Origin of the sequence: Photobacterium galatheae, assembly GCF_000695255.1 — a bacterium.
Lineage (GTDB): Bacteria > Pseudomonadota > Gammaproteobacteria > Enterobacterales > Vibrionaceae > Photobacterium > Photobacterium galatheae.
Window position 1 is genome coordinate 1 of sequence record NZ_JMIB01000027.1, and the last position, 57671, is coordinate 57671.

Here is a 57671-nt window from a genome sequence, read left to right on the forward strand (position 1 = left end):
ACGGATACGTTTGATGAAGCAGATACTTTTTCAGAAACAGAAAACGTTGATGAGCAAAACGGTTTCAATCATGGAACCAGTTTTGATAATAAAGATAGGCTTGATAGTAAGGATAGCCTGGATGAAACAAATCCTTTTGAGAATGATGAGCTGGATTCTGAAGACCAAATTTTAGCTGATGAAGATGGGTTTGGTTTTGAAGAAAGTGACAGTGATGAGTCAGAACTTTTCGATGATATCTCTCAAGCGGTTGCTGTGGATGATACGAGTTTTGACGTTGTTTCTGATGATGAGTTTGGCGCGCCTTTTCCAGATTTTGAACAGAGTGATGAGGTATCAAATTCAGTTGAAGCAGAAAGCGACTCTTTTGTCAGAGATGGGAAAGAGGAAACATTTTCTGAACCTGAGCGAGAAACACGCAATGCTGATGCGTTCTCGTCTGATGAAGACTTCCTGTCTGAGGATGATTCAGATGATGGTTTCCTTACTGATGAAGACTTTCTGTCAGTGGATGACCCGGATGATGGTTTCCTCTCTGATGACGATTTCTCGACAGAAGATGATTCGGGCGATGCGTTCCTTACTGAAGATAACGCGCCTGTGCGTGATGAAGGAGCCGGTGAAGAAGCGTCAGGCTTCGCGAATAACCAAGTGTTTGAAAGCAGTGATGCCCTTGCTGCTGCGGCAGTGGGTACGGCTTCAGTTGCTGCTGCAGTTGGTGTCGCATCAGGTCTGGCTGCCCGTAAAGAAGTAAAGAAGGAGGCTGAAGAATCTCACAGAAAAGATAAACAAGATAACGTGAAAAGTAATAAAACAGAGAAAGGGAAGCCAAGTCAGGCGAAGTCTGCCGAAGGCCGCTCTCCGAGTGTATTCAAAGCATCGTTGATTTCTTCGTTCGTCACATCTGCCCTGTTCATTGGTGGGGGGTATTTTGCATATGATTTTGTCCTCAAAGATACCTTAGCAACAAAGGATGATGTCGATGATCAAGTGAACAGACTCCAAAGCTCGCTTGGGAAATCAACTGAAAAAGAAATAAAAGTTATTCAGGATGGCTACGTCACTAAGGCGCAGTTCGAGACAATGATTGGCGATCTGAGACAGGTGATTGATGATGTGGAATCAATCAGTGGAGATAAAGCTTCTGATATTGCAGGCAGCCTGAGGGAAGTAAAAGGGCTGATGGCCACCGCAACGCAAAGGCTCGACGCGTTAGAGAATCAAGACTTAGTTCTGAGAAGTGATATGCAGACCGCAATCAAACAGATTTCGACGCGTTCTGTTGAAGATAATGCAGCCAGAAACGGTATTGTTGTCGCGCTGAAGAAATTGGAATCTCTCGAAGGTAAGTTTGATAAAGAGATCGAGAAAATTCTGAAGGAAAGTAAAGCGGATAACGGCGACATTTCGGTGAAAATTAATGAGTTAAAAGTCGAGTTATTAAAAGAAATTGATGAGGTTTATTCTCAGGCGGATAAAGCCAGAAGGATGAACGAGGAACTTTACAATAAGTACAGTGAATTATCGAAATCGATTGACTCGAATGCCTTACCAGAACGAAAAGAGCGAACGATAGCAAATGCCCTCGGAATTGATGTGGCGAAAGGTGCATCACAACCTGTTTATAACCTGAGTGGAATCGTAAATGGCCGGGTTTTTATCGATATGGACGATGATCCGAAGAAGCAAAAAATTCGTTACTATAATGTTGGCGACTATATTGATGGTTATGGAAAAATAACTTCAGTGTCTAAAGAGTCGAAGGAAGTCATGACTGAAAGTGGCAAGGTGAAATTCAGACATTAGATCTTGTTGACTGTCAATGAAACTATATTTAGGGAGGTGAGCCTCCCTTTTATTTTTGTCTAGGGTTTCAATCATTTAAAAACACTGCGGGTTTTCCTGATTTGTGTGACTGGGACTGTCATTGAACCTTGGTTTATAATTTCTTAAATTTAATGAAATATAAACAAATTAAGGTGAGGATATTCATATCATTATTGGCTTTATCGCCTGCTGCTGCTTTTGCTGAGGCTGAAGCGGGGGAACAAACGCAATCATTCATTCAAGCCGCTATCAACATACAATCATTTATCGGTTTGTTTTATGTGGTTTCTTTTATTGTTGGGGCCACGATATTGCTTTCTATCGTTTCAACCTTTGCTGATTTTGAGAAGTTTAAACAAAGGGCGGAAAATCCTGCCAGACAGCTTGTTGTGAGGTTTATTATTGCAGGAATTTTAATGAACCCTTCAACCAGTGTGATGTTAATGTCGGAGACTTTCGGGTTTAGTGTAAGCAAAGAGAGTCAGTTCTGTTTTGCGTATAACTTAAATCCGAACACGGCAAAGGGGGGTGTTGACACAGATGGTAAAACCCGAGAATGCTACAAAACAGCTTCAAACAATCTACAAGAGCTTCTTAAAGAGAAACACACTCAGTTAACTGAATCTGAGCTTCAGAAGTTTCTGGACGGGAGGTTCAAGGTTGTTGTTGGGGTTTTCCAAGTGATTGCAATGTATTTCTACTTATCTGCTTGGTTTAAGATTTATGCAATCTCGGAGGGAAAAGAAAGGCAGACTTCGTACGGGAAGCAAGTCATTGTCCTTTTATTTTCGACATTATTCTTGAATCTTCCGGCAGCAATGGAGCAAATTTACCTATGGGTGAGCAAAACAGGTATTATTTAAAAAAACTGGATTATGTTAGGAATATCTAAGTATAAAAAGCTAAAAAAATTATCCGACAAGCAGACCTCTGCGCTGGTGGCCTCGGCGACCAAGGCCGTTTCAACTGGTGGGGGGAAGACTATCGATGTGATTTATTGTCACTGTTGTAATCTCCCTGTGTTTGAAGATGATGCCTTCATCGGTCAAACCGAAGACAGTGCAGATGCAAAAATTCTTTGCGGGTTATGTTATTACCCGAGAAACCTGGATATGGTGAGATTTTCTGATTCAGGCACACTCATTTTTGCTCCAGACCTTACACAAACACAGGTTTCATCGCTGGCATTGGTGATGTATTACGCAAAGAGCTTGGCATCAGAGAGTCAGGATATGATGGATCTGATTTCTGATGTTGAAGATTTAATTCTCAGACGATCTGAAGTTTTAAATACAGGGATCTGTCATGGCGCATCAACGCCTTCAATTGTATGCCAATTCATGTATATGATGGATGAATCAGATTACGAAGAAAGAGGAAAGCTATTTGATTCAGTCAGGTTGTTTCCTTCTGAAAAACTCGCGAGTCGTCAATTGGCTTACCTGAGTACCAACGTTTTGAAAAAATATCACCCAGATAAATGGGGTGGGTTCGTTCAGGCTATGGGAAAGCAAATAAAAGCATCATCAATATGATTTGAAATGCAACAAAGCGACTTTGTGATGAAGTCGCTTTTTTATATACTTTTTAAAAAAGTTCAATGAATTTAAGTATCGCCGGTGCTGTAGAGAATTTAATCAGGCTCTATATTAACGGCACAAAAACAGATCCTGATCAGGTTGTCGATATTGACGCAGCAATCGGGCAGCACACTTTTGTGTCAAAAGATGGATTTCTCATGTCCATTGTGAAGGTCAATGGGCGTCAATCGGAAGATAACCACTACCACTCATATAATGCATCATTAAGGCCTTTCATGAGTAAAATCTCGGCTGGGATTAAAGATGGGGTTCACTCAATCCATGTCACTTACGTGAAAGAAGTCGGGGGTGAGGCAGATTTAGTGAAAGCGTCAATTGCTGGTGCACGAGAGAAGGCGAGAAATTACGAGTTCGAAGGGATGGAAGATCTGTTCGATGATCAGGTCAAATTTATATCGAAACAAATCATCGAAGAAGATGTTTTCCTGGCCGTGTGGACGAATACATCTTTCCTTCGTCCTCGGCAAATTGCGCAAGAGAAATCAGAAATCGCGGAAGCAAAAAAAGAGCTGCCAATCGCGGATGATGCCCATGGGCTGGTCGATACCTATTCACATATGAAGGTGAAGCACGAAAACTATGTGGAGGCTGTGATTGACGGACTTGCCGCGTCGGGTGTGCAGGCTGACGTTGTGGACAGAGATCAAGCGATGCTATCCATGGCCCAGGTGATTTATCCTTTCCTGGGGGCAGGTTTTCAATTCATATTCCCGGACAGAGAGACTTACCCAAAAGCGAAAGCCCATGCAGGCGGGTTAGAGGATGATGCGAGTCACCTGCTTTGGGATTCAGTGTCTTCTCAGATTATCAGAGAGGATGATATCGATGTGGATCTCACAGAGGGGGTCGTGAGGGTCGGTGATAGATACTTCAGTACGTTTGAGGTGAAAAACCCGCCGAGAAATCTCGTTCTGTTCAACGCGATAGGTGATGTGATCAAAAGTGATGTGCCTTGCATGTTTTCTTTTGCAATCTCATCGGCGTCAAGCTTTACATTTTTCTGGAAAAAGCTCTTATCGACCTTGCCCGTGCCGGCATCGAATAAACGCATTAAAAAATCCATCCAGGCTGTCAGTTTACTGAAAGAGGTGGGTGAGCCTGATGTTGAGTATAAGGTTTCAGTCACTACATGGTCTCAGGATTCAGAAACGTTATTTGAGAACAGAGACTACCTGAAGGGGGAGGTTTCCAGCTGGGGCAATTCTGTGGTTCGCAACTACAGAGGCTGCCCTTTTGATGCCTTAGCCTCCTCGATCCAGGGAATGAATTACAAAACTTTTGGCAGTACCGTCTACGCGCCTTTATCGGGCGTTCTTGCTCAATTGCCATTTGGCAGAAGGCTTCGTTTCTGGCGGCGTTCCGCTTTAAATTTCGTTGGAAACGGGGATGTCATCTATCCCTATGCGGTTCAATCATCTGAACAGAAATTCTGGAATATCGGCGTCTGTGCAACCATGGGTTCTGGTAAATCTGTGTTGCTGCAAAATATTGCTTTTTCACACTTATTTGGCGAGACCATCGGGGGAGAAATGCCGATGGTTGGCTATATCGATAACGGGTTCTCAGCCAAAACTATGGTGGAGACTTTGGCTGCGATGGCACCGAAGAACAAAAAGCACCTGTTCAAACACATCACGTATGAGAACAACAAAAAGTTTGCATACAATATTTTTGATACTCAGATAGGTTGCCGGTATGCAGATTCTGATCAAATGAATCAGATTATTTCTACCCTGGTTGGGATTATCACGCCAGCAGGGGAAGAAAAGGTGCATGGTGACGCAGCAAACTTACTGAGGAAAGTTGTGAAGGAAGCTTACTTCACGCTCAGCGATAAGGAAAAGCCACGTTATTACCGAGAGGGAAGAGCGCCGAAGCTGGATGCCAGCCTGAAGAAGATTGGTTACGATGCGACAGGGAAGACTTACTGGGAAATTGTTGATGATCTGTTTGATCAAAAGCGCCTGGTGATGGCGGAGTTTGCGCAAAGATTTGCGGTACCCAGCATTCAAGATGTGATTCAGCAACTGACCATCAGTGATACGGTAAACAACTCATACAAAGGGATTGTTGCATACAACAACGAGGAGTTAGTTCCTTATGTTCGAAGAGCCTTGATGGAGGCGATTGAGAAATACCCCGTATTTTCTGGTGTAACCGTTCTTGATGTGAACATGGCTAGATTTATCGTACTTGACTTGGATCGGGTGGCGAAATCGGGCAATGCTGAAATGGATAAAGATTCCTCTGTTTTTTACGCTCTGGCGCGATTCATCGTGTCGAACAACATGTTTATCTCAAGCACTTTGATGGAAGTCGTGCCAGAGAAATACAAGGTTTACCATCACAAGAGAATTGATCTGGTGAAGTCGATTCCGAAGTTACTTGTTTACGATGAGTACCATCGATTGAAGTCTCCGACGGTGATCTCTCAGATAAAGCGAGAGATGCGTGAGGGTCGTAAGTGGTCTCTGATTAATGTGTTTGCTTCTCAGCTACTTCAGGACTTCGATGAGTCGATGCAGAATCTTTTGTCAACAACGTTTTTAATGTCGAATGATGCGGGATCAAAAGAGGAAATTAAGTCAACATTTGCCCTCAATGAAGACACGATGAATTATGTCATGAGTGAGCTGACGGGGCCAAAAGGCGCCAGGGGGGCCTCGATTGTCGGTTTATTCAAGTTTAAGAAGGCAACGCTGATTCAGAGATTAAGATTTGTGCTTTACCCGTACATGTACTGGATGACAACATCGGATGCCATTGATAACTCTCTAAAGCAAAAAGTGATGGCGAAGCTTCCCGTGTCGGAAGCCATTCAGGCGTTATCATCATCTTATGGTTTCGGAAGTCGGAAGGTGTATGAAAACATCAGCGAGACTCACCCAGATCCGGAAGTGAAGAGAGATCCGATTCAGTTTATGGCCGATTCACTGGTGTCGGGTTACCTCTCAATGAAATCATAGCCTCGGGTAAATCTGGACAGAAGCAATCAGTGAAAAAGGAGCCTGAGGCTCCTTTTGATACAATCATTTCTTATTCATCGACATCGCTTTACTGAGCTGGATATGAACGCTGTTTACCAGAGGTATATTGAGCGGCATCCGGTTTTTATAGATGTCTTTTTCGTTATTGCATGCTTTATATTCTGAAAAATATTCCTTGAGGTAGTTTTTTGCCTGATTGTCATCACTTGTGATATTCGCGAATCGTGATATCTCAGAAAAAAAAGAACAGTCTGTGAGAAGTTTAGCGAATAACGCTGAATCAGACTCTCTCATACTTGTTGTTGGCGAAAATAACCGTCCTTCATTTAATTTTCCTCCAGATGAAGGGAAAATGATGTATTTTTTATCATTTGTAGTGTACATAGTCTCAGTAGATGAGTGGATCTTTTAGATTTTCGAAGTTTTCAGTGTCATAAATATCAAAGCCCTGTTCCAGATTGTCACTCCAATCTTCGGAATTCCCCGCTCTTGGTGGAACAATTTCATCAAAACTTTTGACAATTTGGATGGGCGACCGATTGAGAGCTTTGGTGATTTCCACACCTGATTTCCCCGTTGTGACATAGCCGTGAAAATCGACGGTTTTCACTAAGTCCTGGGTTTCCTCAAATTTTGGCAGAAGGCAAGCGATTCTCTTCCTGGAGCATTGGATTGCAATGTAGAAAGGTGACTCAGGTTCTCCAAATTCGATATACAGTGTTTTCATGCCTGCAATAATGGCTCGGTTTATTTTTCCCATAAAGAACCAGGGGATGAGCGGCCTTGGGGCTGCGATAATCGGGTGGTTTGTCTCAATGTGGCGACCAAATGCAAACATGCTGCACACTCCTGTGTTTAGCTCAATCACATGGTCATAGATGCGAGAGAAACGGGCCCGTCTTGAGTGCAGTAAATGTTGTAACCAGATGGTAAACACCACCTTGCTGGGCATAACTCTGAGTTCAATGTGATTCATTTTTAGTGATTTTATTATCGAAAGATACTTAAAAAATCTTCACGATTAAAATTTGTAATCATGAAAATATTTCTTATCACATCCTCAGATTTATATTTCCTTCGCGAAAGTTTTCATAAACAAGATGAAATTGGTTTTGGAACGTATCTCCAGTTCCAATAAAAATAACACTGAGTGCTAAGTTTTCTCTGGCGGGAATGAATTCAGATGGTGTTCTTGAAAGCCCATGCCATTCTATTTCGCCCGTTTCGTGTATCTCGAAAGGATTATCAATCGGTGTGTTTATCAGGTGCTTAAATTAAACTCGAATCAAATTAGTGCTATAATTTCAGGAAAAATATTAAGGATGAAGCTTAATAGAATATTTGTCGCTTGTACCCTTGTTGCAATGTCTTATGGCGCTCATAGTAATCAGCCTCTGGTCGTAACAGATTTTGGGCCAGTGGTTACTCAGCCGCTGGCTGAAGATGTTTCTCGTATTACTGCTGCGACCGCGACGACATCAACAACAATCATGAACGCGACGAGAAATGTCATCGCAGCTGTTCATGCAAGCGGCAGTGAAGCCGCCAAGGCAACTTTGTCTGCCGCATCAAAGACCTCGACAGATCAATTAACTGCAGCTCAGATCCAAATGAAGTTAGAAATGGATTATCAGGCCCAACTGGAGGCGCTCAGGCAGAAAGATCTGACGAAACTCATTTCTGATGAAAGCGATGCATCGGTCAAATTTATCGAATCATTTTTAAGAAGGGAAGATATCAAGCACCTGAATATCTCCGAGGTGATTGACTACACAAAGAAAGAGGTGGACGCGAAAGCGGCTGTGGTTGAACCTTCAGCTTTAGCACCTTCCTGTAACCGTGGCGATACAGCGTGTGAAGCGAAAAAGGAAGAAATGAAGAATGTTGGTTTTGAGCGGAAGTTTACGCCAAGTTCTCATTTATTAACCTATGCAGAGATGTGTGCGGTGGGTAAAAAACGCCAGACTAAAAAAGCAGCCGAGACGGCAGCGCAAAACAGAACCCATATTGATTCTGCGAAAAAATCGCAAGAGACGCTGAATAAAACCAACTCGAAAGAGGCTCAGTCGGTCAGGCTGAAAGAGCAGATCTCGTCTAACTGTACGCCAGATGCGGTAGAGAAAGGTTTGTGTGGCACTGTGACCAAGGGCGACTATATCGAAAAGGTGCTCAAGAATGAAATCATACCTAATGGGGGTGTTTCAGCTTCGAACCTTTATGCGCCAGCGCCAGTAGGGGGGGCTGGAATTCTCAATCTGGAAGATCCTCAGTTGCAGAAGATGGCGAAGATTGTTGAGTTTGATTCTCTAGAAAAAACCGCGGGCGGCAAAAAAGATTTACCACCGATTGTTCAGACCTATCGGAACTCTGCTCAATTAAAGGCGGCCGAGGCGTTTGTCGAAAATATTGTGAACTTAGATGCCATCGGTAACCAACCGGTTTCAGAACGTAAAAAAGAGACTTCGGTCGCTTTCCAGTCGAAGTTTATGAGTCGCGCTGCCCAGTTGGATTTAGCAAAAAGTACGCTTAATCAGTCTGTTGCAGAGAGACGAGGACAAAAATTGTCTGGTATTCCGATGTCATCGATTCAACAGGGAGAAATGATTAAAGAGGTCGAGGATGGCGCAGGTCCATTGGACTTAAAGTGGCACCAAATTCAGGAAGATATGAACAAGGTATCCCCCGCCAATATCGATCAGCTGACCGCGATGTCAGACAATCAGATTTGGCTGGAAATGTACACAACCTTAGTGAAGAAGAATGAAGCTCAATTTGAAAGGATGATCAGACTCGAGAGACAGTCACTGTTACTGGCGGCTTTGCTGGCTGCTGAAGCCAATGATCCTGAGAACATTGAGTATTTAAAAAGAGTAGGCGAATAAGATGAAGATGATGAACTTAAAACGAAAGCAAGTCCCCATCATTGTCGCATTTATGTATGCTGGCGGGGCGTTTGCGTGTACATGTCCGCCAGTTGGGTCCGTTCAAACATTAGCCAACCCGGCACTGACGCTTGTTCTTCAGAGTCCAGGTAAAGCGTTTGATGCATATGACTCGACGATTTCAATGCAGTTGAAGATAGCTTTTGCGAACATTCAAAATGCTGTGGTTGATCAGAATATGCAGCTGGCTCAAACAACGATGGAAGCCGCTGAACTGATCACAAAAAACCAGACAGATGTTCAACGATTAACGTCTGAACTGAGAATGAACCATGAAGCTTATCTTGAGAAAACGGGGAAAAGAGAAGCGGCTGCACTTTTGGCGACTGGTGGTGGTGACGTGGGGAAAGCGGTTAACAAGGCGTATTTTGCGAAACTCTGCGCTTTGAAAAAAAACTCAGACGCCGCGTTTAGTGCGACAGGTAGAAATGCTTCGTTGAACTTAACCCGAAGCGCTGTCGGAGAGTACGAATTCTCTGCAAGAGGGGCTTTATTGACGTTTTCTGGTGGAAATGTGGTGAAAAGTCACTATGAAAATTTCTGTACAGAAGCTGATCGTAGCCAGGGCTTGTGTGACGAAGTTGCAAAAATTCCGAATGCGGATCTTTTATCTTTCGTGTTCCTGCGACCCATGAATGAAGCAGGCAAAGGGGTGGTGAAAGACATCGTGATGAAAACGGAGTACACCTATAGTGATTATGAAATGAAAGCGGCAAAGTCATACATTGAACATGCTGTACCGATGACGCATCTTAAAAAACCGCCCATTGGTTCCGAACTTGATACAAATGTGGTCAATTACACGGCAAGATATAAGCAGCTTCAGTCGATGGTAAACATGTCAAGGTATGTGTTTTCTAAAGCATATAACAACAGGATTCCTATCGTAAATACGTCTACGTTAAGGTTAAGCCGATTTGATCAAATGCGGGTGATGTTGACGAAAGCTGCAACCTCTGATGTCGATGCGGTCACGAATTCAAACGCAAAGGGTAAAATGATTTTTGTTCTAAATCAGATGGCTTTAGAGAATATGCTTGATCAGGAAATCTCAGAACTGGAAAAGTTAAACAATGATTTACTGGCGGCGCTTTTGGCTGAAAAAAATAATAAGTTAGACGTCATTTCAGAGATAAACAACAAGCGAGGCTAAGGTTTCTCACTGGATTCAAAAGCTCACATTGTGGGCTTTTTTTCTTCCTTTTTTAGCAGGAGTTGGTAACTTTAAATAAAAATGAACGAAAATAACAATTCGTCACAATCCTCAACTGCAATGCTCATTGCGATATTTGCTGCCTGTCTCATTGCGCCCTGGGTCATCAATCAATACCTTTTGAAGTACTATGTTGGCGCATGGTATTGGTTGATTTATGGTAAGGTCTGGCTGCTCTACAAGATAACTTCATTTCCTTTTGTGAGTGAAAATCTTGATTATATTCTGTTTTGGGTGGATTGGTTCATTGTTGACTCAAATATACCTGATGGACGACTGTATCCGATCGTCAATGAGATTTATAAGGGACTTCTTGAAACAGATACAAGCAGTATGGAGGCGATCAGAAATGCTTTTTCAACAAGTGATGGGGAACTTTCAGGTAAATTCTCAAACACAAGCAGATTTGCGATGGCTGTTTATTTACCGATTTATCTCTATATATCAATGCGGATCACATATAAATTACTGACCATTAAAAAATTCGATAATGTATTTACGCTTGATGAATTTGCTGAATCCATGGCTGAAGGCTTCCCCGAGCTTCTTCCTGTTGTTTATGATAATCCGTTAAAGTACGACCTTGATGAGGGGCATTGGCGAATGTCACCCAAGATTTATACCTATCTCAAGAATCATCATTGTATTGAAGAGTTCATTGATGATGGAAAGGAGATGTTTAAGCTCAATGAAGAAAATTTATCAACCCTTTTGGTTGAGCAGTTAGGCGAGAAATGGGATGGCTTTGAGGGGTTAGATAAAAACTACAGAACGATTGCGGCTATCGCATTACCACTTGTGAACTCACCGGCAAAAGGGAAAGCGGCCACTTATCAATTAATTGAAGCATTAGGCTATGCTTATAGTGTCAAGCCGACCTTCCTGCCGAGCTTAAAAAAGGGTGTGAAAACGTTTTTACTCAGCATCCTGAATATCAATTTTTATGTTGCAGGAACCTCGAAGGGGAAAAAAGTAAGAAAAGTATTCTTCAAAGACTTAAATGGTATTGTCATGGGTTGGAAAGAGACATTCAGACAAAGAAAGTACAAAAAGATATCCCAGGCCATTGTCGAAAAAAATATATCTGACTTTCAGGATATTCCAGCAGTTAAAAATATTCTGAAGAAGCACGCTTATAAAAGTACAGTCATTGCTGCACTGATTGAGTCTGCACGGCTTGGGGGCGTACTTCCTTCATGCAGTAGCATATGGCTTAAAAAGGAAAATAGAAACCTCTTCTATGTTTTTAACAATTTAGGTAGACATGTTTCATGGATTGAAGTGGTAGGGTTTTGGTCTCATTATCTCAATGAAAAGAAAGTTGAAGCGCCATTCCCTTATCCTAAGATTGAAAATGGTGTAGAAGGGGTCGATGATGCACTTTACTCATCGTTCTATAACTATGCCCCTCTGGTAGAGCGAGACTCAGCGTAGAAAAGGTTGAACCATGACAACAAAGAGGCAAATTGTATTGCCTCTCTTTCCCTGTGCCGGCAACCTAAAAATTCATTCATTTGGATGAATTATTGATTTCAAACTTTCCGATAGTCAGCATGTAGCTCCCATATGGTGTATCAAACTTTGCCTGAATACTTCGTTTGCCTTTCATCGGTAATCCATCAACATCCCATCCATTTTCAATCAGATTGTGAGCGAAAATTTCAGCGGAACTCGCCGTATGTTTGTTGACGAAAAGGCTTCGTTTTTTCAATTCATTGTCATCAAGAGAACCTTCGACCCATAACGCTTCTTCTCCGTCCATTGTGAAAAGTGTGGCGATGTGATGACGTCCTTTCGGTAAAAAACCGGAGAGTATCTTGATCGTACACTCAAGGTCACCACCATGATTATCTCGTAAGTCTAAGGATCGAATCTTTTCTGGGTGTGAGAGAAGACTTTCTGCAACACAGCCGTTATCGCTGTCGAAGTTTGTAATTTTTAAACGAAGGCCATCTTCAGACAATTCACTTTTCTCTGATTGCTCGTTTGATGGTGTCCCTGTCACATCTGCATCTTTTCTTAACATGATTGTGTAAGGGTCATCTGTTCGCTTGATAGCCACTTTCAGCAGCAGTAAATCGACGTCATTAATCGATAAGCTCGACTCATCAGATAACCCTTTTTTAAGGTGTGCGGTGAGCTGGATCAGACCTTCAATGCTGAGCGCTCCAATTTCTGTCAGACATGAATTTCCTTTCAGGTTGAACTCTTGACAGAATCTACGCACAGAACCTTTTGCAATATCCAGGGTTTTTTCAAAATTACTGGTCGGAAAGTGTGTCGCATAACGGACAATGTATGTCTCGAACTCTACAGGAGCGTTCGTGACAATATTGAACTCTGAATTACCGGCGACAGATGGCGATAGGCTGTCGTTGATTGCATAAGATTGAACGGGTAAAAAAAAGCACACGGAACACAGTGCACCTTGTATCTTTTTGAATAATGTCGGCATGCTAATCTCTAGTTGAATTGACGATTTTCAGGCTGCTCTGGTACGCGACAAGCGCTTCTGTGATGTTGAGCATTCCCTGATGAGTGAGTCCGAATTCTGGGCTTACTCTGTACGCTGCATGTTTGCCAATCACAACAAGGCTAGGCGTACCGATAACCCCAAAAGATTCTGCGTACTCCTGCGTCGCTTTTACAGACGAATTCATCTTTTCCAAAGACAGTTTGGTCATTATCTTACCACGACTTTTTTTCGTTGCAACGCTGACTAAGTCGGCTGCTCTCAGTAAGTCAGTCACTTGATCGAGCCCTAAGCTTTCTTGTGCCGACTCGACGTCATGTCGACTGAGTGCTGGGTTGAGTTCTACGGAGGCAAGGTAGGCTTTTGAGGCCCATTTCCAAGGTTCAAATGGCGCAAACGGGACTGAGATTAAATCGACCTGACGGCCCATTTTACGCTTCCAGCTTTCGAGTTCAGGGGAGAATTTTTTGCAGCTTGGGCAGTTCGTATTAAAGAAGTAATAAACGCGAATCGTGTTTTCACTAGCACTCGTAGCCGCCATAGGAATCGCTTCAAAGTACTTTTTCTTTTCTGCTTCGCTCGCACTGACTGAAAATCCGATGACTGAGATGGCGATGACTGATGCAATTTTAAAGATTATCTTTTTCACAGATTTCATGAATGGTTTGTATGTTTTTTTCGACTAATTTATCAAGTTCAATCATTATTTTTTCGGGTGAGATAATGTTCAAGTGTTCGACGTTCAGACTGTGTTGAATGATTATTTTCACAAATCTTTGATTCAGCCTGATTGCGCCGACGGGTAATACTGTTTTGTGATTGTTTTCTGTGCCCGAAAACGTCATCTCTTTTGTTTGATTGATGCAGTCTATCAGGTTCCCGTAGAGGCTTTCTCCGTTGACCTCAACAATGAGGTACTCAGAGGATAATACGTGGCATTTGTATTGGATAGTCGCTTCTTTTTCTGGGTGATTGTCGATGGATAGGCACAAAGATGGTATCGGGCTTTTGATGGTCAATGCGCCGTAAGTGTTGCAGATATCTTCAGATTCACTGGAATTCATGTGATCAGGAATTTTTAAACAGTATTGGTTGCCAGCACCCAGTTCACAGGTCACTTCAAATGTCAGCACGTATACTCTGTTAAAAGCATAAATACTTGCGTGAACTCTTTGACTCTCAAGGGCTTTTTCACACTGAATGATGACCTCATGATTGTCCTCATTGATTTTTAATATCTCTGCTGAAATCTCCTGATCCAAGTCAGTAAAGAATCCGCCAATGCAGATATCTAACTGAGTGAGCTTGAGTAGACGAATCGGTGTCATTTGGTGTATTTTTTTAGTAAATGCTATTCAAAATAATATGATTTTACAATGAGAGCCAATAAACTATTTCTGATATGTGCAGCCCTTTATACATCGTCATCATTTGCGTCTTACCCGGAGGCTTTAGAACGTTCTTTTCATGAAACAAGAATATATCATGAAGACAGTGACAAAGTGTTTGGTTATGCAAGAGAGAAAGATAAAAAAATAGGCAGCTATTTTACCTACGATATCAATGAAAATAGACTCGGTATCGGCGAATCAAAATATAGTCTCGATGGTAACAGATTTATCAAAATAAAGGGCAGGGAAGACAACGAGATGAAGAACACAGTTGTGCCATATTTTGCGAAAAGATATGGGGCCAAATTTTCATCAGGCGATCAAGGGAAGGCATATGTATTCTTAGATTACTCTTGTCCATTTAGTCGAGCGTTTGTTCAGCGAGGTCAGCTTGAGCAGCTGGCGAATGATGGGAAGGAGGTTTGGGTGATGCCCATGAGTCGAGATGCAACGACGGAAGGCATTTTGAACTACAGTGCATTAACCTGTGGGAGTGCTTCTTCTGAAGACAAACTATCGAGATTTCTTCATTGGATGAAAGCGGGTGCAGCGAATGTTCAAAAATCAGAGCTGAAAGCCGCTCAGTGTTATTACTGGTTAGATTTGAAGCCATATTATGGGTTAATCTCTGAGCTAGGTCTGGAAGGTGTTCCTGCTGTATTTGAGATAAAAAATAGTCGTGTTGAGTGAGACAACCAAGTTTTAAAAAATGACGTTTATTGCCTCAAATGGTTTATACAAACAGTCGGTAGAGGAAGAGATCATGGCTGCCTGGGAGCAGTTGCAGCACGGTTCCATGCTTTCGCCCAAGAGATTTTTAAGAGAAGTATGGGGAGCATCGCTCCCCACAAATGTTTCTAAGCGCTCTTTTGGGTTAGAAATGATGGTATTTCAGACCCTGAATTTGTACGTTGCTTTGGTTGAGCCGATGTTTCTCCGTATTGAGCTTTTCTGGATTCAACTTTAAATGGTGATTCTGGTTTCGATTGAACTGCATCATGTTTACTCTTAAGCCCAGTTGCAATCACGGTCACTTCTATCTTTTTCTGCATGTCGAGATCAAATGAGTTTCCAACTTTGATCGTGGCATTTTCTGAGGTGATTTTTCTCAACTCAGCACCAATAATATTGAGCTCTTCCAATTGGAGATCCATGCCACTCACGATTGATACAATCAGACCTTCAGCATTGCTGATGTCAATATCATCAAGAAGAGGGCATGTGGTTGCCTGAAGTACGGCTTGAACGGCTCTGTCGTCACCAGCTTCCCCGATGCCCTGACCTTGCCCCATAATCGCCAAACCTTTAGAACCCATGACTGTTTTCACGTCAGCAAAGTCTACGTTAATCATGCCGTCTTTTAAGATCAGATCGCTGATACCACTGACTGCAGTGTAAAGCACTTCATTCACTGCATCAAACGCATGAAGCAGTATGATTGAGTTATCGAGTTTCTCCAGCAGTTTTTGGTTTGGTATGACAACAATAGAATCAACATATTGCTTGAGTTCTTCAATGCCTTCCAGCGCGTAGCTCATTCTTTTATTCCCTTCGAAGCTGAAAGGTTTTGTGACCACTGCAACGGTGAGAATTCCTTGCTCTTTTGCTGTTTTAGCGATGACAGGGGCAGCACCGGTGCCGGTACCGCCACCGAGTCCGGCCGCAATAAATAAGATGTCGGCACCTTTGACTGCATCGGATATTTCATGAAGGCTTTCTTCAGCTGCTGCTCTCCCGACTTCAGGTTGCGATCCTGCGCCCAGCCCCTGGGTTGATTCTTTTCCGATTTGGATCATATGGTCGGCTGGGCAGCCATTCACACTTCTCAAAGATTGAATATCAGTGTTTACACAGTAAAGTTCTGCACCTTCAAATTCACGTTTTATAATATGACCAATGGCATTTGTTCCGCCACCGCCAACCCCGAAGACCTTGATCACCGGGTTTTCAATTAGATTCTGTTCCATCTTCTCACCATTTTTAAATTTTGATTCTGCATTTATTGATCTGGGCGCGATACTTATTCGCTAACTTTTGAACTTGACTGGATTTATCCATGAGCCAGCTTTTTTTGAGATATGTTTTCTTTTTATACCCAGCTATTCCGTCATGATAAATTAAGTAAAAGCTTCCAGCATCGTAAGGGTTATGTCCGATTGATTTGATAGACTTACTAAAATACCAGCCGATAAAGTCAGTCGAGTCGTAAAATGACCCTCTGTTTGCACCATGATTTTTGGTCTCTTTCCTGTATTCGTTGAAGGTTCCTGTTAAGGCTTGCGCATAACCATATGCGGTGCTTGTTTTTGCAGAGGCATCTTTATTGAATGATGATTCGTGCTTAATGATGGATAACTGAACGGATATCGGGACGCCCCACTTTTTCCACGATCGGTAAGTGGCCTTCATCCAGTCTTTATTTTCTGTAAGCATCTTACATGCATCACCTGAATGTGTTGTTGTCGAGCTTTCGAGCGAAGCGCATCCACCTAGCGCTAAAGTTAAACATGTGATGATTATTTTAAATTGATGACGCATCATTCGGTAAATCTTTTTCGGAGAAAAGTAATAAATAAATAGATAAAATGGAAGGGCTGGCAGAGATAAGTGATAAAAAGCCCTCTACAGAAGAGGGCAAATGATGTTAATGCATTAATCTTCTGGGGTTCACTTTTTCAGCATAGTCATTGTCCATTTTCTCTGGGGTATCCTGGTGTTTCGATAGATGTTTATTTCTCATTTCGATCTGTTTATCAAGAGATACGCTTGCGTCATCTAAAGACTTCGTATTTTGCATCGCGGTTTCTGATGCTGAGAGTGACATGGATTTTGTGAGTTCGTCTTTTAAATCGTTTGCGTTGTTGATTCGAATGTCATTTGAAACGGAGATGTTATCTCCCCATATGTCACTCCCGTCAATTCTAGTCATTGTGATGAGATTGGCATTTGTCATGAGATAATCGGTGGAGAGTTCAAAATCAACAATTTCAGGAGAATGAGGCATCGTCATACTGCCCTGTATCAGTTTTTGGTTCTGTCCGAGTGAAACTTTAACGTGTTCAGGCTGTTTGAAATGGACGTCGAATTCTCCAAGCTTCTCGAATAAATCTTTTAGTTTAGGGCTGAGGTTAAACACCTCTTCTTGCGCTATTGGCGTAAAGCCTAAATTTTGATTAGAGTTTTTCAGTGAAACCATAGGTATTTTTTATTAAATTATATATAAATGTGTAAGTAAAAACATGATGAGTACAGATAGAAAGTTCACTGAAATAAGAGTTTTTCCCAAGAAGGCGACTTTGTACGTCAGGGTACTCGTTGCGCTAGGCGTATTATTTCTTGCTGGGAATCCTGTTTATGAATATTTAACTGATCATTCGCTTATGTTTAAGCATGTCGATGTTGAGTCTGGTATTACCTGCCAAATCAGTGCGGATAAAAATAAAGGGGAGATTTCTTGTGATAAAAATGTATCTATTGGTCTGGATTTAACTGAAGTCGACCTTCTGCCTAAGATTTGGAACTATGAGTTGGGTAATGGTGATTGGTTGAATGTTAAAAGGGAAGGTTATTCAATGGGGATTATCGTGAAGGTGAAGAGTAATCTTTTTTCGGACGAAATTGTTTCAGAAATTCCATACCGATAAATTTTCGACTTGTGCCGGATTTTATTTAAAAGCACTGGAAAATGTATCAATGTCATCTCATTGAAAGCAGCGCTCTGCTGACTCTCTGTTTTGGGGTGAGTCAGAAAAATCAATTCATCATTGTGTCAATCAGTCCGTGTTAAAGCACAGGAAATTCACGCCCATGAATGTTAGAAATCCATTAAAAATGTAATTAAAACAATGGGTTGAGATTTGGTTGGGTGCATTTAAAACTTCCTGTTTAAGACGCTTTTGTGGTATTATGATGACGTTTTTAAGTGTTTTTGGGAGAAGAAGATGACCGTCTATAACGGCGACTCGATGGATACCCTTCAAGGGTTAGAACCGGTTAGAAAACGCCCGGGGATGTATATTGGTTCAACAGATGGTGACGGTGTAAAGCATTGCTTTATTGAGATTATTGATAACGCAATTGATGAGGCCATTTCTGGCTACTGCGACACAATCCATGTGACTTTCGAAGAAAATGGATACATTTCTGTTGAAGATAATGGTCGTGGTATTCCCGTTGATATGAATCGTAAGTCTGGCATATCAGCCGCAATTCTCGTTTACACAAACCTCCATAGTGGCGGAAAGTTCGAAAACAAGAACTACAAGTACAGTGGTGGACTTCATGGGGTTGGTTCATCTGTTGTGAATGCCCTGTCTTCACATTTAGAACTGACCATCAAGCGTGATGGGAAAATCTATTACGTTGAGTTCGTGGATGGGGGGCAACTGACAGATGAAAGCTACCCGAAGATCATCGGCGATTGTGGCCTCAATGAAACAGGAACCAAGGTCAGATACAAACTTGATGCAGCACACTTTCAAGGGGCTATCCTTGCAAACGACTGGGAAATCAAGAAAGAGTGGCTAGAGACTTATCTTTTTGAGCGCGCTGCGATCACTGACAAACTGAAGATCAATCTTAATTTCCACAATGATATCAGCACCTATGAAGCGAAGAACGGACTTGCAGACCTGCTGGCAATCCCAGAGTACACCGAAGCGTCAACGCCAATCATGCGTGCGCCACTGATGTTCTGTGAAGAAGGAACATACCGAGGACAAAAACAAGTTTGGGATGACCTGAACAATAAATATAAAACCGGTGAAGATGGGAAGCCCGTCAAAGCGTCTTATACAGAAGTGATTGAAATCAGATTCGCGTTCATCGCGCAGGATAAGCTGTCTCCGCCTGTCCCAAAAACCTTCATGAATAACATCAGAACCAAGAATCATGGGAAACATTATGATGGGTTTTGTACCGGTTATGCTGAAGCTGTCAGAAGCTACGCCGCGAGTCGACTCAAAGTGAACCACAAGATTCTGAACGAAGATATTATGGCCGGATGCCAAGTCTCACTGCTTGCTTTTGCTCAGGACGTCGAGTTTAAAGGTCAAACCAAAGATCAAGTGACCTCTCAAAAAGTTGCAACCGTTGGTTCCTCTTTAGCGAAGGAATTCTTTTCCCGGTGGCTGGACACCCACCCCGCTTCTGCAAAGATGATTGTTGACAAATCAATTCGTGCAGCAAAGCAACGAGAAGCCAATGCAAAAGCCAAAGAGGAAGAAGATCAAGCCGAAGTTGGCTCCTTAGGGGAAAACCTCACCGGTGTACTCACGAATTGTTCACAGAGCAATCTCGAAGAAACTGAGTTGTTTATTGTTGAGGGCGACTCAGCAGGCGGAACAGCCAAAAATGCGAGGTGTAAGAAAACCCAAGCCATCTTACCGCTCAGAGGAAAAATTCTGAACACCTATAAAAGCGACATCAAAAAAACGCTGAGAAACAAGCAGATCCGAATTTTAGCCAGCGCAATTGGCACGGGTCTTGGCGATGATTTCGATTATTCAAAACTTCGATTTGGCAAAATCATACCGCTGACCGATGCGGACGTCGATGGTGCGCATATCCAGTTGTTGTTTACGGCATTTATGTACAAATACATGCCTGAACTGATTCAGAAAGGCCACTTGTTTATCGCGGAAACACCGCTCTACAAGTTAGAGAAAAAAGGTGCCAAAAAACAGGTTGTTTACATTAAAAATGATGAAGAGTTCCATGCAAAATATCCCAATGGGATCCCGCATGGGTGGGAGAGGTCGCGTTTTAAAGGGCTTGGGGAGATGAACCCTAACCAACTGAAAGAAACAGCCATGAGTCCGGCCACGAGAACGCTGAAACAAGTCGTCTACGATGAAAAGCAGGCTGAGCAATACATTCAAGTCTTCGATAACCTGATGGGCGATGACCCATCGAAACGATATGAATTCATCAAACATCACGTTAACTTTTCGATTAATTGAGAACAGGCAAGCATGACAATCAATTACACACATCAAAACTTTGGTGAAATCGACCTCGGCGCACATGCTGAGGCGGCCTTTTGTGAATACTCAAAGTATGTGACTCAAGACCGGGCCTTACCGGATATTCGGGATGGACTGAAGCCTGTTCACCGACGAATTCTATTCTCAATGTACGAACTCAATAACACTTTCAATAAACCCTACAAAAAATCAGCCCGCATCATTGGGGACGTTTTAGGCAAATATCACCCTCATGGTGACAGCGCCTGTTATGGCTCCTTAGTTCGTATGACTCAGCCCTGGGTGATGTCGGCCCCGCTGGCGGATGGTCAGGGGAACTGGGGAGATACAGACAAAAATTCGGCGGCAGCCATGCGTTATACCGAAGTGCGTCTGTCGAGAGTCTCAAATGGCCTGATGGATGACCTGAAAACTGAGACGGTCAGCTGGAAGCCGAACTACGATGGTTCAGAAAAAGAACCAGAAGTCTTACCAGCCCGATTCCCAAACTTAGTCATCAATGGCGTCGAGGGGATCGGCATCGGTATGGCTTCTTCTATTCCGCCTCATCACCCTGTAGAAGCCATGAACTGTGTGCTTGCGCTGCTTGAAGGAAGAAAAAGTGGTGAGGCTGTTCCAACAGAAAAACTGATGGCATTGATGCCTGCCCCTGATTTTCCGACGGGCGGGGTTGTTTATGCGCTGGAAAATTATCAGCAAGTTTGGGAACTTGGCCAGGGAAGCGTCCGTATCCGCGCTGAGTGGGAAGAAGAGCTGATCGAGGGTCGCAAGTGCATTGTGATCAAATCACTCCCCTATGGTGTATCTCCGTCTGATGCACTGATACAGGTGAACCAGGCCAGAAGACCTCATCCTGAAACAGGACAAATTGCGCTCAGAGGCATCACGGGTGAACGAGATGAAGGTGACAGCGATGGCCTGCGGCTTGTATTTGAGGTGAACTATGGCGTTGAACCTGAGATTGCATTGAATGAGTTGTGCAATCTGCCGAACTCCTGTTTTGATATCAGCGTCAGCTATAACATGAATGTGATTGATCAAATGGAACCTGTCTCCATTGGGCTGAGACAGGCTTTTGACCGATTTATTGATTTTAGAGAAGACGTTGTCACAAAACGTTCGACAAAACTGCTGTCTGATGCCAAAAGCCGAATGCATATTCTTGATGGATTCATCAAAGCACTCGATAAGATGGATCAAACCATCGCAATGATCCGAAATAATCCGAAGCAATCGGATGCCAAAGCAGCCCTGATCGAATTTCTTGAGATTGATGCGCTTCAGGCTTCAAAAATCCTTGAAATGACTTTAGGAAAATTAACCCAGGGAGAAGTCTCAAACTACAAGAGGGAACATGAAAAATGCGCACTGGAAGTCGCTGATTTAGAAGATATACTGAGAAATCGTTCAAGATTGCTCGATGTCATCAGAGAAGAAACTGAAGCGCAGATCGAGATTTTCTTATCTGAGACATCTGAGCAGGGTGCCAAGCTTTACGAAATGAGACGATCTCAGTGGACTCATGAGGAAATGAGACTTTCGAAAGCAGATCAAATTCCACGTGAATACTGCTCGGTTATTCTATCGCAGCAGGGATTTACGCGAAGAATCTCGGCTGAAGAGTTAAAAGAGCAACGCAGAGGCACGCAAGGTACTCAGCAAATTGAATTAGCAAAACGAGATTCAATCGCGCTTGCAACGGAGTGCTTCTCGCACGATGTTCTGGCATTTGTTACCTCTCTTGGAAGAATCGCTTTTGCGAAAGCTTATGAGATTGATACGAGCCTCAGGGGTCAGCATATTCATAACTTAGTTAAGCTTGATACGGCTCAGGACGAAAAAGTTATCCAAATCGTTTCTATCGAAGATGAAATGGTTGAGCATGCCTCGCAGCTCCAGCTGGTTCTGGCGACGAAACGGGGAATGATAAAAAGAACGAATTTTAGCTTATTCAATCCGAAAGTTTCTCGTACCGTGAAAGCGATACGCTTGTCTGAAGGAGATGAAGTCGCATTCTTCGGGGTGAATCGAGAGAGCGATGTCATCACATTAGCGTCATCCGGTAATAAAGTTGTTCGATTCACACTTTCTGAGATCAGAGAGACTTCTCGAACAAGCCGAGGGGTGATGGCGATGAATCTAGACTGTGACGCGCATATCGTCTCCTGCTCAGTCGTGAAAGCTGAGGCAATTGAACGTGCTTTGATAGGATTTGTGAGCAAATCCGGACAACTGAAAATCACCCAACTTGCACATTACCGTCAAACAAAGAGAAAGGCGAAAGGGGTGACAGCGATGAAGTTGGCAGAAAAAGATCAAATCCTGTCTGCATTTACGCTGGATGAGTCGGAGCTTCAGACTTTAGATGTTGTGAGTACATCGAAAAAAGGGAAGATGAATCGCGTGAATCTGGGTTCCTTTCGGGTGATGAACCGGATGACGCAAGGTGTGAAGTTTGTATCAATGAAAGATAAAGACGAACTTATCTCTGCCTACCTTGTGAGAGGGGAGAAAGAAAATCCAGTCGATGAGATTGATGAGGCCATTGCTCCTGATTCAGGACAGGTCACATCCTGAAAAGAGCTGGCTCTTCATCACATCTGAAAATCAAGAGGTTTGGCGAAAGGGTAACCGCTCCTTGCTGTTATCCCGCTTCCTTTGTCATCCTGTTTTCTTTTGTCATCCTGTTTTCTTCTGTCATCCCCGCCTCCTTCTGTCATCCCCGCGAAGGCGGGGAGCCAGTGACTTTTGAGGAAGAAAGACACGGAAAATGAGGGGGAAATGATTCTGGCAGATTACTTTCATCTCGTGCTCAGTGGATTCCCGCTTGCGCGGGAATTTCGATAATTATTTGATTTTAAATAACAATTTACCTGATATAAATTTGATTCTTGCCTGACTTTTTCGCCTCATACATTGCTTCATCAGCCTTTTTGAGGAGCGCATCGGCACTGTGTATATCCTGGTCGAAAATAGCACCACCAATGGAGCACTGAACGACAAGTTTTCCTATCGACTCATCATGTGTTTCAACCGGCTGCGCAACAGCATGCAAAATAGCCTCACCTTTTGTTCTGAGGTCATCGATTGAATCACACACGGGGAAGATACACACAAATTCGTCCCCTCCGATTCGGGCGGCCGTTTCAAAATCCTCGACAGTCGAAAGTAACCGATTTGCCACAGAAATAAGCATCAAATCTCCTGCATCATGGCCATAAGTGTCATTAATTGGCTTAAATTCATCAAGATCAATAAATAACACGCCAACTTTAAACTTTGAGTCTGTTTTGTAGCCTTCGATTGCTGAAGCCAACCGCTCATCAAATCCCTTTCTGTTCAATAAGCCCGTCAGTTTGTCACTTTTCGCTTCCCGGATTAACCGGCTTTCTCTTTCTTTTTGTTTGGAGCTATCTTCCAGAATCACAAGGTAATCCCCACCCGGTAAACTGAGGAAGGTGGCTACAGTCAGATTCAGCGTTTGATTCGAGCTTCGAATGGCAAAATCAATGGCCTCTCCCTCAGAGACAGATGCGAACAGATGCTGATATTCCTGATACGGGTTGGCGGTTGCGTAGAAACGCCAGAAATCCCGATTTCTTAAATCTTCACCTGTCTCTCCGCTGGCAATCCGTGAAAACCCGTCATTGTGATACAAAATTTTGTGGTTCTTACTCATCAGAACTACGGCATCTCGTATGTGGCTCAGGATAAAGTCATAAGGAATGATTGTGGCGTTACGCCGAGAGAACTGGGGGAGCCGGGAGAATCGCGTTCTCAATTCACTAAACACTTTCATTTGAACTTTCGTTTATAGAAATCTTAATGAATATTTTTAAATTCAAAAAATCAGCCCATTGCCAGCTATCAAGAATCGTCATCATCGAAACCGAATGAGTGGACGCTTGATCTGATGAGTGAACACGGGCGGGGCGTGTTAGTATGATGCGCCTTGGCGGTTGAAGAAAACGGTTTGTGACGTCATATCGATGGATGGTTTAGAATGGGCAGAATTGTTAATATGCGCTTTAAATACAGAGCAGTAAACTGAAGGCTCAGAAGAATGCACAAACCGATCATAAAAAGAAGACCTAAAAACCGCGAGTTGTATCAGAGCGCATTGCATGCAAATGCAAGCACATTTCAGGCAGAAATCGTTGCAAAAAGAAGCTTACCCGAAGGAATAGAGCTTTCTGATTTTTTGAATCCTGACTTATCTAAAGTGGATGCATCAAGGTTAAAAGACATTTCGAAGGCAGCCTCAAGAATTATCAAGGCTATCGCGATGGGGGAGGTCATTGGCTTAGTCTGTGATTTTGATGTGGATGGTGTCTCTTCGAGTACAATTTTTTACGAAAGTCTGGTCAATGTCTTTGGTTGTAATCCTGCTCGTATCAAGGTTTATCATTCGTACAGAATGGAACATGGCGATGGGCTGACGCCTGAGCTTATCGAAAGGATTCAGGCAACGAACCCGCCACCGACATTAATCATGACTGCCGCGCTGGGAAGCAAGGATGGCGCGCAGGTGACAGCCCATAAGAAGTGGGCGAAAGCCAAAGGGATCTTGAGCGACATCATCATCACTGATCACCACGAGATCGATGAGGCAAACTTACCGAAAGATGCCTATGCATTTATCAATCCGAAGCGGCCTGATTGTGAGTTCGACGGTAAAGACATCTGTGGGGCTGTTGTGGCATTAATGTTGATGGCTCATGTCAGAAAGAAGCTGATCGACAAAGCGATTCGAGAGAAAGCGTCTCTTCCTTCGATGGGCGTCACGCTGCCTTTCGCGGCAGCGGCAACAATAGCAGACGGCTCGTCGATTGTATCCCCTGTCAACAGAGGCATTGTTCACGCTGGTGTGAAGCGAATGAATGCTGGCCTTGATGTTTGCTGGAATGCCTTTCAGGACTTCTGGTTGCAAAAAAATGAACCCATTACGGCACAGACAATTGGTTTTAAGCTGGCTCCCATCATCCATACCGCATCCAGAATGGGCAAAGATGCGTTAATCGGCGTGAAGTTCTTCTTATCGGATAGCGAAAATGAAGCGAAACGACATCTTCTCAGCCTGAAAGCGTTCAATGACGATCGCAAGACTGCGCAACGCTCTCTATTCAATGCTGCTGATATGGTCGCAACGCAGCAGGTGCAGAGAGACAATACTGTGGGGCTGTGTATCTTTCAGCCCAATGGCATCCACGGTATTCAAGGTCTGGTTGCGGCAAGTGTTGCTCAGAAATATGGGCGGCCTGCGATTGTCTTTGCACCGAAGAGTAACAAGACAACCAAGGTTAAGTTCGACATCATTGAAAAAGAACACCTCAATGTCGACATCTTCAGTAAGCTTGCCCCAGTTCATGAGGTTGTGATCAACAACGATGAAATGATAGAGGTGAAGAAAACGCTGGATAAGCACACCCCGACATTTACGCTTTACTCGACCTTCAGCGGTGAAAAGAAGTTCGTGAAAGAACTGACCATGAACCAAGCAGTTGGCATGACCACGAAAAGCCTCTTCAAAGGGCTGGGGAAGAAAGAACACACTTTTAACAGCAGGATGGGAAACCTCATCCTGGATCTGAGTGTTCAGAATAAACCGAAGCTTTATCTTGAAGGCGTCGATGAGCTGATTGGTTCGGCGCAAAGCGTACACGGCATTTCTATCCGGAATATTTTTGAGAGGATTGAGAAAGAGCGGCCTGATGTCGTGGTGAAATGCAGGGGGCACGAAACCGCAGGGAGTATGATCATTCAGTTTGATCAGCTTGATGCGTTCAAAGAGACTTTTGATGCGTTTGTACGTCAGGAATGTGAAGCGAAAAGTATTGCTTTGCAGGCTTGTTACTACTCTGATGGGGAAATCCCGAAAGACCGGAACCTAGACCTGACGATTGTTGATGAGCTAAACCAGTTAGAGCCATTTGGGATGGGTTTTGAGCGGCCTGCTTTTGAATTTGACATGACAGTGATGAAGTTTGAACGCATCGGCGACACAGAAGATTATAAGCTGCGCGGGCGATGGGCTCGAAATGGCGTCGAGTATCATGTTTTTTGGCCCAAGCTCGGGACAAACGCCGAAGAGCTGCCTAAAGTATTCGCTGGTGCTCAATTACGCCTGTTGTGCGAGATTGGGGACAACTATGTCAGAAACCGCTCAATTCAGCTGACTGTCGTTGCGAGCATAGAAGCAGCGCAGACCATGAATTCAGCCCACGAGCAGACTGAGCGCTGAGACGATTTGCCAATCATGAAAGGGGCGATACCCGAAAAGTATCGCCCTTTTTATGTTGAGCTGGTGGCTTTATTTGAATCGTGGGTTAGTTCATTTGGCAAAATTGTTCTAAATAATCCCGTTCATAGCGTGTCAGATACTCGGCACCATAGCCATGTTTCAGGTCATTTTTAAAGTACGTCTGAATGTAGAGGATCCCCATTGGGTTCGCCTGACATTTCTGTGTGCCAAACACGGTCTGAACCGTCATTGTGCAATGATGACTGACTGTCATTGTCACTTTCTCAGAAGTGAATAGCGGATCAACAAAAGTGATCGGCTTCGTGGCTTTGCACTTTTGAAGAGCACCCCAAACGCTGATTTTTTCACTTACAAATTTTTTCAGATAGCTTCGGCTCACGCCGACAACGTAAACAGTGTCTTCTCGGCCATCTGTTGCTCGATAATAGACCATGCTATCTGCCGAATCTTTGCCTGCGAAGGTGCTTGCAGACACCAGAAGCAAACAGGCCGCCAGGATAGCTCGAAGGTGAATCCTCATATGATGCATAGGCTTGTTTTTAGTATTAGATTAAGAAAAAATCGAACAACCTAAAAATTCATTCATGAATTTTCTCTCGGATTGTGGCGCAGTGAGGCGCTGGAATGTGGCTGGATTGTGACGAGGCAGCCACTGGCTTGCCCCGATGCTTCGCCTTGAACTTCGGCTGAGTGATGTGTTGATCTTGCCATAACGTATGAAACGCTCACAAAAATACGAAAGTTTTTCCGTGTTATCCGAAGTGTCGTCTGAACGGGTTTGTATTCAGACTTTCTTTTGCTTCCCACGCTTTGAAAAAATCATCATTTTTAATGGGTTAGCCAATCCCTGAAGGTAAATAAGTGTTCTGTGCCATTCTCTTCGTGGCCTCTTTGTTTAAATAACTGAGCGTGTAGTCGAATATGTCTATATTCACAGTTTTCGCGAATTGGGAGAAAGCTTCAAAGCAACTTTTCTTGAAATTATTGATATTCGAGGCCGCCTGAGCATTGCTTGCCGTGTCCATTTTGATATTCATCAGACTCATATGGTGTCGATTCCAGGCCTTTGTTAATCCTTCTGCCATCCCTTTGCGAATGAAATACGACAGTACCTCAGAACCACCGAAAACAAACGCATAATGATCAATGAGCTTTTGATAACTGTCGACTTTCGCTGGTGCCATCTGATGGAGCATCGCTTTCGGATCGGCCGTAAACAAAATGTTTTCCCGCTTTTTCATCAGAAGTTTGAGTTGGCTATCGATAGGATTGTTGTAAATAGAAACTCGTTTGCGTCTTTCTCGCATCGCTGAGAGGGCTTGTTTTTGGAGTTTTTCGATGAGTCTGGTCGTTGCTGAACTGATGTGGGGGGTAATGTGCTCCATATCCTCTTGAACGAGGTTGGCGAGGAGTGAGTTTGCTAAAGTTGCACCAGAGCGGGACTGAAATTGCTCATCGTCCAGCGAGATACAAAAGTACGAATCTCCCTTTGCACCTTGCCGGCCAGTTCTGCCAATCACCTGTTGATCATCATTTTGAGTCAGTCCCATCCCGATGACCACGATCAACAGACCGCGCGCTTTATCTTCACAAACAATGTCGGTGCCTCGCCCACACATTCTTGTTGTGACAATCATGGACCCCAATTTACCCGCATGCGATAGGATTTCGGCTTCCTCCTCAACATTTGATGGCGTTAAGAGCGTCGCACGAATTGATTGTTGTGTGAGTTTGTCTGCGATGATCTTTGCCTGAGCCTCATTCGCACAGACCACAAGTGTTGGCCTTTGATCTCTGGATGCTTTTTCTAAAAATTGAGTCACATTGTGTTTCAGAGATGCATCACTCGGGAAAAGTATGTGACCATGATCGATACGTTGGGTTGGCTGATGACGCGGAATTTCAAGGGTTGAAACGCCATAGCTATGCTTCAGTTCAAGGGCGTTGAGGATAGCGGTTCCAGACATCCCACTCAGAAGGTCAAAACTTTTTACGTAATGCTGAAGGGCGCAGCTCACAACCTCTAAGTTCGAACAGGGGATTTCCAGACAATGCTTATCGCTCAGATACGCAGCGACTGTCCCTAAAAAACCTCCTTCAATCAGGCGACCTGATTTTTTATCAACTCTGTGGATGCGACCAGACTTCACGACATAGTCTTTTGATTCCTCCAGGATATGGAAAGCCATATAGGCGGCCCTGAAATGAATCATGAGCTCATATGCATCCCCATAAAGATCAGCAGAATTGCTGACTAAACCCGCTTCAATGAGGATCTTTTCTGCACTTTTGTAGAATTCTTCGGTGAACTCTTGATCTCCATTTTTATCAAACTGTGTAAATTCTGACCTTTTTCCAACCGATTTACACATTTCTGCTATTTGTTGGTAAAAATTACCAATTTCTAAGTTCGACACAATTGAGTAATTCACACTCGAAGAATCGATCAGACTATGATCGATTTCATCGACAATGAGCGCTGTCTTTGTCATGGCGCTTTCTAGCAATTGAGGGTGTGAAATTGAGGAAGCCTCACTTGCTAAATGGTCTGAAAGCCAGGACAGGCAGCCTTCTTCAGTCAGGTGGGCATAATAGACAGGCGCACTTTTGAGCCCCTCGCTATCCCCAGACAGTCTGGCTACATCAACACCGCAAGCATCATAGAGAGGTTTCATGGTGAAATAGTCGCGATCTGCCAGGTACTTGTTCGCTGTCGCAACATTCACGACATAGCCTTTTTTGACTAAAGCAACGGCACTCATGGCGGCAACTAATGTTTTACCCTCACCCGTCTTCATGTCGATGACATGCCCGTTAGAGCAAGATAGCGCTGCCATGATTTGAACTTTGTAAGGCTCCAGTCCGAGCGAACGTTTTGACAGGAGAATCATGGCAGCATAAAAATCAACTTCATTCTCCTGAGATAACAACTGTTTAAGGTCACTATCAGTATAGTTTGAAATGGCCTTCGATCTTGATATTGCAGCTTCCGCGAATCGCTTAAACTTTGAAAGTTTTAGCTTTGTTGTCATGTTAAACACAGCGTATTCCTAATTTTTTTGTTTATCGATATGAAATGACTTCACTTATTGAAGTATTCGGATAGAATGTCATCGTAATTCGCATACAGGGCTCTCAAGCAGGAAAAGTTATGGCATCGAAACCTCGTTCCGGGGCAGGGAAACTCAAGCAAGCACTGTCGCTGTTTTCTGAATATCCCCATAAAACTCCAACTAATTTGTCAAAAGTTGCACTCAAGGTTCTTCGCGAGGCGTTTGGTGAATCTCTTAAAATCACCGCGCAAAGTCATTATGCAGAAGAAATTTTAACTCAGTCTGTTACTTTTTCGGTGAACAATGGCAAGTATGACGAGATTTTAGCCGAAACCTCTCTCACTGCATCTGTCTCTTCCTTAGAGAAAATGAATCAGGAATGCCTGCCGAGCCGAACACTTCATAATTTGGCGACCCTGGAAGCCTTAATGCTCATGGGTTTTGATATTGAAGCATCTTCTGAAAATCTTTCTGCGGACCGTGAGCAGATAGCGGAGCCGCAAATTTACTCCGCTCCAGTGCCTGAGCAAACCCAAAAACCAGAAGCAGCGCAAGCCGAACAGGTTCTGGAATCTCCTCAATCCCCAGTTTCTGAACCGTCTCAGCCAGATACAGTGACAGAAGCTAAGGTTGAACTTCTTACTGATGAAGATGATAAACAATCTACAGATGAAATCTCAACCGAATCAGAAAATAATGATGGGCCTTCTAGCCGCAGTGAAGAACTTCATGCCTTAATTGAAGAACAGCGTGAAGAAGAAGAGGGTGCCAAACTTGTTTCGAATACAATCAAAGCGCGTATTATTGAAAGCATGCGCAGCCTGGACTTGTCTGAAAAAGCGATCTTGAGTCGATTAAGAAGTAGTCAGGCGAAATCAATCCACGATATGACGCAGGAAGAAGGCTACCGAATTACGAGCTGGCTCAACAAGAGCACTGCTCACTCGACCAGCATCATGAAGAAACGTGAAATGTTCGGTGGTTTCTCTCTACATCTGCCAGCTGCAGAGGAAGCAGATGAAGTTCAGGCTGACAAAGCGCAGGTGAAGCAACCAAAATCCAGAGCGCTCAAGGGTGAAGACAAATCGGGTGCGAAGCAGGCTTCGCGTGAACCCTCTTCTATTGTGACCAAGACCGTCAATGTCTATCAAAAAGAATTGGGCTCGAACCCAAAGGTTGAAGGCTATGCAATTGACCTCCTGAAGCAAATCTCAGGCAAAGACGTTGAGGGCGAAGAGGTCGTCAGTGCTATTTTAGAACTCTCGGATGCGGGAGCCAAAACTTTCCGTTCTAAGCTTTCTTCCCTCATCCTGACAGGAAATTAGTCAATCTTCCTGCGACAAAAGTGAAAGGAGATCCTTCGGGGTCTCCTTTTTTATTGGCATTTGAAAAATGAGGATAATCGGGCTAAATATAATGAAAAAAAGAAAATGGTTAACAAGCCTTACATTAGCCTCGGAGGATTTAACAAGATCACTGAAGAAATCCGGATACTTAGAGGTAAAGCTGATGAAGTCGTTCAGCAAATCAAGGATAACAGAGAAACTGAAACTGGCGACGAAAGTGAAAACGTTGAAATGATTCGCTTAATGGCTGAGAGAGAGTCGATCAGTGAAAAGTTTTGTGAACTTGAGGCGTTCTTGTCATCGTGCCAAGTTGTTGATATTGCAGCCTTACCTGAAGAAAGTGAAGTCGTTCGATTTGGAACAAAAGTGAGATTACTAGAGCTGGATACTGAAAAACAGTTCACCTACACAATTTTAGGCGAAAGGGAATCAAGTGTGAGAGATCACATCATCTCACACTTATCTCCACTAGGCAGGGCGCTGATGAATGAGTACGTCGGAAACATTGTCAGCTTTGATACGCCCAATGGCGAAAGAGAGTTGGAAATTCTTGAGATCAGCCGACACAAATAGAAAAGGCACCGATGGGTGCCTTTCTCTTTCTTCGTGATGCAGGGTTACTTTTCAAAAGCCTGTTCTACCAGCTGCTCTTTCTGGTTCCCAATCTCATCTTTCATTAAATCCTTATGATTTTCCTGGTCGAGCCAGTCTTCATCAATTCCCTCAGATTCAAGGTATGCACCTGCGTGATCTAAAGCCATGTCTTTCGCGAATTCCTTCGGATCGAACTCCTTCACATCATTGATATCAAAACCAAGCTGTCTGTTCATGACTTCATTAATGAGTTTCTCAGCAGCTTCTTTTGTCAGCGCGTTACAGACACTTTCCATTGCGGCATCGAAAAGTTGCGTCGCGAGTGCCTGAGCGGCGGCTCCCATGCCATCTGTAGAAAAGTCTGGCATTTTCAGCTTCTGGATTTTAGCTATCAGTTTCTGAATGTCCTCAACCACCTTGAGGTTGTCAAAAAGTGTTAAACAGTTGTCTGGATCATCCTTCTTTTGCGCAGCCTCGTTTTGTACAAACTTATCCGCGTTCATGATATTCGGCGTCACTGCGAGCGATTGTCTTCTGTCTTTTAAGAAGTCCGCCAATTCTTCAGGGGTGCACGCATATTTTTCATTCTCTTTGTAGTACTGAAGCATCACGTCGTCATGGGTTGACGGTAAAGTCGGGGCGGCGAAAGCAATGTGTGTGAGACTACTTGCAATCATGATTGACGCGATGGTTTTGAAATTAAATAGATTATTCATCGTTACTGAAAGATTTTTTTAAGTTTAATAAATTCTGATCATCGAAAGTATTCGAGATAATCTTAAGTGCATAGTAAAGTCTCAGTTTTTCAGATAACACCCGACCTGCAGCTGTATCTAAGTCTTGATTCGTGATTGAATCAAAAAATTTTTCTGTTGCTTCCACATCCTCGTTGAGTGCCTCTTTCAGCATCGCGGAGACCGATAGAAATGAGGTGGTTGCAAGAAATGCTAGAACCTGAGGTTTATGACTTTCGTCTGCAGCGCAAATGATGCCCGAGATAGCCTTAATTTTTTTGTGATCAGATGGATTCAGATTCGAACAATCATCAGCCACACTTAAAAAATGAGGGGTCTCATTTGCGATTGATACGACATCATGATATTTCATCAACTTTTATTGTATATATTAGCAAAAAAATCTTGAGCATCCGAATCTGCGTGGTAATGTAGCGACATAAATGTGTGTAAGTGGATGTAAAGAATGAAAAAGTTTGTACTCTATCAATTTTTTGGCAAAGAATTATCGAATGAAATCCTGACGGGGTTTATTGACGAAAAAGCTTATGTGCTCGATGAATTCAATCTTACAGAAGATTACCGCTGCGGCTTCTCAACGATTCATCAAAAACTGGATCATCTGTTTGTTGATGGCAATGGCTTTGTAAAAACCAGGTTCAAAATGGCAACACGTACGATCAACAAGACGATGCTTGCTGATCTTGTCCGTAAAAAAGTTAAAGAAAACAGAGAAAAAGGCATTGAGGTTCAAGTTGGAGATATCGAATTTTCTCTTCAATTGAAGCTCCGTGAGACTGCAGACATTAAAATCAGCGTGTTTGATGTGATTTTTGATACAAAGAACCACCTGATTTATGCATCTGCAAGTGACAAAGTTTTTGAGGAGAAGTTTCTGCCTTTCCTGAAGGTGACTTTCCCTGAATTGAAAGTACGAGCGTTTGGGACCCAACATACACCAGAGAGTATGGCTGAATTTTTCACCGCACCTCAGTCTTTACCTGAAGGAATTCAACCCAGTCACTTTGTCAAAGTGGAAAAAGAGGACGGGAGCATCGTGACTTTCGATGAGGCAGAACTCAATGCGCAACCTGAGTTCAAGGCCATCCTTGAAGAAGGTAACTTCTTTGTAAATCAGGTGTCTATGAAAATATCGCAAGAGGCGTGGGTATGTGACTTTAAGATCAACAACAAATCGCTACCGACGGGAATCAGGGTGGAAGGCTGTGAGCAGGACGCTGAAATGGAACGGGCGGCTGGTTTATCCGGGACCGCATCCGAGGCGAGAGACAGAGCATTGACCAAAGAGCAGGTTCTTTTTGATCGTCTCTACACCAATACACGAATTGAAATCGAGGCGCTCGCTCAAATCGCGGCGTTTGTGTTCGATTTCAAAGCCATGGAGAAAAAGATCGAATGCGCTAATCATTCATAAATAAAGGACGTTGGCATCGTCCTTTTACGATGAAAAACCGACTGAAAAGAAAATAAATTCAGGTGAGTGGCTTATTTGAATTTATTTTTCTTCAGACTTTTCTTTCACTTCAGGCTTCTGAGCACTTTCGGCGTCTTCACCTTCTTGTGCTGGTTCAGGCTTAGGTTTTTTCTTCAACACAGTGCTCAGCGCAGATTTTAGATCTCCGAAAAACGCTTTCGCGCCATCCATCACACATGTTGGCAGATCAGCATCATGGTGTTTGGCTTTATGCTGAACGCCCACGACAAGAGAAAATACAATGAAAGTCAGAATTAAAAATCCCATAATTTTCTTTTAATTTAATTAATAGAAAATGTTTCACAAATAGTCTAGCCATTTTCAGAAAAATGGCACAAAGCGCCGAAGGGAGTGCTTTCTGGGTTTTGTTTTATGAACTGTACTGGATGGGTTGTGGTGGTTCTTTGTGTCTGCATACCTGTTTCGTCTCCAATGCCACCCCTAAATTCTGTGCAAAAAATGAAGTCTTAAAGATCTTTTTCTCAGCTTCATACAAATCTATGCCCTCAATGTGAATCTCAACGTCATTGAATTTTCCTGTCGGGAAGTCTGACATCACCTCTTCCATGTACATTTGAGACATTCCCAGCAGGGCCGACCTTGCATCTTTTCGATTACTGCTCACGGGTGTTTGTTTCGTAAAGCCAACTTCATCAAAAGCGCCAAAGTAAATCAGCCGATTGACCAGGTGTTTACAGGATGCGTTCACGTCATAAAGATTGGTCTCCTGATACTCCTCACGAAGGACTCTGCGAAATTCAGGTACAGCCATGTCAATGAATGACTTGAGAGTTATTTGAGAAAAAAGCATTTTTTCACTCATTTTGTCGACAATATCGAGCATGATGTTGCCAAATGAACCTTGAGTGTTCTTGAATATCGGGGCTAGAGGGGCATAGATGACCTGGCGACCTGACTGACGAACGAGTTGATATTCATTTCTCATTGATTTCGAAATGCTTGGAGAAACGACCTCGATTCCTCTCTTTCTGTACTCATTGAGAAGCCGGTCGAAACGGGTGGCGTTTTCGCCTTTTTTCGGCTGGGTTGATAACTTGAAGCTGTTCACAATGGCATTTAATGCAACGTCTGGATGATTCAGTTTCAACCAAGCCTGCTCTATGGCGATTGTGGCATAAGATAATGCGTGAGCTTTAGGAAACGCGTACCGTCCGACAGATTTTGCGAAGACTTGGTAGATTTCATGACCCATCGTCTCATGTCCGCCATTTTCGATCACCCCAGAGATAAACGCATCTTTCATTGCGTGAAAGTCTTCGATCTTGTTCTTCTTGATTGAAGTTCGGAGTTTATCGGCTTGCGCTTCAGTCATGCCTGCAACTTTGAAACATAGTTCAAGAATTTGTTCATCAAACAAAACAAACCCGCAAGTTGGTGCCAGAATATCAACAACTCTTTGATCTTGATACATTGCCGTGTCAGGGAGCCGCATCTGACCTGAACGCCTTAAATAAAAAATTTCTCTGTCTTCCTTTGTCAGAATCGGGCGGGGCAAGGCCATTGAGAGCAGGAGATCCTCAATATTTCTGGGCTGCACTCTTTGTAATGTGCGTCTCATACTTGAGCCGCCCATCTGGTTTAAAAATGATGTGTTGTTCGTAAGAAACTGAAAGAATGACGCATTGAGATGTGTTGGCGTTAAATGATTGATCCCTTGACGTATTTTGAGCAACTTGGCCGCTTCGCGTAAGAACTTCACGTTGTTACTCGAGAGAATGTCGAATTTTACGAACCCTAATTCAGAGGGTTTTGTGCTCTCAAGGACCTTTCCCCCTGCTGCATTCACAACCAGAGGCAGTTTAAATGCGCGCGTTGGGGAAAAAATCATTCCAGATGGATGAGTGGTGACTGTGGTCGTCCATTCAGAGTAATCCTTCGCACGTATGACTGCCTGATTGAGCGCAGGGTGACGTTGTCTTTCCTGAGCCAGAATCCTGGACTTCGCGACAACATTGGAAAGGTGCATATCCTGACTGTCATAGGCCTCAATCTCCTCTCTGATCTGTTGATCCAGGTCGTTCAGGTATTTTCTGGAAAGATTCACGCTATCTTCAGGATAAAGAGACACAACTTTCCCTAGAAGCGCTCTGAAGCCGGCTTTTTGCTTCTGATTGACGAAAGAAACAACCGTGTTCTTACCAAAGTGAGATTCCATAAACTGAACGAAAAGATTTCTTTGATCTTTCGGGATATCGATGTCTACATCAGGGTATTCCACTCGACTTGAGGTGATAAAGCGCTCAATGAGCAGACCCTGTTCAACGGGATCGTTCAGCGCTGAGGTCACACCGAATAGGTTCAGTATCAAAGACGCTGTCGCAGACCCCCGTATTCGGATAATAGCCAGCTCATCTGCGTTCAACGACGGATGATTTCTCTCCTGGAGGTCGTTTGAGAACGCGATGATGGTTTGATAGTAACCAGCGCCGCCGATCTTTTTAAGAATCGATATTTCTCGTTCCAGGTAATCGGTGTATTTGGCTGCATTAAGCTGAGGATTTGCAGCAAGTTTTTGTTGCAGCAATGCGCTCGCTTCAGCAAAGAGATCAATGCCAAAGTGTACGTTTGGCATTTTTTCCTTTGCGAGAACCGATACCGGCGATGTGGCATGAATCAGACGGGCTGTATTCGCTCGTACGCTCGGGATCGTCTGTGTTGCTTTGGCGGCCGCAAACAATTCCTTCATTTTGTGCCCCGAGATACGGTTATCACCTTTTTCCCAGTCAGGCAGGTTCAGGTGAAGGCTCTCTAATCGCTTCGCAAACAAAGACGTATCTGCATTATCGCCGAAGGAAATTGTTTCGAGGTATATCTGATTCTCTTTTGTCATCGGTGATGAAATCCGTTTTGCGCCAATGAGGCGCGCCAACAGATGCTTGTTGCATTGATTCTCAGTGATATGTTCAGCAAGCTCGGGGGTTTGGGGGGAGATGATGATCTCTACGTTGGCACCGATGACATTGAAATCCTCGGGTAGCATGGTCTTATAAACCCACTGACCTAAAGAGGCATCAGAGTCTGTATATTTCACTTTCTGAATGTTGTGTTTGTGGGCAGCCACCCTGGAAATCAGAGATGAAATCTCAGCAAGACCCGCTGAATTTTGAGCGACAAAGATGAGCTCACCCAGCAGGCGCCCTTGATCTTCTAAGCCGATTCTTGTGCCGACCAGCCCTTTCACTTGATGCTTGAGACAAAGGGTTTCGTACCTTGGCAAAGAGAGTAGGGAGCAATAATCCATCAGGAGTGGCGACAGTTTATTCCCAGTTCTTGATATGCGATTGAGTGTGTCATCAAGTTGCTCGGGAGTCAGACCCCCAAGCGGTGTTGCGCAGGTGGATAAACCACAGAGAATTGATTCACTGTGAGGTGTGCCTGTCGTTCGGGGGTGAAGCGTTTTTGATGACATGTTTATTTTTTCTTCAGGAAACAAATTTTTCGGGTGCCAATGACGTTTGTCACTATAGTACCACGATATATTTGTTGACTGCATCATTGTGTGAAAGCTGATCCTCCTGCGCTCTTTCAACCCAATGTTGTTGCGTCATTTTTCATGTCGTTTGTGCTTCGGTGCTAAGACTTTGTCGATGAGGCCAAACGCTTTGGCGGCACTCGGGGTCAAAAAGTTATCTCGTTCACAGGCATTCATCATTGCATCAAACGACTGAGCTGAGTTTTCCGCCATAATCCCCGTCAACAGCTCTTTCAAACGTTGCGTTTCAGCGGCCTGAATCTGAATGTCTGTCCCCTGTCCGGATGTGCCCCCCAAAATCTGATGAATCATGACCCGAGAGTTTGGCGTCGCAACACGAAGGCCCGTTCCGCCTGCCAGAAGAAATGCGCCCATACTACATGCCTGACCCACACATACGGTATTGACCTTACAGGAAAGGTTTTGAATCGTATCGTAGATTGCAAGACCTTCAGTGACGTGTCCCCCGCCTGAGTTGATATAAAAATCAATCTCTTTGTGTTCACTTTTCTTCTCTAATGCGAGAAGTTGGGCAACAATGGCATTGGCTGAATAAGGGTTCACATCACTGTATAAAAAAACAACTCTTTCATTCAGTAGAAAACTATAAGGGTTCGATGTTTTATGAACCCCCTGATCAACATATTCGACGTGTGGAATGATATAAGACATTACAAATTAAACTCTGAAATGATAATGTCCCTATATTGCCATTCGGTAACTTCTGGTTCAATAGTGTCAACAGGAGCACTCGCCTAACATTAATTTCGCGGCTTCAATTGCAGAATCCTTACTGAGGGCCTTTACTAAGTGGCCGCTTCGATGGGCAAATATCAAGCCTTTCAATCCTGAAACCATTTCCAGTTGATCCCCACTGAGTCCTCGCCATGAGAATGGGGTCTCGACAGATGAATCGATGCTTTGCACAGACCAGCCTTCCTCAGATATCTTGGATTCCACGACTATTTTCGCCTGTGTCAATGTAGATAGCGTCGGCACAATATTGAACCCTCCATCCTCAACCACGACGACATCACCATCACAAACGTATTGGTGGTGATCTATCCTAGAGCGGTTCGACTCTTCCTTGCAAATGAAGTAAATGCTGTTCTCCAAATGCATTTCAGCCATTTCGAGGGCTTTGTGAAACTGGGTATCATCCTGCCTTTCACGATTGAATAACTTAAACATGATCGCCTGAGACCATCGTGCGCGGCCATTGTCATGAAGGTCTATTTTTTTGATGAGCTTGTTCTCGATTTCGTTCAGCACCCACCTGGAGTGTCCATTTAAGAATCCTGCTTTTCTTAGGTGGTTCCACACTAATCCACATGAACTGAAAAGAATATCCGTCCCTTTCCACTTCGAGTTGAAGTCTACTTGGTGGTGATCGAAGTTTTTCAGGCGATCATTATACTGACCACCAACATCAATCACCCAAACCTTATTGTCATATAAATATTTGTTGAGCTGTTCCCGGTCTCGGGTTCTGATAATCTCTACTTGATGAGAGATGTATCGCTTAATGAGTGCGATTGCGAACAACTCATCAGAATGAAACCCTCCGCTATGAGTAACTATTTTTAACTTCATCTTTTCTATTTAATACAAATGTACAACAAAAAGAGTGGATAGCGTAAATTGGCAATTGTAATAAAAAAGCGAGGGTTGAAACCCTCGCGCTTCACAACAACCGGTTTTTCAGAAATTATTTCATAGACATGCCACTTTTGGCGACATTGGTATTTGAATGTTCTTCTTTTCGACCATGGACAACACAGGCGGCTAACATTTTTGATATATCCACGCCATTCGGAGATTTCACTTCAAAAACTTGATGTCCGTGATCATTCTTTGCATTTTCGAAGTTTTGTTCATCATCTCCAATCAGGTTGATTTTACCTGTTTTATTCACACCACAACCCATGCCAGCGGCAACATCTTTCACCCTGAGAAATTCGCTGGAAGAGAGTGAATACTCAATATTTGGGTTCTGGACAAGCGCATGAATATCCGTGTGAAAAAGATCGTTCCCACCCTGTATTTTTGCAAATTGGTCCTCACCGAACTGGATGAAAAATCCACTCGGTGATGAAAATAAATCTTTCGCAAAATCAATGGAGTCGAGGCTGATAGCGATTTTTAAAGATTGAATGAAGTCTTGATTCATGTTTATTTAAATATTAACAATTATAGTGAGATATGCATCGACATTGCCGACGTTGTTGTTTTTATAAATAAACTCAAAAATGTCATTCATGAAGTTTTGCGCGGCTTCCGGTGTCACATGTTTGGAAAGATTATTGATCAAAATATCTTCAATATCTTCCTGAAAACCTGATTCAATATCAATCTTCATGGTATTGGTCATGACGACGATTGCGGAGTCAGTATCAACCGCTTCAATGAGTGGAATTGCACCGCCACTCCCGCAGAAGAAGTCTCTTTCAGCCGCCCATCTCCGATTGGCCACAGGGTAAACAGCAGGCGGTAACCCTTCGACAAGGGGAGGGCTGATACCATAGACAAAGAGACCGCCACCAACTTTTGCAACAAGGATGCTTTCGCTTGTTTTGTAAACCAGTAGGATACAGCGGCTAATGTAGCCTCGGGTGACCATCTCGGAATCAATATTTTTCAGGATATCCCGAAGTGATTGCTCTGCGTTGTCGGGGTTAAATCCAGCGAGATGCTTATATATGATTGGTTTGGGCGTGTTGATGTTGAAGTCAGAATTAATGAAGCCAACGTAAATCCCTGTCTGACTATCACGCTCAAAGATACAATCATAGTCATTTTCATTTGCTTTTCTTCGCTTGTGCCTTGCAACTGAACGTCTGGCACTAATCTTTAATTCTTCCATACCAATCAGTTAAAAAAGTATCCCATCAAATGCTTCATTGTTGACGTTATCAAGCTCCGCAATGATTTCTTCTAGCTGGTTTGATAACTTATCGAGTGTGGCATCAAAATTTATTGTGGCTTGTTCACCCATTTCTGCAACATAAAGCATCCGGTTTCGCTCGGATTCATTTTCAGCGTACCTCATATTGCACTCAAATTGGGAGGATGATGCTTTATCAATTTCTTCCAGTTTCTGGTGCTTCATTGATTCTATTTCTGTTTGCCAGGCTTTGATATTGGCTGCCTTATATTCAAGTTTCAGCCTCGCAATTTCCTGCGTATAGGCAAGAACAAGGGATTCATCAGGATTATTCTCTAACCTGACGGATATGTCATTGATCACTCGGTCGGCGTCTTCTTTCATTTGCTCAAGTTCTTGCGATGGATACTGAGGTGGCTCAATTAAGGAAAGCGTTCGAACATCTATGTCGAGCATATCACCTTTGCAATCCAGGTCGATTAACATCTTTTGCTTTTGAAAGTCATCTTCAATAGTTTTCCTGAGTTCTTCGATTCGGCTCTGTGACACTGAATCTGAGGTTATATTTTCTGTGATTTGCTCTGAGGGACGTATATTACCTTCAGAGATGATCTCACTGACTTGAATATATTTTCCGTCGATGGCGTATTCTTTTTCTAATTGGAGCGTGGTTTCGCACCCCAAGAGAGATCCCGCAATCATTGCCATTACGGCATATTTGACTTTATGCTTCATAAGCCTTTCTTACTCTAAAAATGTGTTGCTAATATATAGTAAAAAAAGAATGATTTATTCAACCATCCTGCTCAATCTCATTGGCCTGTATGATGTAGACCGAGAAGAACGGGCAGCGATCAACGATTATAAGCAATCTTATCTGTACAATGACACTTACAAAAAGTGTGCAGCATTGCATCATGTGACCCGTTTATTTGGTGAGCCGCTCAACTGTATGAATGACGCTTTTCTGATCGCCTCATTTGAAACGTTGGACGGGAAAACTGAGGCTGCCCATTCACCGGATATGATTCATTTCATCCGAAAGATGCGCTTTCCTTCAGAGAGTCTTTCTTCCGCTGAAGTTGTCAGTAACCAGCACGGTCAGGTGATCAGCGTTGAAGCAATCTTATCTGGCAATGAGACCCCACAATCCATGCGGGAGATCGCCAAAAAGATCAGCTCGAAATATGGTCAGCCTGATGTCAATCCGCCGAATCCGCAAATGCCAATCTGGGGATGGATCACCAAAGATGGGTTTGAAATCAGGTTGTTTCGCGACACCGCGACCCAGGAAAATAAATTCTCGATCACGCATCAAGGGGCTTACCATACCTTAAGGGGCATGAAAGATTCAGAATTCATCGAATGAAATCATGCTGAGTCATGCTCGAAGCATGAAAGCCAGCGAGTGAAAGTGGACTGGAAGACGACACAAAAATGCCCCGAAAAAGGGGCTTGCTCTTCAAAGCCACCAGCATGACATTACTCAAGAACGGTTATTTTTGATTCGTAGAGTGAGCAGTCGACCACTTCTGATGAGACTTCCATGACGCCAATCTCCACTTCTTTGGGTAAATTTGCCGATCGGTAAAGATTCTTAAACGGTTCTTTGATTTTTTTAATCTTCAAATCTTTGACAACCTCCATGCAAACCCCATTGTACTTAAACACTTTTTTCCCTATCCAGTCATCCTTCGGGTGGATAACCATCTTCTGGAGGTAAGAAATATCAATTTTATCTTCGTAGACAGACTTTCCTGACTCAACCTTCTCTAACTCAATGTCAGACAGACTGGCAGCATTCGCACTGGATAGCAGCATGACGCTCCCAAGAAAGCAAACGATGCTGGTCTTCTGTAAGAAGACGTTTAGAAAATGATTCATAATAAATTTTGGTAACTTTCACTCAATGTTAAAACATAAGTATAAATATCTGCAACCAGGGTCGGGAGGACGAGCGAGAGTGCCATGATCCCCAGTAATACGGAAAGAGGGAAACCAATCGTGAACAGGTTCATCGCAGGTGCAGACTTGCTCACAACGGCCAAAGCGGTGTTGAGAAGCAGCGCGGCCCCTGTGAATGGAATCGCAATCAGCACCCCGATCAGGAAGACATTCTTAAACTCTTCCGCAATCATCAGAAATGTGAGGTCGCTCAATTCAAAACCAACCAGCGGGAAGGCCTGAAAAGAGCTTGAGAAGAAATGGATAAACAACAGCAGCCCACCACTGGCGATAAATGTCATGCCAAAGACAACGTGCAACAGGTTTGTGATCACCCCGCTATTGCCGCCACTACTTGGGTCAATCATTTGCGCCATACCCAAGCCACTGGCGTAGGCAATAACCACCCCTGCGATTGCAATCATCTCGAAGACCAAAAGCAGCGAGCCACCATACAGAAAACCGACGATCATGTTTTTCAGGATAGCGAGCGGCATATCAAAGGATGCCGGATCAATTGGGGTCATCTCGACAAGCCTTGGTGTCATGACGAAAGTAAAAGCAATCGCGAAAAACAACGCGACTTTTCTTGGAACATTTTTCGTCCCCATGTAAGGGACAAGGGTGCAAAAAGCCACCAGCCTGAAAAGCACTAACTGAAAGGCAATTGCGTGCTCAGCCATCACTGCAGGGAGAATCGCGTTTTCCATAGTTTACCTTCAGAGACTGTGCTATTTCGCAATCATGGGGATTTGGCTAAAGACATGCCGAAAATAATCAGACAAGTGGTCGAGTAACATATCCCCCATAAACAGCACGATAAAGAAAATCACTATGAGTTTCGGGATAAAACTCAGTGATGCTTCATTGATTTGTGTTGCAGCCTGAAATACCGCGATCAGAAGGCCAACAGCAAGAAGCGGAACCATCACCATCATCGAGATGCTGCCCGTTACAGACATGCCTTGCTTGATGGCATCGATAATTACCAGGTCATTGATCATGATTCACCTCTACCCAATGAAATAGGACTTACTCAGCCCATCGACAATCATGAGCCAGCCATCGACAAGCACGAAGAGCAGGATTTTTACCGGCAGTGAGATCATGATAGGGCTGACCATCATCATCCCCAGGCTCATTAACACCGAGGCAACGAGAAGATCGACGATCACAAAGGGCAAAAAGACAAAGAATCCAATGGTCAGGGCGGTCTGAATTTCTGAAGAGATGAAGGCTGCCCACAGGACGACAATTGGCACGTCTTCCTTCGTTGTATACTCCTGCCCACTCATTTGCAGGAAGGTCTCCAGGTAGGATGGCATGGTGTGGTTCATCATAAAGGTCCGTAGTGGCGCAGCACCTCTCTCTATTGCCACATCAAGGGTGATCTGCCCCTGAGAGAACGGCGTATAGGATGTTTCCAGAATTTCTCCGATCACGGGTTGCATGATAAACAGACTGACCGCAAGCGATATTGCGACGATGACTTTATTGTTTGGAGTTGTATTCAGACCTAAAGCCTGTCGCATCATTGCAAGTACAATGGATACTCTGAGGAAAGGGGTCATCGTCATGATCACAATCGGCAAGAACGCAAGCAGGGTCATCAGGATGAATGCTGTGAGGCTCGTACTGTACGTGGTACCCAAATCACTTTCAGATGTCGTGATCAGCTCGAGGTTGGGGGTTGATGCGACGGCCAAAGGCGTCGTTGTGAGTAGCAATAAAGCAGGGAAGCCTGCGAAAATTCTGAGGTGACGGAGGTTCATTCAGTTGCTCTTCTAAATTGTGGGCTGGTGGCTTTTGTGTGTGGCTCTTTTGTCTTTACGCTCGTCTTTTTATTGCTATACCAGAGATCTAGATAGCCTCATTGAATTGCTCACTGATGTTCGCTAAATGGGCGTTGATATCCATGACTGCTTCTATATTCGGTTCATTTTCTTTTTGAACTTCGAGTCTGAATCTTCCCGTCTGGAGCGCCTGATCAATGCGGTAGTGGATACCATTGTGAGTCAGGTGAGTGGCCGCATCAATGCCAAAAATTTCAATCAAATGAAGATAGTCATGTTCGGAGCAATGAACATAGGTTGCCAACTCCCATCCTTTTACATCTGAGACGAAGGCTTTCACACGGGATTCAACAATCTCTGCCAAGTATGATGTCTTGAGTTCATTGAGCACAGATGAGGCAACAGACTGAATGAATTGACCGATGGATGCGTTGATTTCTTCAGAAAGGAATGCAGGCGTGGCGGCGGCGATTTTGAGATCAGTTACGGTTTTTTGAAGTTCAATCAACCGTTTTTCCATGACTTCTTTTTGTTCCAGTGAACCTTGCATGTAACCCTCGGCGAAGAGAGCTTCTCTGGTCTCATCACTGATCTCTCGCTCAGAGTCAGTTTGATCTGCTTCGTCACCTGCTTCATCCAGCGCGGGAGGCATCTTATCAATCTGAGCGTCGGTTTCAGTCGATGACATCATCGAATCGACTTCCGAAAGAATTTTATCGAACACAGCATCAGAGAAAATAGGGTGGCTTGACCCTGGTTCAGTCACTTCAGATGCGGATGCCTGTTGACTCAGATCGATATCCGGCTCACCATTCAATTCAGACATGGCGGAAAAAGCATCTGGCGCTGTGTCCTCAGGTAAAATAACCTTTTCTTGACGCGTCGAATGTTCAGCAGAGAACCTTTTAAAGACACGCTTTTGATCTGAATGGCTCTGACTGAATGTTGGCGTGAATTGATTGTCGCGATTTGTCATCTATTGCCCAATTTGTTATAGGAAAAATACGGAAATGAATATACTCAAAGAAAATAGATGGACCAAGTAAGTAACTTAGATTTTTATCATCATGCTTTGGCGATTCGTGAAATGCAACTACAACTCACTGCATCCAATATAGCAAACCAGGATACCCCAAACTATAAAGCCAAAGGTGTCGCGTTTAAAGAAGCATTTAAACAAGCGATTGACTCGCAGAGTATTCATCTTTTAAAAGAAAACCCAAGGCACTTAGATGGCATTGGAAATCAGCGGGGGATTCAGGTTAGTTATATTCAGACAGGGATGATACGGCCAGATGGAAATAATGTGAATGAACATTTAGAGAAGGCGAATTTCGCTGAACAACAAGCCATGTATGAAGCTGCCCTGATGTTCTCGAATGCTTCAAAAGACTCAATCAAAAGCGCACTCAAGTACTAATTATATGTCAATCATAGATGGAATGAATGCGGCGACGACCGCAATGACAGCACAGGCGCACCGGATGAATACGGTGGCTGGAAACATTGCAAATTTAAACACCGTTGCCTCAAGTCCAGAGCAAGCCCACAAAGCGAGGCTGGTTACGTTTAAAACCATATACCAGGGTGAGGCACAAACGGTGGTGGTGCGCAATATTGTGGAGAGCACAGCGCCCAATAGACCCATATTTGACCCGAACAATCCCTTGGCCGATGCGCAGGGCTACATCTACGCCAGTAACGTGAATCGGGAAGAGCAAATGGCTGATCTCATCTCTGCGCAGCAATCTTATGAAGCGAATGCCCAAGTGGCGAAAACTTTAAAAAACCTCGCGATATCAACCATTAAATCAATCAAAAGTAATCAATAACTCATAATTAATCACCCATGAACCTGACCTCAATTACTTCAACGCCAGAGACGGCAAGAACGAACTCAGCACAACAATCAAGTCGCGGCTCTGCTGCTTCACAAATCAGTCAAGAGTTCATGACACTGTTGTCTGCACAAATGATGAATCAAGATCCGACCAACCCGATGGAATCGCATGAGCTGACCGCACAGCTCGCTCAGGTTGCCTCCCTTGAGCAACAGGAAGGGACGAATCAACTGATGCGAAGCCTCGTTTCTGTCGTTGGGACACAAGGAAACTTTGCGGCACTCAATACGGTGGGTAAAGAAGCGACTGTCATGCTGAACGACTTTTCTTATGACGGTCAAACCGCGCTGACGGGGGAATTGCTGCTCGATGATGCAAATCAAAGCGGTCATTTTACAGTTGAAATCAAAGATGCATCGGGGCGTATTGTCAGCGCAATGACAGTCGGGGTTGCTGACGGTCAGGCGTCATGGCAGTGGGATGGGAAGGATCAACAGGGGAATCCATTACCTGAGGGTGATTATCATATCTCAGCCTTCCAAGAATCAGCGGATGGAGAAAAACATGCCGTGCCCGTTACAACCTGTTCTGTTATCCAAGGGATTAACTTTCTCAATGGCATGCTGAATATGGCGAACGGAACCGAAATCCCCTTTGGAAATATGATCTCTGTTGCGCAGGCAGATTCAGCGTAAATCATTTCTGAAGCCGGGAAATCAATTAAAATGAAACATAAATAGCGAAGGGTTTTCAGGTGTGTTTTGAATGCCTGAACTTTTCATTCAGGGAAAAAATTAGTATAAAACTATAAAAATATTCCATGTCAGATTTTTCAAAAATTGCCCTTTCTGGGCTTCGCGCTGCGAATTCACAGTTATCCGTTACCTCGAATAATTTAGCGAACTCGGAGACCTTTGGATATAAATCTCAATCGGTACAGTTTAATGCGCTGTTTGCCTCCAATGGCATGAACGCGATGGGGATTGGGACTTCGCTCGATGCAACCACAACGAATTTTACGAATGGTTCAATGATACCGACCGGTGATTCATTGCATCACGCCATTGTTGGTGAAGGATTCTTTATGGTGAAAGATACTGACGGAGGCACTAAATTTACGCGTGTGGGCTTGTTTGAATTTAACCCTGAGGGGGTGTTAATTGATAACTCGGGTCATCATGTTCAGGGATACCTTGCGAACGGGAGCGCTGGCACCACAACCGATATTATTCTGGACAAATCACCCTTAGCCCCAGAGGTTTCCACGACTGGCACACTCGATGCGAATCTGGGCACAGATGATGGCACTGGCTCACTGACCTCATCTTTCAGCTTGTTTGATGCTTTGGGCAAAGAACATCGCTTGCAGGTGAAGTTTGAGAATAAAGTGACAGCGCCTGCAACCGGTGAGGCGACTTGGGACATGAGTGCAACAGTGAATGGCGAAACCATCAATCTAGGCCAGATCCAATTTGATGCGAACGGCCAGATTAAAAAAGGTGTGACTCCTTTTGTTGATGGCGCACTTCATATCGATCTGAAAACGGGACTGGCCAGTCCAATCAATGGTGTGCCCAATGTCACCATCGATATGAGCAAACTGACAGGTTATGAAGGCGACACAACGATTCGTAACCAAGAGATGGACGGTGCCCCGGTTGCTGAATTTGAAAAATACCAGATTGAAGAAAACGGCAACATTGTTTCTTATTACAAAGATGGCCGACATCAGCCGGTCGGGCAGATCGCGCTTGCTGCAGTCGATAATCCAGATGGGATGCTTGTGGATGGCAGTTATTTCTCCCTGTCGACGAACTCAGGAAAAATGAGAGTGGGTGTAGCGGGTCAAGCGGGTTTCGGTCGCGTCACGCCAGGGGTGATTGAAGGGAGTAACGTGAATACAACGGATGAGCTAGTGAGCATGATTTCATCTCAACGATTCTTCCAGGCGAATGCGAAAGTCATCGGGGCGAGCAAAGAACTGAATAACGCCCTTATGCAAAACGTATAACTTAAAGAGACGATTATCATGGACGTATCCCTTTACGCCGTCATGTCAGCGGCGAAGCAGTATGGGCTGTTGCATGAAGTCAACACCAACAATGTTGCGAATGCCAATACGAACGGCTTTAAACAAGGCAGAGTCAGCTTCAAGGCGCTGTATCTCAACGGTGGGGATGCGATTCGAAGTACCAGCTTTACGGAATTGAACAACGTGAGCATTGATCTGACATCGGGCCCACTTGCCTTCACCGGAAACAATGCGCACTTAGCCATCAGTGGGAGCGGCTTTTTTGAGCTTGCCGATCTGGAAGGGAACAGGTACTACCGCCGCACACTCACCGTGATGAAAAATGCTGACGGAATCCTCATCAATGCGGATGGCGGTAAAATCATCGGAGAAGACGGGAAAGATATCGACATTGGCGATGCGCCATTTAAAGCCGACCCCGCAGGTAATGTCATCGTGATGGCGGGAGAGGCAACTCAGATTAACGGGCGTCTGAAGGTGGTTGAACTCGACCCGACGTCTGTCTTTCAGCGTTCGAGTGGCGAAATTTCAGTCGATCAGGAGACCCCCCTGCTGCCTGCAAAAGAGTACACCATTGCCCAAGGCTATCAGGAAGCTTCAAACGTAAACAGCGTTCAAGCGATGGCGACCCTGGTGGAAACCCAAAAAAATTATGACATGGCCGCGAAAACGATGGGAACGATCAAGGCGATGCACAAAACTTCAAATTCAATTTTAGAGTAATCAGAATGAACGGCGCACTATTAACATCACAAACTGGGCTTGAAGCACAGAATCAGAGAATGCAATTTATCTCGAACAACCTCGCGAACGCAGAAACAGCCGGGTACAAATCATCAAACCCTGAATTTGCTGCTTTGATGACGATGAGATTAAGAGAGCCATCCGGAACGGAAGGTGCAGCGTCTGGTGGCCTGCAAGTCGGCACTGGCGTGCAGACCCTGGGTTCAGTCACGAACTTCACACAAGGCACCCCCGTTGAAACAAAAAGAGCCTTAGACATTATGATTGATGGCGATGGCTTTCTTCCGGTGGTCAAAGACGATGGCTCCAGACTGTTCACGCGAGGTGGCACCTTCAATATCAATGCTGACGGTGTCATTGTCACCTTAGACAATTTCGCAGTCGATCCTGAAGTTTCTGTTCCGGATAATACGGAAAGCATCACCATCTCGAAAGATGGAACCATCAAGGTGAAAACGTCAGACTCAGATGAATTGACCGAAGTGGGTCAGTTCGAAATTGTGAAGTTTCTGAACCCGAACGGTCTGCGTCCACTGGCTGGTGGCTACTACGAAAAAATTATTGATTCATCAGGCGATGAAATTATCGGAACCCCTTCAGAAGATGGTTTTGGTTCAATCATGCAGGGCTATAAAGAAGCTTCTAACGTGAACACGATTACAGAACTGGTGAACATGATTAACGCTCAGCGTGGCTATGAAATGAACGCTAAAGCCATGAAGGCTGCGGGCGATATGATGTCAACTCTCAACCAAACAATCTAATCACATGAAAAATAAAATGGCAGTTTTCACCCTGTGTCTTGTGATGGCAGGATGCAGCAGTCAGCCGAAAATTCCTGAAAATGGTCAACTGAAACCATTTGAGACGGGAGATATCATCTATCCATCGACGGAACCGCAAGAGGGCGCGATTTTCACGACGAGCCAGAATTCAATGATGATTGGGGTTGGGAAACGCTATAACGTTGGTGATATCGTGATTATCAGAATGGATGAATCGATAGATGCTCAGGATTCAATCAAAAGCAAAACAAGCCAAAAAACATCATCGACAAGCTCATTTGGACTGACTCTACCCACGCTCTTGAATGAGCCACAATCGGGTGACATTAAGGTAGCGCAAGACAAAAAGGTTGAGGGGGACGGCACCTCAAGTCAGAGTCACAGACTGGAAGGGAATATTGCCGCCACGGTGACACAGATCTTTCCGAACGGCATTCTTGAAGTAAAAGGATACAAGGAAATCACACTTGAAAGAGGGACAGAAACGATTGCAATCACCGGGCGGATCAGAGAACAGGATATCTCCACAGCCGATAACACCGTCGCATCAAACAGACTGGCGGGTGCAAAGATTTACTACCGTGGCTCTGGACACATTTATAACAAATCTCAAGGCGGATGGCTGAGCGATCTGGTGACAAGCCCTTATTGGCCTTTTTAAAAAAACAAGCAGTAAGATAGTGACGAAAATAATGACTCAATTCAGTTTTAAGAAAGCCCTGACCACGCTCTTGCTCTCATCCTCATGCTTGATACCGTTCATGAGTTCGACAGCTCATGCTGAACGTATTGGTGACATTGCAGCCGTGAAAGGCGTGCGAAGCAATACGCTTCAAGGGTTTGGGCTGGTCGTTGGACTCCCCAACTCAGGGGATCGTGGCAATTTTGCCTCTTCGAACCTGATCACGCTGATTCAGAAATACGGCATCAAGGTTCCTGAAACAATTCATCTGTCATCACGGAACGTTGCTGCCGTCATGGTGAACGCGACATTTCCTGCTTTTGCAAAAAAAGGGCAAGAGATTGACATTACCATCTCGACACTGGGCAACGCCAAAAGTCTCAGAGGCGGAACCCTGCTTGCAACGCCCTTAATGGGGTTGAATGGTGAAGTATTTGCCGTGGCGCAAGGGCAGGTTCTCGTCGATGGTGTGAGCGCCGAGGGGATCGATGGCTCCACTCTGGACGTCAACCTTGCAAGTGTCGCCAGGATACCGATGGGGGCGACCGTCGAGAGAGAGCTGAATTATGATTCAGTGTTCGCCAACCGACATATCACAATGAACCTGCATGCAAGTGACTTTGCAACAGCCTCTGAAGTGGAAAAAACTATCAACGCAGCATTTGGTCCTGGGATTGCAAAAGCGATTGATGCCGGTAGCCTGAAGGTGGTTGCCCCGAAAGATAGCAGCTCACGAATTGAGTTTATCGCGATGCTGAAAGCGCTAGATATTCAGATGCCGGAACAACAGGCAAGAGTGGTGATTAACTCAAGAACAGGCACAGTGATGATTACGGAAAACGTGACCTTATCACCTGTGGCGATTAGCGAAGGTAATATTGTGATTAATATCTCTGAAGATCAGCAAGTCTCTCAACCGAATCCATTGTCTGCCGGAAATATGGTGACAACAAGTAGCTCTCAAATCAGTATTGAAAGAAGACAAGGCGAGCTTGAGGTGATGAAAAGTACCGGCACATTACAGGATTTGGTCAGCGCACTGAACACCATGGGGACGAGTTCGAAGGATCTGGCAAATATTATCCAATTGCTGAAGCAAAGTGGTTCACTGAAAGCAAAAGTGATTGTCATCTGATGCAAATTCATGATTCATTTTACATGCGTGGTGAAATCTCACCGGCAGGACATATAAAAGTCGAAAATGAAGTCAACGCAGAGAAAGCCGCAACGGCATTTTCTGCGTTATTTATTGAACGCATGCTCAATGATATACAAACGGAAGCGTCTTTATTTTCAAATGAGAAAAAAACGGCCGGAGAACTGATGTCGATACAAATGATGAATCGGGCGATCGCCGAAACCATTGCGGAAAACAGTCAGCTCAAACAAACAATGCAAGCATACCTTGAGAAAAACCAGAAATGATCTTAGAGAAAATTAATAACCTGACAGAGTCATTACTTCACTATTACAAAAAGCTTGTTGAACTAGAGGGGGCACAAATCGCTTTCAGTCTTGCGCTCGTTCATCAAAAGATCAATGAGATTGAAGTCATCAGAGTAAAAATAGAAAAAGTGAGAAAAGAGCTTCAAGAAACATTTGAACAACAAACCGGGCTTCCTTTCACCTCAGAAAACTTTCACGATTGCTGTGAGCCAGATACGCACCTGAAGATCGCTCACGAGAACCTGAGAGGGTATGCCGAAGCGTGTCAGAACCTCCTGAGTGAGGTCATGGCGAACAATGAACACGCAATGAAGGTCTCTGAGAAAGCACTGGGTGTTGTACCTTCTGAAATTCATGCACCAAAGTTTGGAAAATGGGGAAAAAGAGCCAAAAGATAACTCAAAAACGATGTGCCAGCGTAAAGCCAAGGGAAAAAATGCAACCGTTCAATCTAAATTCGTCAAATCGAATGTCGATCTGGAGAAAAATTACAGAGAACATGAAAAGTATGTCAATAAAATTCTGAGTTTAGTGCTGCGTCACTTCGGGTATCAGGTGACCCAAAGTGAAAGGGAAGATTTATTGCAACTGGGCCTCATTCATCTCATTGAGTTACACCGGGTTTTTGAACCTGACTTTGAGATACCTTTTCATGCCTTTGCAAAGAAAAGAATTTATGGTGGATTTGTCGACTATTTTAGAAAACATTCAGCGATTCCAAGACGTCAACAAGAGACTTATCGGCATTACAGAAAAATAAAGCAACAAGCCGCTGCCAATGGAGAAATAATGACGCTCACGCAGACGGCAAGTTATTTAGACCTCGAGGTTGATAAACTATCTGCAATGCTTTTAAATTGGGAGGCAAGATTTCATGCATCAATCGACGATGTCACGGATGCACTGAAATATGATGAAGACCATCCTTATATTCAATTAGAAAGGGCTGCTGATCATCAATCTCTCATGAATGCCATATCAAACCTGACTGAGAAAGAACAAATCGTGCTCTCGTTATATTTTGACCAGGAATTGTCCCTGAAAGAGGTGGGGGGGGTTCTCGGTATCACGGACGGGCGGGTGTCGCAAATCAAAAACGACGCGATAAGAAAAATAAGAAACCAGATAGTATGAGATTAACGTTGTGCAAAATAAAATAACGCAATTGAAAGAGAACGTCAGTGCCTTGCCATTGAACAAAAAAGTCTTACTTGGCGGGGCACTCGCTGTCGGTATCGCTGTGAGTGGATATACATTCCACCAACTGAGTCAACCGAGTTATGTCACGATGATGACCAACCTCGATCAAACCAGCCTGCAAACGATCATTCCCGTGCTGGAAGCGGAAGGGATTCCTTTTACTGTGGCACCGAACAACGCAACGCTTCTTGTCGATCGCGATGCTTTACAAAAAGCGACGAATATCTTAGCGAAGCATGGGTTACCGTCTAAGCCAGCGACAGGCTACGATCACCTGAGTAACTCAAATAGCCCCTATATGACCAAATCAACAGAAGAGCAGATATCGAGGCAAATCTTAGAAGAAAATTTAGAAAGCTCGATTCTGCAACTCGACAGTGTTCATAAAGCGCAGGTGAGACTGGCTGTTGCAAAAAATAGTCAGTTTCTTCGGGATGTTGAGCCATCCAGTGCATCAGTTGTGTTGACGCTCAAGAGAGGGCAATCGCTGAATCGATCGCAGATTAACGGCATTGTGAAGATGATTGCTTACAGTGTACCGAACCTGCCGGAAGAAAACGTCATCATCCTGGACCATACCGGGAGATCACTCTCAAAAGGAAACGACGCTTCATTGGGGAATGGCGGAACGGCATCTGAGCATAAGCTTCTGATTGAAGAGCAATTAAGACAAAAAGTTGTGGAAGTTGTCGCCCCCATCGTCGGTTTAGAACAGGTTCGTGTGAATGTTGAGGCCAAGGTGAACTTCGATAAAGTCGAAAACACAAAGGAAGAGCCTGTGCCATCATCGGTCATCCTCAGCCAGCAAAGCGAAAAGAGTTATGATCCTGAGCTTGCTGGTGGAGAAGGTGTTGTCGGTGCGGTGGCCAACCAACCCCCGCAGCACGCCTCTTTTGCCGATAAACCGGATAGCATGGCGAATCAACAGCAGTCGTCTGGGATCCGTCATCTCAAGGAAACAACAAACTATTCGGTCGGGAAAAGCATTACCCACACCATCCAATCATCCGGGCGAGTCGAAAAAGTGAATGTCGCGATCCTCTTTGACAGAACTCAGTTTAGCGAGGAGGCGTTGCCAAAAATTATGGAAACAATCACATCGCTTGCTCAGTCAAGCATTGGCTTCGACGCCGACAGAGGGGACTCGATTGATGTTCGCGCCATGGTTTTCTCAGAACCCGAGGTGATTGAGGCTGAGCCTGTACCATTCTATGAGACGCAAATTGCAAAAGATGCAATGGCGGCCGGGAAATGGATTGGCGCGATTTTACTTCTCTGGTTGTTATTCTGGCGACCACTCATGCAAAGAATTCTGCCTGGCTCATCAGCGAAAGAAGAGAACCCAGATCAGGTGCCGGACCTAACGGCAGATGACAATCATGTTCAAAATCAAGCGTTATCATTATCTGAGCAATTATCAACAGAAGCCACTGAGGCAGAATTCTCCAGAGAGATGACGAAGGCGATTGAGTTAATGAAAACGAAGCCGACAGAAGCTCAGAATGTTCTTCAAAGCTGGTTGCTGGAAATATCTTTAGAAAACCTTTTGGGATCTGAAGAAGAGAACGAAGCGCATGAGATGAATTCAGAACAGGCTGAAAGTAAGACTGACGAATCAGATGTAGGTGAAAACAATGAAAAATAATCTGACAGGCATACAAAAAATAGCACTTCTGATTCGAACGGTCGGCTATGACTCTATCACGCCAGTGATCCGGAACCTGCAACTTCCCGAAGATGTCCTGACTCAAATCGACAAAGAAACCCCCCAAACGGTTTCAAAGAATGTTGGTATCGATCTGCTTCGTGAGTTCAACACATCGGTGAATTTAGTGGTTGGTGGCAAGCGTGAAAGTATCATGGATGCACTTGATGATATTGGGATGGAAAACGACGCTTTTGGAAAGATCTCCAGAAAGATGAATGGCTTTAAGAAATTATCTTCAATGAGTGCGGAAGAAGTCTGTGCTTTAATCAGACAAGAACAACCACTTCACCAAGCCATAATACTTTTTGAACTACCTGAAAAGCTGTCTGTTGAAATATTCAATTTATTTGATATTGAAGCGCAAGCCAAAATTACGCAAGAAGCTGATCAGGCAGAGTCACCCAAGAGAGAAACACTGATGGCAATCAATGCGGTAATTGAAGATATTGTACAGAATAGTGAAAATCATTCATCCGGAAATCTAGAGCGAATCTTGTCCTTTACCGATGGTATGGAGGAGGAACACCTGAATACATACTTAGCGTGTCTTCCTTCAGATATTGCGGATAAAATCAGAGCGAATGTGCTGACATTTACCCATGTTACCTTGCAGTCAGAAGCTGTTTTGTCTGATATTCTGAGCGATCTTGCGACTGGAGATATCGCTTACGCATTTTGTTTGTGTGCTGAAGAAGAGATGAACAAAATGAAGGCTGCGCTGACATCGACGAAAGCGCAAGATGTGACGTTCAACATAGATAAAACTGTAAACAAAGAAGACAGGAAAAAAATATCAGAGGCGCAAAGAACTGTGATCATGAGAGCCAAGCGATTACAGTCTGATGGCACAATAGAAATTGTCAGATAGTTTTCTATTACATTCACATGATGAGGCACCCGAGATGAAGGTGCCTTATTTCTTTGAAAAGGACGCCCATCATGAAGCTGAAAATATTCTATTGTGCGGCATATTTCCTGTTCTGCATACAGCCACTTGGCGCAACAACAAAGATTGAGGAACAGCTTCTCTCCTATGTCCCAAAATTTGAATCGATAAAATACACATCAGTCGAAATCAACGACAGAAGTCAGCAACTCTTAATTGAATGCCAGATCAAAAATTCTGATGTCGATATCAATGCATCAAGACTTTCATACGCAACATTCAGAGTTTTTTGCATCGACGGCAAAGAAATATTGTTTTCTGCAAAACTGGACGGGATAGTAAAGAGTTTAGTTGCGAAAAACCAGATAAGAAGGAAAACTAGGCTCAATCAAGAGAACGCTTCAATTGAGTGGGTGAGTCTGAGCAATATTAAAAGTGATGTATTTCACAGCCAGCCTCCGGATGGCGAATACTATGCGGTTAGGAATTTAAGAAAAGGCCAACCGATATCCCTGAAAAACCTGACGATCGCCCCTGTCATCGAACGAGGATGGCTCGTAAAAGCTAAAATCCTCGTGTCAAATATAGCCATCTCAATTGATGTTAAGGCATTGGAAGATGGCGTAAAAGGAGACGTCATTCAGGTTGAGAATACATCGTCAGGGAATATTTTTTACGCAAAAGTGATAAACAGTTCAACAGTGATGATCGAATGAACATAAATATAAATAAAGAAATCATGCAAGGGTTCACCATCCCCTTCGCCATCATACTCATTTTAGGGATGATTATTATCCCTTTGCCACCCCTAGCGCTTGATTTACTGTTTATCACGAACATCGTGATCTCACTGAGCGTGCTGATGGCCTGCGTTTTTGCGAAAAAACCACTTGAGTTCTCTATCTTCCCGACGGTTTTACTCCTGGCAACCATGTTAAGACTTTCTCTGAATATTGCTTCTACACGGGTGATACTGCTTCGGGGGCACGGGGGAAGTGGAGCGTCTGGTCAAATCATTGAGTCTTTTGGGAACTTTGTGATTGGCGGGAACTTTGTCGTCGGTATCATCGTGTTCATCATTTTAACCATCATCAACTTTGTGGTTGTCACGAAAGGAACTGAGCGGGTTTCAGAAGTTTCCGCGAGATTCACTCTCGATGCCATGCCCGGAAAACAGATGGCAATAGACGCTGACCTCAATAGTGGCGCAATCACTCAAGAAGAAGCGACAGAAAGACGATCGGAGTTATCTCAAGAGTCGCAATTTTATGGCTCTATGGATGGCGCATCAAAGTTTGTGAAAGGCGATGCAATCGCTGGAATACTGATACTGCTTATTAACATTATCGGGGGAATCACAGTCGGTGCAGCGCAAAAAGGAATGAGCTTGGCCGAGGCTTCAGAAACCTATCTGCTCCTCTCCATTGGTGATGGTCTTGTCGCAATATTACCATCTATCATCATGGCTTTGGCAACCGCAATTATCTCGACCAAAGTGAGTAATAATACTGAATTGAGTGAAATGCTGAAGGTTCAGTTCGGAACAAACCATATGATACCGTCCATGGCTGGAACCATTGTGTGTATCGTTGGGCTTATTCCGGCCATGCCAAACCTGTTATTTCTTTCTATTGGCGGCGGGTTGTTGTTTCTCGGTGATAAGATTAAACGGATAACTGAACAAAGAAACCGGGACGAAGCGGAAGTACAACGGTCGTCTTCAGAATCGCCTGCACAGAAAAAAATCGGTGTCTCCATTGAAGACATTCAAGAGCACGACACGATTATGCTAGTTGTCGGCAGTGGCCTGACCGATTTAGTGAAGTCAGAAACAACGCCGCTCATCCAGTCGATCACAGGGGAGAGGATTGAACTTTCAAAAGCCTATGGGGTGCTCATTGAGGCGCCCAGGGTAAACTACAATTTCGAGCTGAATCCAAACGAGTATAAAATTTACATTAAGGGTCTTCCCTGTGGTGGCGGTGAGGTTTACTCCAATTTGCTGTTGGCGATAGGTGAGGCGGATCAACCACCATTAGATGGCATTTCAGCGAAAGATCCAGTGCTTGGTTTTGATGGCTATTGGATTATGGATAGTATGACCTCTGAAGCGGAGGAAAAAGGTTACGAAGTACTGGAACCGAGCCAAATCATCTCGACACACCTGAGCATCACCATACAGAAACACCTTGATGCAATGGTGGATACAGATTCTGTTCAACGCATGGTTCAGCAGCTGGAAAACCGAAAGCCGAAACTTGTCGCTTCTGCCATCAAGGGCGACCAATCTCTCGTGACGCTCTTAGGTATTTTAAAAAGTTTGCTCCATGA

General features: G+C 44.0%; 56 protein-coding genes (1 of these 56 running past the window's edge). 31 read left to right on the forward strand and 25 right to left on the reverse strand.

Going from position 1 to position 57671, the window contains the following annotated elements:
- The 4 genes from EA58_RS21715 to EA58_RS13090 all read left to right on the forward strand — a co-directional run.
- Positions 1-1806: hypothetical protein (locus EA58_RS21715; RefSeq protein WP_036753580.1), on the forward strand; the 1806-nt coding region annotated here is incomplete at its 5' end.
- Positions 1807-1958: 152 nt separating this feature from the next.
- Positions 1959-2690: a hypothetical protein gene (locus EA58_RS13080; protein ID WP_036753583.1), complete on the forward strand. Its 732-nt coding sequence runs from the start codon at positions 1959-1961 to the stop codon at positions 2688-2690.
- A gap of 12 nt (positions 2691-2702) precedes the next feature.
- A complete protein-coding gene (locus EA58_RS13085; RefSeq protein ID WP_036753586.1) occupies positions 2703-3362 on the forward strand; it encodes a hypothetical protein in 660 nt (219 codons plus the stop codon).
- A gap of 281 nt (positions 3363-3643) precedes the next feature.
- Positions 3644-6394, forward strand: a complete 2751-nt coding sequence (locus tag EA58_RS13090) for an ATP-binding protein (RefSeq protein ID WP_152548026.1) — start codon at positions 3644-3646, stop codon at positions 6392-6394.
- Between the two features lie 63 nt (positions 6395-6457).
- On the opposite strand, the gene EA58_RS13095 is transcribed toward EA58_RS13090, so the two are convergent.
- A complete protein-coding gene (locus tag EA58_RS13095) occupies positions 6458-6799 on the reverse strand; it encodes a hypothetical protein (protein WP_152548027.1) in 342 nt (113 codons plus the stop codon).
- A 4-nt stretch (positions 6800-6803) separates the two neighbouring features.
- A complete protein-coding gene (locus EA58_RS13100) occupies positions 6804-7253 on the reverse strand; it encodes a hypothetical protein (protein ID WP_036753595.1) in 450 nt (149 codons plus the stop codon).
- Between the two features lie 484 nt (positions 7254-7737).
- On the opposite strand from EA58_RS13100, the gene EA58_RS13105 reads away from it, so the two are divergent.
- The 3 genes from EA58_RS13105 to EA58_RS13115 all read left to right on the forward strand — a co-directional run bounded on the left by EA58_RS13105 (position 7738) and on the right by EA58_RS13115 (position 12004).
- Positions 7738-9297 carry a hypothetical protein gene (locus tag EA58_RS13105; RefSeq protein ID WP_152548028.1) on the forward strand — a complete coding sequence of 520 codons (1560 nt, stop codon included), beginning with the start codon at positions 7738-7740 and terminating at the stop codon, positions 9295-9297.
- A 1-nt stretch (position 9298) separates the two neighbouring features.
- The gene (locus tag EA58_RS13110; RefSeq protein ID WP_036753601.1) at positions 9299-10510 is read left to right on the forward strand and encodes a hypothetical protein; all 1212 of its coding nucleotides are present in this window, start codon (positions 9299-9301) and stop codon (positions 10508-10510) included.
- Between the two features lie 81 nt (positions 10511-10591).
- The gene (locus tag EA58_RS13115) at positions 10592-12004 is read left to right on the forward strand and encodes a secretion/conjugation apparatus DotM-related subunit (RefSeq protein WP_152548029.1); all 1413 of its coding nucleotides are present in this window, start codon (positions 10592-10594) and stop codon (positions 12002-12004) included.
- Positions 12005-12080: 76 nt separating this feature from the next.
- Here the strand turns inward: EA58_RS13115 and EA58_RS13120 are convergent, their stop codons facing one another.
- From EA58_RS13120 to EA58_RS13130, 3 genes are read right to left on the reverse strand one after another with little or no spacing between them, the layout of a single operon-like run.
- A complete protein-coding gene (locus tag EA58_RS13120) occupies positions 12081-13025 on the reverse strand; it encodes a S41 family peptidase (RefSeq protein WP_036753607.1) in 945 nt (314 codons plus the stop codon).
- A 1-nt stretch (position 13026) separates the two neighbouring features.
- Entirely contained in the window at positions 13027-13692 is a 666-nt protein-coding gene (locus tag EA58_RS13125; protein WP_036753611.1) for a DsbA family protein, read from the reverse strand.
- Complete coding sequence (locus EA58_RS13130; RefSeq protein ID WP_036753614.1) at positions 13673-14371, reverse strand: hypothetical protein; 699 nt, start codon at positions 14369-14371, stop codon at positions 13673-13675. Before EA58_RS13130 ends, EA58_RS13125 begins: the two co-directional genes overlap by 20 nt.
- Positions 14372-14419: 48 nt before the next feature.
- On the opposite strand from EA58_RS13130, the gene EA58_RS13135 reads away from it, so the two are divergent.
- Entirely contained in the window at positions 14420-15124 is a 705-nt protein-coding gene (locus EA58_RS13135) for a thioredoxin domain-containing protein (RefSeq protein ID WP_036753616.1), read from the forward strand.
- Positions 15125-15291: 167 nt separating this feature from the next.
- Here the strand turns inward: EA58_RS13135 and ftsZ are convergent, their stop codons facing one another.
- From ftsZ to EA58_RS13150, 3 genes are all read right to left on the reverse strand, one after another.
- Positions 15292-16401: a cell division protein FtsZ gene (ftsZ, locus tag EA58_RS13140; RefSeq protein WP_036753617.1), complete on the reverse strand. Its 1110-nt coding sequence runs from the start codon at positions 16399-16401 to the stop codon at positions 15292-15294.
- A 13-nt stretch (positions 16402-16414) separates the two neighbouring features.
- Positions 16415-16975 (reverse strand): transglycosylase SLT domain-containing protein, encoded by a 561-nt coding sequence (locus EA58_RS13145; protein ID WP_051642086.1) that lies wholly within the window; start codon positions 16973-16975, stop codon positions 16415-16417.
- Positions 16976-17078: 103 nt separating this feature from the next.
- Complete coding sequence (locus EA58_RS13150; protein WP_036753620.1) at positions 17079-17630, reverse strand: hypothetical protein; 552 nt, start codon at positions 17628-17630, stop codon at positions 17079-17081.
- A gap of 43 nt (positions 17631-17673) precedes the next feature.
- On the opposite strand from EA58_RS13150, the gene EA58_RS13155 reads away from it, so the two are divergent.
- The 3 genes from EA58_RS13155 to EA58_RS13165 all read left to right on the forward strand — a co-directional run bounded on the left by EA58_RS13155 (position 17674) and on the right by EA58_RS13165 (position 22995).
- Positions 17674-18078, forward strand: a complete 405-nt coding sequence (locus tag EA58_RS13155; protein ID WP_036753622.1) for a hypothetical protein — start codon at positions 17674-17676, stop codon at positions 18076-18078.
- A gap of 297 nt (positions 18079-18375) precedes the next feature.
- On the forward strand, positions 18376-20394 hold the full coding sequence (locus EA58_RS13160) for an ATP-binding protein (RefSeq protein WP_036753625.1): 2019 nt from the start codon (positions 18376-18378) through the stop codon (positions 20392-20394).
- A 12-nt stretch (positions 20395-20406) separates the two neighbouring features.
- On the forward strand, positions 20407-22995 hold the full coding sequence (locus tag EA58_RS13165; protein WP_036753628.1) for a DNA gyrase/topoisomerase IV subunit A: 2589 nt from the start codon (positions 20407-20409) through the stop codon (positions 22993-22995).
- 292 nt (positions 22996-23287) lie between these two features.
- Here the strand turns inward: EA58_RS13165 and EA58_RS21720 are convergent, their stop codons facing one another.
- Positions 23288-23845, reverse strand: a complete 558-nt coding sequence (locus EA58_RS21720) for a GGDEF domain-containing protein (protein WP_161781047.1) — start codon at positions 23843-23845, stop codon at positions 23288-23290.
- 858 nt (positions 23846-24703) lie between these two features.
- Between EA58_RS21720 and EA58_RS13175 the strand changes: the two genes are divergently transcribed.
- The gene (locus EA58_RS13175) at positions 24704-26659 is read left to right on the forward strand and encodes a DHH family phosphoesterase (protein WP_036753631.1); all 1956 of its coding nucleotides are present in this window, start codon (positions 24704-24706) and stop codon (positions 26657-26659) included.
- 85 nt (positions 26660-26744) lie between these two features.
- Here the strand turns inward: EA58_RS13175 and EA58_RS21595 are convergent, their stop codons facing one another.
- Both EA58_RS21595 and EA58_RS13185 read right to left on the reverse strand, forming a co-directional pair.
- Positions 26745-26933: a hypothetical protein gene (locus EA58_RS21595; protein WP_152548030.1), complete on the reverse strand. Its 189-nt coding sequence runs from the start codon at positions 26931-26933 to the stop codon at positions 26745-26747.
- A gap of 583 nt (positions 26934-27516) precedes the next feature.
- Entirely contained in the window at positions 27517-29712 is a 2196-nt protein-coding gene (locus EA58_RS13185) for a preprotein translocase subunit SecA (protein ID WP_081819653.1), read from the reverse strand.
- A gap of 119 nt (positions 29713-29831) precedes the next feature.
- Between EA58_RS13185 and EA58_RS13190 the strand changes: the two genes are divergently transcribed.
- Both EA58_RS13190 and EA58_RS13195 read left to right on the forward strand, forming a co-directional pair.
- Positions 29832-31058, forward strand: coding sequence for a hypothetical protein (locus tag EA58_RS13190; protein WP_036753637.1), 1227 nt, complete (start codon positions 29832-29834; stop codon positions 31056-31058).
- A 105-nt stretch (positions 31059-31163) separates the two neighbouring features.
- Positions 31164-31652 (forward strand): GreA/GreB family elongation factor, encoded by a 489-nt coding sequence (locus EA58_RS13195; RefSeq protein ID WP_152548032.1) that lies wholly within the window; start codon positions 31164-31166, stop codon positions 31650-31652.
- Between the two features lie 44 nt (positions 31653-31696).
- On the opposite strand, the gene EA58_RS13200 is transcribed toward EA58_RS13195, so the two are convergent.
- Positions 31697-32389, reverse strand: coding sequence for a hypothetical protein (locus tag EA58_RS13200; protein ID WP_036753641.1), 693 nt, complete (start codon positions 32387-32389; stop codon positions 31697-31699).
- The gene (locus EA58_RS13205) at positions 32382-32780 is read right to left on the reverse strand and encodes a hypothetical protein (protein ID WP_036753644.1); all 399 of its coding nucleotides are present in this window, start codon (positions 32778-32780) and stop codon (positions 32382-32384) included. Before EA58_RS13205 ends, EA58_RS13200 begins: the two co-directional genes overlap by 8 nt.
- 93 nt (positions 32781-32873) lie before the next feature.
- On the opposite strand from EA58_RS13205, the gene EA58_RS13210 reads away from it, so the two are divergent.
- Entirely contained in the window at positions 32874-33842 is a 969-nt protein-coding gene (locus tag EA58_RS13210) for a hypothetical protein (RefSeq protein ID WP_036753646.1), read from the forward strand.
- A gap of 81 nt (positions 33843-33923) precedes the next feature.
- On the opposite strand, the gene EA58_RS13215 is transcribed toward EA58_RS13210, so the two are convergent.
- The 7 genes from EA58_RS13215 to EA58_RS13245 all read right to left on the reverse strand — a co-directional run bounded on the left by EA58_RS13215 (position 33924) and on the right by EA58_RS13245 (position 41014).
- Positions 33924-34169 (reverse strand): hypothetical protein, encoded by a 246-nt coding sequence (locus EA58_RS13215; protein ID WP_036753648.1) that lies wholly within the window; start codon positions 34167-34169, stop codon positions 33924-33926.
- A 103-nt stretch (positions 34170-34272) separates the two neighbouring features.
- Positions 34273-37419, reverse strand: a complete 3147-nt coding sequence (locus EA58_RS13220; protein WP_081819654.1) for a DNA polymerase III subunit alpha — start codon at positions 37417-37419, stop codon at positions 34273-34275.
- Positions 37420-37467: 48 nt separating this feature from the next.
- Positions 37468-38067, reverse strand: coding sequence for a ClpP family protease (locus EA58_RS13225; RefSeq protein WP_036753655.1), 600 nt, complete (start codon positions 38065-38067; stop codon positions 37468-37470).
- Positions 38068-38133: 66 nt separating this feature from the next.
- A complete protein-coding gene (locus EA58_RS13230; protein WP_036753658.1) occupies positions 38134-38988 on the reverse strand; it encodes an MYG1 family protein in 855 nt (284 codons plus the stop codon).
- Positions 38989-39103: 115 nt separating this feature from the next.
- Positions 39104-39565 carry a hypothetical protein gene (locus EA58_RS13235; protein ID WP_036753661.1) on the reverse strand — a complete coding sequence of 154 codons (462 nt, stop codon included), beginning with the start codon at positions 39563-39565 and terminating at the stop codon, positions 39104-39106.
- A gap of 6 nt (positions 39566-39571) precedes the next feature.
- Positions 39572-40258, reverse strand: coding sequence for a hypothetical protein (locus EA58_RS13240; RefSeq protein ID WP_036753664.1), 687 nt, complete (start codon positions 40256-40258; stop codon positions 39572-39574).
- A gap of 9 nt (positions 40259-40267) precedes the next feature.
- Positions 40268-41014: a hypothetical protein gene (locus EA58_RS13245; protein WP_036753665.1), complete on the reverse strand. Its 747-nt coding sequence runs from the start codon at positions 41012-41014 to the stop codon at positions 40268-40270.
- 49 nt (positions 41015-41063) lie between these two features.
- Here EA58_RS13245 and EA58_RS13250 point away from each other — a divergent pair, with 49 nt between their 5' ends.
- Positions 41064-41648 carry a hypothetical protein gene (locus tag EA58_RS13250; RefSeq protein WP_036753667.1) on the forward strand — a complete coding sequence of 195 codons (585 nt, stop codon included), beginning with the start codon at positions 41064-41066 and terminating at the stop codon, positions 41646-41648.
- 113 nt (positions 41649-41761) lie between these two features.
- On the opposite strand, the gene EA58_RS13255 is transcribed toward EA58_RS13250, so the two are convergent.
- The 5 genes from EA58_RS13255 to EA58_RS13275 all read right to left on the reverse strand — a co-directional run bounded on the left by EA58_RS13255 (position 41762) and on the right by EA58_RS13275 (position 44992).
- A complete protein-coding gene (locus tag EA58_RS13255) occupies positions 41762-42100 on the reverse strand; it encodes a hypothetical protein (protein ID WP_152548033.1) in 339 nt (112 codons plus the stop codon).
- Positions 42101-42159: 59 nt separating this feature from the next.
- Positions 42160-42933 carry a flagellar biosynthetic protein FliR gene (locus EA58_RS13260; protein WP_036753673.1) on the reverse strand — a complete coding sequence of 258 codons (774 nt, stop codon included), beginning with the start codon at positions 42931-42933 and terminating at the stop codon, positions 42160-42162.
- Positions 42934-42954: 21 nt separating this feature from the next.
- A complete protein-coding gene (locus tag EA58_RS13265) occupies positions 42955-43227 on the reverse strand; it encodes a flagellar biosynthetic protein FliQ (RefSeq protein WP_051642088.1) in 273 nt (90 codons plus the stop codon).
- 9 nt (positions 43228-43236) lie between these two features.
- Positions 43237-43995 carry a flagellar type III secretion system pore protein FliP gene (locus tag EA58_RS13270; protein WP_036753676.1) on the reverse strand — a complete coding sequence of 253 codons (759 nt, stop codon included), beginning with the start codon at positions 43993-43995 and terminating at the stop codon, positions 43237-43239.
- An 88-nt stretch (positions 43996-44083) separates the two neighbouring features.
- Complete coding sequence (locus EA58_RS13275) at positions 44084-44992, reverse strand: hypothetical protein (protein ID WP_036753677.1); 909 nt, start codon at positions 44990-44992, stop codon at positions 44084-44086.
- 57 nt (positions 44993-45049) lie between these two features.
- On the opposite strand from EA58_RS13275, the gene flgB reads away from it, so the two are divergent.
- From flgB to EA58_RS13350, 15 genes are all read left to right on the forward strand, one after another.
- Positions 45050-45436, forward strand: a complete 387-nt coding sequence (gene flgB / locus EA58_RS13280) for a flagellar basal body rod protein FlgB (protein ID WP_036753679.1) — start codon at positions 45050-45052, stop codon at positions 45434-45436.
- Positions 45437-45440: 4 nt separating this feature from the next.
- Positions 45441-45848, forward strand: a complete 408-nt coding sequence (flgC, locus tag EA58_RS13285; protein ID WP_036753682.1) for a flagellar basal body rod protein FlgC — start codon at positions 45441-45443, stop codon at positions 45846-45848.
- Positions 45849-45865: 17 nt separating this feature from the next.
- Entirely contained in the window at positions 45866-46552 is a 687-nt protein-coding gene (locus EA58_RS13290) for a flagellar hook assembly protein FlgD (RefSeq protein WP_036753685.1), read from the forward strand.
- Between the two features lie 125 nt (positions 46553-46677).
- Positions 46678-47868 (forward strand): flagellar hook protein FlgE, encoded by a 1191-nt coding sequence (locus EA58_RS13295; protein WP_036753688.1) that lies wholly within the window; start codon positions 46678-46680, stop codon positions 47866-47868.
- Between the two features lie 18 nt (positions 47869-47886).
- Positions 47887-48612, forward strand: a complete 726-nt coding sequence (locus EA58_RS13300) for a flagellar hook-basal body complex protein (RefSeq protein WP_081819657.1) — start codon at positions 47887-47889, stop codon at positions 48610-48612.
- A gap of 5 nt (positions 48613-48617) precedes the next feature.
- On the forward strand, positions 48618-49397 hold the full coding sequence (gene flgG / locus EA58_RS13305) for a flagellar basal-body rod protein FlgG (protein ID WP_036753694.1): 780 nt from the start codon (positions 48618-48620) through the stop codon (positions 49395-49397).
- A 4-nt stretch (positions 49398-49401) separates the two neighbouring features.
- A complete protein-coding gene (locus EA58_RS13310; protein WP_081819658.1) occupies positions 49402-50079 on the forward strand; it encodes a flagellar basal body L-ring protein FlgH in 678 nt (225 codons plus the stop codon).
- A gap of 100 nt (positions 50080-50179) precedes the next feature.
- A complete protein-coding gene (locus tag EA58_RS13315) occupies positions 50180-51235 on the forward strand; it encodes a flagellar basal body P-ring protein FlgI (RefSeq protein WP_051642092.1) in 1056 nt (351 codons plus the stop codon).
- Entirely contained in the window at positions 51235-51525 is a 291-nt protein-coding gene (locus EA58_RS13320) for a hypothetical protein (RefSeq protein WP_036753697.1), read from the forward strand. Before EA58_RS13315 ends, EA58_RS13320 begins: the two co-directional genes overlap by 1 nt.
- Entirely contained in the window at positions 51522-51944 is a 423-nt protein-coding gene (locus EA58_RS13325; RefSeq protein ID WP_036753700.1) for a hypothetical protein, read from the forward strand. The genes EA58_RS13320 and EA58_RS13325 overlap by 4 nt, the downstream gene beginning before the upstream one ends.
- Positions 51901-52680, forward strand: coding sequence for a sigma-70 family RNA polymerase sigma factor (locus EA58_RS13330; protein WP_081819660.1), 780 nt, complete (start codon positions 51901-51903; stop codon positions 52678-52680). The genes EA58_RS13325 and EA58_RS13330 overlap by 44 nt, the downstream gene beginning before the upstream one ends.
- Positions 52681-52690: 10 nt before the next feature.
- Complete coding sequence (gene fliF / locus EA58_RS13335; protein ID WP_036753706.1) at positions 52691-54391, forward strand: flagellar basal-body MS-ring/collar protein FliF; 1701 nt, start codon at positions 52691-52693, stop codon at positions 54389-54391.
- Positions 54381-55322, forward strand: coding sequence for a FliG C-terminal domain-containing protein (locus EA58_RS13340; RefSeq protein ID WP_036753707.1), 942 nt, complete (start codon positions 54381-54383; stop codon positions 55320-55322). Before fliF ends, EA58_RS13340 begins: the two co-directional genes overlap by 11 nt.
- A 71-nt stretch (positions 55323-55393) precedes the next feature.
- Positions 55394-56056 (forward strand): flagellar basal body P-ring formation chaperone FlgA, encoded by a 663-nt coding sequence (gene flgA, locus EA58_RS13345; RefSeq protein ID WP_036753709.1) that lies wholly within the window; start codon positions 55394-55396, stop codon positions 56054-56056.
- Positions 56053-57671: the 5' portion of a flagellar biosynthesis protein FlhA gene (locus EA58_RS13350; RefSeq protein WP_036753712.1), read on the forward strand. The gene runs 451 nt beyond the window's last position; the window shows 1619 of its 2070 coding nt (coding positions 1-1619); its start codon is at positions 56053-56055; the stop codon falls past the right edge of the window. The genes flgA and EA58_RS13350 overlap by 4 nt, the downstream gene beginning before the upstream one ends.

What these genes read in the sequence shown, in the direction of transcription:
- EA58_RS13205 (WP_036753644.1), bottom strand. Translation starts at nt 32,780, where the DNA reads ATGAAATATCATGATGTCGTATCAATCGCAAATGAGACCCCTCATTTT.
- flgG (WP_036753694.1), top strand. Translation starts at nt 48,618, where the DNA reads ATGAACGGCGCACTATTAACATCACAAACTGGGCTTGAAGCACAGAAT.
- EA58_RS13145 (WP_051642086.1), bottom strand. Translation starts at nt 16,975, where the DNA reads ATGATGCGTCATCAATTTAAAATAATCATCACATGTTTAACTTTAGCG.
- EA58_RS21595 (WP_152548030.1), bottom strand. Translation starts at nt 26,933, where the DNA reads ATGACAGTCAGTCATCATTGCACAATGACGGTTCAGACCGTGTTTGGC.
- EA58_RS13215 (WP_036753648.1), bottom strand. Translation starts at nt 34,169, where the DNA reads ATGGGATTTTTAATTCTGACTTTCATTGTATTTTCTCTTGTCGTGGGC.
- EA58_RS13240 (WP_036753664.1), bottom strand. Translation starts at nt 40,258, where the DNA reads ATGGAAGAATTAAAGATTAGTGCCAGACGTTCAGTTGCAAGGCACAAG.
- EA58_RS13245 (WP_036753665.1), bottom strand. Translation starts at nt 41,014, where the DNA reads ATGAAGCATAAAGTCAAATATGCCGTAATGGCAATGATTGCGGGATCT.
- EA58_RS13260 (WP_036753673.1), bottom strand. Translation starts at nt 42,933, where the DNA reads ATGGAAAACGCGATTCTCCCTGCAGTGATGGCTGAGCACGCAATTGCC.
- EA58_RS13165 (WP_036753628.1), top strand. Translation starts at nt 20,407, where the DNA reads ATGACAATCAATTACACACATCAAAACTTTGGTGAAATCGACCTCGGC.
- EA58_RS13095 (WP_152548027.1), bottom strand. Translation starts at nt 6,799, where the DNA reads ATGTACACTACAAATGATAAAAAATACATCATTTTCCCTTCATCTGGA.
- EA58_RS13315 (WP_051642092.1), top strand. Translation starts at nt 50,180, where the DNA reads ATGAGTTCGACAGCTCATGCTGAACGTATTGGTGACATTGCAGCCGTG.
- EA58_RS13230 (WP_036753658.1), bottom strand. Translation starts at nt 38,988, where the DNA reads ATGAAGTTAAAAATAGTTACTCATAGCGGAGGGTTTCATTCTGATGAG.
- EA58_RS13200 (WP_036753641.1), bottom strand. Translation starts at nt 32,389, where the DNA reads ATGAATAATCTATTTAATTTCAAAACCATCGCGTCAATCATGATTGCA.
- EA58_RS13175 (WP_036753631.1), top strand. Translation starts at nt 24,704, where the DNA reads ATGGGGGAGGTCATTGGCTTAGTCTGTGATTTTGATGTGGATGGTGTC.
- EA58_RS13210 (WP_036753646.1), top strand. Translation starts at nt 32,874, where the DNA reads ATGAAAAAGTTTGTACTCTATCAATTTTTTGGCAAAGAATTATCGAAT.
- EA58_RS13265 (WP_051642088.1), bottom strand. Translation starts at nt 43,227, where the DNA reads ATGATCAATGACCTGGTAATTATCGATGCCATCAAGCAAGGCATGTCT.
- EA58_RS13080 (WP_036753583.1), top strand. Translation starts at nt 1,959, where the DNA reads ATGAAATATAAACAAATTAAGGTGAGGATATTCATATCATTATTGGCT.
- EA58_RS13320 (WP_036753697.1), top strand. Translation starts at nt 51,235, where the DNA reads ATGCAAATTCATGATTCATTTTACATGCGTGGTGAAATCTCACCGGCA.
- EA58_RS13100 (WP_036753595.1), bottom strand. Translation starts at nt 7,253, where the DNA reads ATGTTTGCATTTGGTCGCCACATTGAGACAAACCACCCGATTATCGCA.
- flgB (WP_036753679.1), top strand. Translation starts at nt 45,050, where the DNA reads ATGGACCAAGTAAGTAACTTAGATTTTTATCATCATGCTTTGGCGATT.
- EA58_RS13115 (WP_152548029.1), top strand. Translation starts at nt 10,592, where the DNA reads ATGAACGAAAATAACAATTCGTCACAATCCTCAACTGCAATGCTCATT.
- EA58_RS13275 (WP_036753677.1), bottom strand. Translation starts at nt 44,992, where the DNA reads ATGACAAATCGCGACAATCAATTCACGCCAACATTCAGTCAGAGCCAT.
- EA58_RS13120 (WP_036753607.1), bottom strand. Translation starts at nt 13,025, where the DNA reads ATGCCGACATTATTCAAAAAGATACAAGGTGCACTGTGTTCCGTGTGC.
- EA58_RS13235 (WP_036753661.1), bottom strand. Translation starts at nt 39,565, where the DNA reads ATGAATCAAGACTTCATTCAATCTTTAAAAATCGCTATCAGCCTCGAC.
- EA58_RS13110 (WP_036753601.1), top strand. Translation starts at nt 9,299, where the DNA reads ATGAAGATGATGAACTTAAAACGAAAGCAAGTCCCCATCATTGTCGCA.
- EA58_RS13325 (WP_036753700.1), top strand. Translation starts at nt 51,522, where the DNA reads ATGATCTTAGAGAAAATTAATAACCTGACAGAGTCATTACTTCACTAT.
- EA58_RS13330 (WP_081819660.1), top strand. Translation starts at nt 51,901, where the DNA reads ATGCACCAAAGTTTGGAAAATGGGGAAAAAGAGCCAAAAGATAACTCA.
- EA58_RS13340 (WP_036753707.1), top strand. Translation starts at nt 54,381, where the DNA reads ATGAAAAATAATCTGACAGGCATACAAAAAATAGCACTTCTGATTCGA.
- EA58_RS13195 (WP_152548032.1), top strand. Translation starts at nt 31,164, where the DNA reads ATGGTTAACAAGCCTTACATTAGCCTCGGAGGATTTAACAAGATCACT.
- EA58_RS13220 (WP_081819654.1), bottom strand. Translation starts at nt 37,419, where the DNA reads ATGATGCAGTCAACAAATATATCGTGGTACTATAGTGACAAACGTCAT.
- EA58_RS13225 (WP_036753655.1), bottom strand. Translation starts at nt 38,067, where the DNA reads ATGTCTTATATCATTCCACACGTCGAATATGTTGATCAGGGGGTTCAT.
- EA58_RS13135 (WP_036753616.1), top strand. Translation starts at nt 14,420, where the DNA reads ATGAGAGCCAATAAACTATTTCTGATATGTGCAGCCCTTTATACATCG.
- EA58_RS13250 (WP_036753667.1), top strand. Translation starts at nt 41,064, where the DNA reads ATGATTTATTCAACCATCCTGCTCAATCTCATTGGCCTGTATGATGTA.
- EA58_RS13090 (WP_152548026.1), top strand. Translation starts at nt 3,644, where the DNA reads ATGAGTAAAATCTCGGCTGGGATTAAAGATGGGGTTCACTCAATCCAT.
- EA58_RS13150 (WP_036753620.1), bottom strand. Translation starts at nt 17,630, where the DNA reads ATGGTTTCACTGAAAAACTCTAATCAAAATTTAGGCTTTACGCCAATA.
- EA58_RS13290 (WP_036753685.1), top strand. Translation starts at nt 45,866, where the DNA reads ATGAACCTGACCTCAATTACTTCAACGCCAGAGACGGCAAGAACGAAC.
- EA58_RS13255 (WP_152548033.1), bottom strand. Translation starts at nt 42,100, where the DNA reads ATGCTGCTATCCAGTGCGAATGCTGCCAGTCTGTCTGACATTGAGTTA.
- EA58_RS13300 (WP_081819657.1), top strand. Translation starts at nt 47,887, where the DNA reads ATGGACGTATCCCTTTACGCCGTCATGTCAGCGGCGAAGCAGTATGGG.
- EA58_RS13295 (WP_036753688.1), top strand. Translation starts at nt 46,678, where the DNA reads ATGTCAGATTTTTCAAAAATTGCCCTTTCTGGGCTTCGCGCTGCGAAT.
- EA58_RS13270 (WP_036753676.1), bottom strand. Translation starts at nt 43,995, where the DNA reads ATGAACCTCCGTCACCTCAGAATTTTCGCAGGCTTCCCTGCTTTATTG.
- EA58_RS13130 (WP_036753614.1), bottom strand. Translation starts at nt 14,371, where the DNA reads ATGACACCGATTCGTCTACTCAAGCTCACTCAGTTAGATATCTGCATT.
- EA58_RS13190 (WP_036753637.1), top strand. Translation starts at nt 29,832, where the DNA reads ATGGCATCGAAACCTCGTTCCGGGGCAGGGAAACTCAAGCAAGCACTG.
- EA58_RS13085 (WP_036753586.1), top strand. Translation starts at nt 2,703, where the DNA reads ATGTTAGGAATATCTAAGTATAAAAAGCTAAAAAAATTATCCGACAAG.
- flgC (WP_036753682.1), top strand. Translation starts at nt 45,441, where the DNA reads ATGTCAATCATAGATGGAATGAATGCGGCGACGACCGCAATGACAGCA.
- EA58_RS13160 (WP_036753625.1), top strand. Translation starts at nt 18,376, where the DNA reads ATGACCGTCTATAACGGCGACTCGATGGATACCCTTCAAGGGTTAGAA.
- EA58_RS13185 (WP_081819653.1), bottom strand. Translation starts at nt 29,712, where the DNA reads ATGACAACAAAGCTAAAACTTTCAAAGTTTAAGCGATTCGCGGAAGCT.
- EA58_RS13155 (WP_036753622.1), top strand. Translation starts at nt 17,674, where the DNA reads ATGATGAGTACAGATAGAAAGTTCACTGAAATAAGAGTTTTTCCCAAG.
- EA58_RS13310 (WP_081819658.1), top strand. Translation starts at nt 49,402, where the DNA reads ATGAAAAATAAAATGGCAGTTTTCACCCTGTGTCTTGTGATGGCAGGA.
- ftsZ (WP_036753617.1), bottom strand. Translation starts at nt 16,401, where the DNA reads ATGGAACAGAATCTAATTGAAAACCCGGTGATCAAGGTCTTCGGGGTT.
- flgA (WP_036753709.1), top strand. Translation starts at nt 55,394, where the DNA reads ATGAAGCTGAAAATATTCTATTGTGCGGCATATTTCCTGTTCTGCATA.
- EA58_RS13105 (WP_152548028.1), top strand. Translation starts at nt 7,738, where the DNA reads ATGAAGCTTAATAGAATATTTGTCGCTTGTACCCTTGTTGCAATGTCT.